Source organism: Streptomyces sp. NPDC029169 (assembly GCF_055563935.1).
The window spans coordinates 1-57,671 of the sequence record NZ_JBVHXA010000006.1 but is presented as its reverse complement, the minus strand read 5'-3'; the positions used below and the strand labels follow the sequence as shown (position 1 = coordinate 57,671).

At 72.8% G+C, this 57,671-nt stretch carries 41 protein-coding genes (1 of these 41 running past the window's edge); 27 read left to right on the top strand and 14 right to left on the bottom strand.

The genetic code is table 11. From position 1 onward, the window contains the following. On the top strand, positions 1-633 hold the 3' portion of the coding sequence (locus ACZ4VI_RS13570) for a hypothetical protein (protein ID WP_467999363.1). The gene continues 141 nt to the left of window position 1, outside the view; only the last 633 of its 774 coding nucleotides appear in the window; its start codon lies beyond the left edge, outside the window; the stop codon is at positions 631-633. A gap of 7 nt (positions 634-640) precedes the next feature. Here ACZ4VI_RS13570 and ACZ4VI_RS13565 read toward each other — a convergent pair whose 3' ends face one another. After that, positions 641-1,183, bottom strand: a complete 543-nt coding sequence (locus ACZ4VI_RS13565) for a nitrobindin family protein (protein WP_467999362.1) — start codon at positions 1,181-1,183, stop codon at positions 641-643. Between the two features lie 110 nt (positions 1,184-1,293). Between ACZ4VI_RS13565 and ACZ4VI_RS13560 the strand changes: the two genes are divergently transcribed. From ACZ4VI_RS13560 to ACZ4VI_RS13545, 4 genes are all read left to right on the top strand, one after another. After that, entirely contained in the window at positions 1,294-3,339 is a 2,046-nt protein-coding gene (locus ACZ4VI_RS13560) for a DUF4139 domain-containing protein (RefSeq protein WP_467999361.1), read from the top strand. Positions 3,340-3,345: 6 nt separating this feature from the next. Continuing rightward, positions 3,346-4,905 carry a DUF4139 domain-containing protein gene (locus tag ACZ4VI_RS13555; RefSeq protein WP_467999360.1) on the top strand — a complete coding sequence of 520 codons (1,560 nt, stop codon included), beginning with the start codon at positions 3,346-3,348 and terminating at the stop codon, positions 4,903-4,905. Positions 4,906-4,982: 77 nt separating this feature from the next. Next, positions 4,983-5,909: a MurR/RpiR family transcriptional regulator gene (locus ACZ4VI_RS13550; RefSeq protein ID WP_467999359.1), complete on the top strand. Its 927-nt coding sequence runs from the start codon at positions 4,983-4,985 to the stop codon at positions 5,907-5,909. 238 nt (positions 5,910-6,147) lie between these two features. Beyond that, positions 6,148-6,540, top strand: a complete 393-nt coding sequence (locus ACZ4VI_RS13545; protein ID WP_467999358.1) for a hypothetical protein — start codon at positions 6,148-6,150, stop codon at positions 6,538-6,540. Between the two features lie 17 nt (positions 6,541-6,557). Here ACZ4VI_RS13545 and ACZ4VI_RS13540 read toward each other — a convergent pair whose 3' ends face one another. The 9 genes from ACZ4VI_RS13540 to polX form a co-directional block, all read right to left on the bottom strand. Next, on the bottom strand, positions 6,558-7,010 hold the full coding sequence (locus ACZ4VI_RS13540; RefSeq protein ID WP_467999357.1) for a YbhB/YbcL family Raf kinase inhibitor-like protein: 453 nt from the start codon (positions 7,008-7,010) through the stop codon (positions 6,558-6,560). 91 nt (positions 7,011-7,101) lie between these two features. After that, positions 7,102-7,452 carry a fumarate reductase subunit FrdD gene (gene frdD, locus ACZ4VI_RS13535; RefSeq protein ID WP_467999356.1) on the bottom strand — a complete coding sequence of 117 codons (351 nt, stop codon included), beginning with the start codon at positions 7,450-7,452 and terminating at the stop codon, positions 7,102-7,104. A gap of 14 nt (positions 7,453-7,466) precedes the next feature. Next, the gene (locus ACZ4VI_RS13530) at positions 7,467-7,880 is read right to left on the bottom strand and encodes a succinate dehydrogenase/fumarate reductase transmembrane subunit (RefSeq protein ID WP_467999355.1); all 414 of its coding nucleotides are present in this window, start codon (positions 7,878-7,880) and stop codon (positions 7,467-7,469) included. Beyond that, on the bottom strand, positions 7,877-8,620 hold the full coding sequence (gene sdhB / locus ACZ4VI_RS13525; protein ID WP_467999354.1) for a succinate dehydrogenase iron-sulfur subunit: 744 nt from the start codon (positions 8,618-8,620) through the stop codon (positions 7,877-7,879). The genes ACZ4VI_RS13530 and sdhB overlap by 4 nt, the downstream gene beginning before the upstream one ends. Continuing rightward, positions 8,617-10,380, bottom strand: a complete 1,764-nt coding sequence (frdA, locus tag ACZ4VI_RS13520; RefSeq protein ID WP_467999353.1) for a fumarate reductase (quinol) flavoprotein subunit — start codon at positions 10,378-10,380, stop codon at positions 8,617-8,619. Before frdA ends, sdhB begins: the two co-directional genes overlap by 4 nt. Positions 10,381-10,449: 69 nt before the next feature. Beyond that, entirely contained in the window at positions 10,450-10,683 is a 234-nt protein-coding gene (locus ACZ4VI_RS13515) for a hypothetical protein (RefSeq protein ID WP_467999352.1), read from the bottom strand. Between the two features lie 128 nt (positions 10,684-10,811). Beyond that, entirely contained in the window at positions 10,812-11,378 is a 567-nt protein-coding gene (locus ACZ4VI_RS13510) for a SixA phosphatase family protein (protein ID WP_467999351.1), read from the bottom strand. Positions 11,379-11,397: 19 nt separating this feature from the next. Beyond that, complete coding sequence (locus ACZ4VI_RS13505; RefSeq protein ID WP_467999350.1) at positions 11,398-13,305, bottom strand: FHA domain-containing protein; 1,908 nt, start codon at positions 13,303-13,305, stop codon at positions 11,398-11,400. A 192-nt stretch (positions 13,306-13,497) separates the two neighbouring features. Then, entirely contained in the window at positions 13,498-15,240 is a 1,743-nt protein-coding gene (gene polX / locus ACZ4VI_RS13500; protein WP_467999349.1) for a DNA polymerase/3'-5' exonuclease PolX, read from the bottom strand. Between the two features lie 112 nt (positions 15,241-15,352). Here polX and ACZ4VI_RS13495 point away from each other — a divergent pair, with 112 nt between their 5' ends. Continuing rightward, a complete protein-coding gene (locus tag ACZ4VI_RS13495) occupies positions 15,353-15,862 on the top strand; it encodes an ATP-binding protein (protein ID WP_467999348.1) in 510 nt (169 codons plus the stop codon). Between the two features lie 81 nt (positions 15,863-15,943). Beyond that, entirely contained in the window at positions 15,944-18,832 is a 2,889-nt protein-coding gene (locus ACZ4VI_RS13490; RefSeq protein ID WP_467999347.1) for a helix-turn-helix transcriptional regulator, read from the top strand. 7 nt (positions 18,833-18,839) lie between these two features. On the opposite strand, the gene ACZ4VI_RS13485 is transcribed toward ACZ4VI_RS13490, so the two are convergent. The 4 genes from ACZ4VI_RS13485 to ACZ4VI_RS13470 form a co-directional block, all read right to left on the bottom strand. Further along, positions 18,840-19,829 carry a carbohydrate kinase family protein gene (locus ACZ4VI_RS13485; RefSeq protein ID WP_467999346.1) on the bottom strand — a complete coding sequence of 330 codons (990 nt, stop codon included), beginning with the start codon at positions 19,827-19,829 and terminating at the stop codon, positions 18,840-18,842. Continuing rightward, a complete protein-coding gene (locus tag ACZ4VI_RS13480) occupies positions 19,826-21,319 on the bottom strand; it encodes a glycoside hydrolase family 32 protein (protein ID WP_467999345.1) in 1,494 nt (497 codons plus the stop codon). Before ACZ4VI_RS13480 ends, ACZ4VI_RS13485 begins: the two co-directional genes overlap by 4 nt. Then, on the bottom strand, positions 21,312-22,688 hold the full coding sequence (locus ACZ4VI_RS13475) for a glycoside hydrolase family 172 protein (protein WP_467999344.1): 1,377 nt from the start codon (positions 22,686-22,688) through the stop codon (positions 21,312-21,314). Before ACZ4VI_RS13475 ends, ACZ4VI_RS13480 begins: the two co-directional genes overlap by 8 nt. 124 nt (positions 22,689-22,812) lie before the next feature. Next, positions 22,813-23,823: a LacI family DNA-binding transcriptional regulator gene (locus ACZ4VI_RS13470; RefSeq protein ID WP_467999343.1), complete on the bottom strand. Its 1,011-nt coding sequence runs from the start codon at positions 23,821-23,823 to the stop codon at positions 22,813-22,815. A 360-nt stretch (positions 23,824-24,183) separates the two neighbouring features. Between ACZ4VI_RS13470 and ACZ4VI_RS13465 the strand changes: the two genes are divergently transcribed. The 20 genes from ACZ4VI_RS13465 (at position 24,184) to ACZ4VI_RS13370 (ending at position 57,551) form a co-directional block, all read left to right on the top strand. Next, the gene (locus ACZ4VI_RS13465) at positions 24,184-25,512 is read left to right on the top strand and encodes an ABC transporter substrate-binding protein (protein ID WP_467999342.1); all 1,329 of its coding nucleotides are present in this window, start codon (positions 24,184-24,186) and stop codon (positions 25,510-25,512) included. A gap of 66 nt (positions 25,513-25,578) precedes the next feature. Then, positions 25,579-26,451 (top strand): carbohydrate ABC transporter permease, encoded by an 873-nt coding sequence (locus tag ACZ4VI_RS13460; RefSeq protein WP_467999341.1) that lies wholly within the window; start codon positions 25,579-25,581, stop codon positions 26,449-26,451. Further along, positions 26,451-27,386 carry a carbohydrate ABC transporter permease gene (locus ACZ4VI_RS13455; RefSeq protein WP_467999340.1) on the top strand — a complete coding sequence of 312 codons (936 nt, stop codon included), beginning with the start codon at positions 26,451-26,453 and terminating at the stop codon, positions 27,384-27,386. Before ACZ4VI_RS13460 ends, ACZ4VI_RS13455 begins: the two co-directional genes overlap by 1 nt. 32 nt (positions 27,387-27,418) lie before the next feature. Beyond that, a complete protein-coding gene (locus tag ACZ4VI_RS13450; protein WP_467999339.1) occupies positions 27,419-27,616 on the top strand; it encodes a hypothetical protein in 198 nt (65 codons plus the stop codon). Positions 27,617-27,644: 28 nt separating this feature from the next. Further along, positions 27,645-28,826, top strand: coding sequence for a NosD domain-containing protein (locus ACZ4VI_RS13445; RefSeq protein ID WP_467999338.1), 1,182 nt, complete (start codon positions 27,645-27,647; stop codon positions 28,824-28,826). Between the two features lie 236 nt (positions 28,827-29,062). Then, positions 29,063-29,698: a hypothetical protein gene (locus ACZ4VI_RS13440; protein ID WP_467999337.1), complete on the top strand. Its 636-nt coding sequence runs from the start codon at positions 29,063-29,065 to the stop codon at positions 29,696-29,698. After that, positions 29,695-29,982: a LysM peptidoglycan-binding domain-containing protein gene (locus tag ACZ4VI_RS13435; RefSeq protein WP_467999336.1), complete on the top strand. Its 288-nt coding sequence runs from the start codon at positions 29,695-29,697 to the stop codon at positions 29,980-29,982. The genes ACZ4VI_RS13440 and ACZ4VI_RS13435 overlap by 4 nt, the downstream gene beginning before the upstream one ends. A gap of 17 nt (positions 29,983-29,999) precedes the next feature. Further along, positions 30,000-31,202 carry a phage late control D family protein gene (locus tag ACZ4VI_RS13430; protein ID WP_467999335.1) on the top strand — a complete coding sequence of 401 codons (1,203 nt, stop codon included), beginning with the start codon at positions 30,000-30,002 and terminating at the stop codon, positions 31,200-31,202. 8 nt (positions 31,203-31,210) lie between these two features. Next, positions 31,211-31,918: a phage baseplate assembly protein V gene (locus ACZ4VI_RS13425; RefSeq protein WP_467999334.1), complete on the top strand. Its 708-nt coding sequence runs from the start codon at positions 31,211-31,213 to the stop codon at positions 31,916-31,918. Continuing rightward, a complete protein-coding gene (locus ACZ4VI_RS13420) occupies positions 31,919-32,335 on the top strand; it encodes a GPW/gp25 family protein (protein WP_467999333.1) in 417 nt (138 codons plus the stop codon). Then, positions 32,332-35,031, top strand: a complete 2,700-nt coding sequence (locus tag ACZ4VI_RS13415; RefSeq protein WP_467999332.1) for a baseplate J/gp47 family protein — start codon at positions 32,332-32,334, stop codon at positions 35,029-35,031. Before ACZ4VI_RS13420 ends, ACZ4VI_RS13415 begins: the two co-directional genes overlap by 4 nt. Then, on the top strand, positions 35,031-37,826 hold the full coding sequence (locus ACZ4VI_RS13410; protein WP_467999331.1) for a baseplate J/gp47 family protein: 2,796 nt from the start codon (positions 35,031-35,033) through the stop codon (positions 37,824-37,826). Before ACZ4VI_RS13415 ends, ACZ4VI_RS13410 begins: the two co-directional genes overlap by 1 nt. After that, a complete protein-coding gene (locus ACZ4VI_RS13405; protein ID WP_467999330.1) occupies positions 37,823-41,389 on the top strand; it encodes a hypothetical protein in 3,567 nt (1,188 codons plus the stop codon). Before ACZ4VI_RS13410 ends, ACZ4VI_RS13405 begins: the two co-directional genes overlap by 4 nt. A 28-nt stretch (positions 41,390-41,417) precedes the next feature. Continuing rightward, positions 41,418-45,668, top strand: coding sequence for a DUF6519 domain-containing protein (locus tag ACZ4VI_RS13400; RefSeq protein WP_467999329.1), 4,251 nt, complete (start codon positions 41,418-41,420; stop codon positions 45,666-45,668). Then, on the top strand, positions 45,665-46,564 hold the full coding sequence (locus ACZ4VI_RS13395; protein ID WP_467999328.1) for an aminoglycoside adenylyltransferase domain-containing protein: 900 nt from the start codon (positions 45,665-45,667) through the stop codon (positions 46,562-46,564). The genes ACZ4VI_RS13400 and ACZ4VI_RS13395 overlap by 4 nt, the downstream gene beginning before the upstream one ends. Beyond that, a complete protein-coding gene (locus ACZ4VI_RS13390; RefSeq protein WP_467999327.1) occupies positions 46,561-48,228 on the top strand; it encodes a glycosyltransferase family 2 protein in 1,668 nt (555 codons plus the stop codon). Before ACZ4VI_RS13395 ends, ACZ4VI_RS13390 begins: the two co-directional genes overlap by 4 nt. Further along, positions 48,218-49,120, top strand: a complete 903-nt coding sequence (locus tag ACZ4VI_RS13385) for a glycosyltransferase family 2 protein (protein ID WP_467999326.1) — start codon at positions 48,218-48,220, stop codon at positions 49,118-49,120. Before ACZ4VI_RS13390 ends, ACZ4VI_RS13385 begins: the two co-directional genes overlap by 11 nt. Before the next feature lie 41 nt (positions 49,121-49,161). Then, positions 49,162-54,849, top strand: a complete 5,688-nt coding sequence (locus tag ACZ4VI_RS13380; protein WP_467999325.1) for an eCIS core domain-containing protein — start codon at positions 49,162-49,164, stop codon at positions 54,847-54,849. A 169-nt stretch (positions 54,850-55,018) separates the two neighbouring features. After that, a complete protein-coding gene (locus tag ACZ4VI_RS13375; protein ID WP_467999324.1) occupies positions 55,019-57,001 on the top strand; it encodes a phage tail sheath family protein in 1,983 nt (660 codons plus the stop codon). A gap of 40 nt (positions 57,002-57,041) precedes the next feature. Then, entirely contained in the window at positions 57,042-57,551 is a 510-nt protein-coding gene (locus ACZ4VI_RS13370; protein ID WP_467999323.1) for a phage tail protein, read from the top strand. Positions 57,552-57,671 lie beyond the last annotated feature (120 nt).

Below are 57,671 nucleotides of genomic sequence, written 5' to 3'. Positions count from 1 at the left end.
GAAACCTTCGGCAGTCAGCCGTGGCTGTGGGACACGCCTGATGAACTCCGATTCGACAAGGCGGGCCAGGACCTGGTCGGCGCCGAGTTCCAGTTGCCCTCCTGGGTCGCCGACGCCGAGGACTCCGCCCGCGTTCCCGCCGCACCCCCCGTCCGCCCGGGCGGTCTCCGCGCGGACGAGACCCGGGACTTCCGCCTGGAGGTGACCTCTGACCTGTGCCGCGGTCCCGGGGACGCCGTGCTGACCTGCCTGCGCGACCTCGACGTCCTGGACGAACCACTGGACGCCCGCATCGGCATCGCCCCAGACGTGGCGCTCCTGGTCCAGCACGGAACCGTCGTCGGCTGGAGCCTCACGGAGCCCGTGCGGTACCTGACCTCCGGTTTCGCCGCCCCTGACCCGGCTCCTCCCGCCCCGGCCACCCGGCGCCTGTTCACCGCGTGCATGGACTTGGTCACCACGCAGCTGCTCGACGAGGTGAGGGACCGGGTCCCGGCCGCCCTGGACCGGCTCCGGGCATTGGACGAGGCCCTGCGCGCCCAGCGCGAGGACCGCCACCGGGCCGACGCTCTGCTCGCGTTCATCGGCGAGCTGGTCGAGGACTACGCCGACCGGCCCGCGAAGGACGTCTGACGCCTGGTCAGGGCTTCCGTCGGAGCCGGGCCGACAGGTGGTGCTGGAGGGGCTGACCGACCGCCGCGAGGTCGTGGACGAAGTCGAGCGTGTCCTCGTCCGCCACCGTGTAGCGGCGGCGGGTGGCCCTCACCTCCTTGGCCGTGGGCGTGAGAGCCACCCCGTGGCTGGTGAGGTCGACCGTGCCGGCGACGGCACTGCCGACCAGGATCTCCGCGATGCCGGTGGGCTGGGTGATCAGCGCCTCCACGCGGCCATCGGGCTGGAGCCGCCACCAGCCGGCCTCCCGGCCCGACGGCCGCAGCGGGGTGCCGTCCACGTCGAGCAGCCAGGCGCGCGCCTCGTAGTGGAGGAAGGGCCGCCCGTCGTGGCTGAAGGTGACCTCCTGCGCGTACGTGAACTCGTCGTCGAGCGTCGGATATCCGCCTCTGCCCTGGCCGGCCCAGGTCCCCAAAAGACCGATCACCGGCGCGAGCAGTGCGTGCGGTGCGGGTGCGTCGTCCGGTCGCAGGGCGTCGGGGTACGGGGGCTTCTGGGCGGGGTCGGACATGAGGTGCGCTCCTGGGTCGAGGCCGGTGCCGGACGGCAGCTTAGGCGGACGCGCCGACCGGTCGGGCGTAGGCTGCGCTCAGCATGAACGCGGCGCGGGGGGCGGAGCACATGACGACTGAGCCGGCACACAGGTGGGGATCGACCCTCGATGCGGTCGTGGTCTACGCGCAGGGCGCGCTCTGCCGCCGCCTTGCCCGGGGCAGCGTGCCTCCCGGCGGCCGGATCCGGGTCACGGGTCTGCCCCGTTCGCTGGACCCGGGTTCGCTGCGGGCCCGTGTTCTGGGCACCGCCGGGGTGCGCGTCACCGAGGCTCGGGTGGAGGTCGAGGCCGAGCCGCTCGCGACGGGGACGCCCGACACGCTGCGGCGCGAGGTCGAGCGGCTGCGGGACGCGTACGCGGCGGCCGAGGGACGCAGGGACCGGCAGTTGAGCCTGATCCAGGAGGTCAGCGCTCTCCGCCCGGTCCCGCCCGCCCGCAAGCGCGACGACCCGCACCGCCGTACCCCGGTCGACGCGTGGCTGGAGCTCGCCGACTTCGTCGACGAGCGGCTGACGGCACTGCACGCGCGCCTCGTCGAGCTGGAGGAGGCGTTGCGCGAGGTCGAGCACGAGCTGGACCGCGCCGCCGACAGGCTCGCCCGCGCCTCCACCGACGCACCGGCTGCGCACGTGGAGACCACGGTCTGCGCGGTCCTGACCCTCGACGGCGCCCACGACGGGGGCGTGGAGGTGGAGCTGGAGTACGGCGTGCCGGGCGCCGTCTGGGTGCCGACGTACCGTCTCACGCACCGTCAGGGCGACGGCAGCGGCCGTCTGGTGCTGCGCGCCTCGGTCGCCCAGCGGACCGGCGAGGACTGGACCGGCGTACGTATCGCCCTGGCCACGGCCGATCTCGGGCGCCGCACCGACCTGCCGAAGCTCCGCTCCCTGCGGATCGGACGCCGGCAGCCCGCCCCCGCGCCGTCCGGCTGGCGCGAGCCCCCGGCGGGGCTCGCCGACCTGTTCTCCGCCTACGACGCGGCAGGCCCTCGTCCGGCCCCGACCGGAGCACCCGTCGCCGTCGGCGCCGCCCACCGTTCCGTACCGTCACCGCCGCCTCCCCCGCCGCAGGGCTACGGCGCTCCGCAGGGCGCACTCCCGGTGCCCGGGGGCGCTCCCTCGGAGGACTTCCGCATCGCGATGCCCGCGCCGCCGGCCGCGGCAGGCAGGCCAGGTGGCAGGCCGCGTGGCGGCGGCTTCGCCGGTGCCCCCGCCCCCATGGCCCCCGCGGCTCCCGGGGCCGCCGCTCCGCCACCCCCTCCGGCAGCGGTGGCCGGTCCACCGCGCCCGAGCGGCGCCGAACTCGACTACGCCGCCCTCGTCCTGTCCGCCCCCGAGGAGCAGAGCGGTCGCAGAGGACGGCTGTTCCCCGACTCCCCCTACGACCCGGTGGCGGACGAGCACCGCCGCCGCGCCGAAGCGGTGGCCGCGCTGCCGCTGCCCGGACACGCCGTGCGGCCCCGCGTGTCGGCGGGCTCCTTCGACCACCGCTTCGACGCCACCGCCCGCGCCGACATTCCGTCGGACGGCACCTGGCACACCGTCACCGTCGGCGAGATCCCGGTGGGCTTGCGCACCGAGTACCTGTGCGTGCCGTCCGTGGAGCAGACCGTGTACGCGACGCTGGTGCTCTCCAACGCCACCGACCAGGCGCTCCTGGCCGGCCCGGTGGAGGTCACCGTCGACGACGAGTTCCTGCTGACCGCCGCGCTGCCCACGCTCGCGCCCGGCGGTGTCCGCCGGGTGGGTCTCGGACCGGCCGAGGGCATCCGCGTCACCCGCCGTACGAACCTGCACGAGTCGACCGCCGGCCTGCGCAACAACACCACCGTGCTCGACCACCGCGTCCACGTGGAGCTGGCCAACCGGCTCGCGAGGCCGGTCACGGTCGAGGTCCGCGAGCGAGTGCCGGTCACGTCCGAACCGGACGTCCGGATCGAGGAACGCGCCGACTGGACGACACCCGAGGAGGGCACGGGGCCCGACCGCCACGCGCCGGGCACCCGCGTCTGGCGACTGGACCTGCCCGCAGGCGCCACGGCCGCCCTCGATGGCCGCTACGAGATCCGCATCCCGACCGGCAAGGCCCTGGTCGGCGGCAACCGCAGGAGCTGACACGCCATGTCCACGGCCCCGAAGCCGATCGCCCTCCCCGTCACGGCCGTCACCTGCCTGGAGGACCGCGCCCACGTCGAGCGCACTGCCGTACTGGCCCTGGAGGCCGGGGTGCAGCGGCTGCGTCTGGGCCCGGTCAGCGCGCTGGCCGTCGACCGGACCCTCCACGCCGAGCTGACCGCCGATCACCCCGTGACCGTGCTCGACGTACGGATCGTCCGCGACTGGACGCCGCGCGGGCCGCTGCCGTCCGCCGACGACTCCGACCTGCGCCGACGCGTACACGCCCTCGAAGAGGAGCAGGTGAGCCTCGGCCGACGGCGCGACCGCCTGCATGCGCGCCTCGACCTGCTCGGCCGGCTCGCCGCCGATCTGCTGCGGGAGATCGGCGAAGGCGCCGGCTCCGGGGAGACCGAAGGGTCCCGCTGGGCCCGCGAACTGGACCGCGTGGACGGCGAGCGCGAGGTTCACGCCGAACAACTCCGCGCAGTGGACGCCAGGTTGACCACTGTCGTCGCCGAACTCGGTGCAGCCCACCGGGCCATGGCCCTGTCCGAAGAGGAGCCCGCCGAACTGCTCGGCCATGTCGAGCTGACCGTGGATGCCTCGGCCGCCGGGCCGGCCGGGCTGCGCCTGAGCCACCTCACCCCGTGCGCCCTGTGGCGGCCCGCCTACCGGGCCGTGCTCGACGGTGACTCGCTGACGCTGGAGACGGACGCGATGGTCTGGCAGCGCACGGGTGAGGACTGGTCGGACGTGCGGCTGACCCTGTCGACTGCCCGCTCGGCGCTGGCCACGGATCCGCCACGGCTTGACGAGGACCGGCTCACGCTCAAGGACCGCTCCGCGGCGGAACGCCGCACGGTCGACGTCGAACTCCGCGAGGAGGAGATCGGGGCCCTCGGCCCGGCCCCTGTGCTCGGCCTGCCGGGGGTGGACGACGGCGGCGAGGCGCGGGTGCTCAGGGCCCCGGCGCCGGTCTCGGTGCCCGGTGACGGTCGCGCGCACCGCGTGCCGCTCTCCGCGTTCACGACCGCCGCTCACACCGAGTACGCCTGCTCGCCGGAGCTGTCCCCGCTGGTCACGCAGGTGGTGCGGTTCGACAACGGGTCCGGTCACGTGCTGCTCGCCGGGCCCGTGGACCTCGTGCGGGGCAGCGGATTCAGTGGCCGGGGCACGCTGGACTTCACCGCCGTCGGCGCGCCCGTCGAGCTGGCTTTCGGCAGCTGCGACGACTACAGCGTGGTCCGGGACGCCGAGGAGTCCCGCGACTCCACCGCAATCACCCAGCGGACGGTGGTCATCCGCACGGTCCGGCTGCACCTGTCCCGGTTCTCCGCCCCCGGGGAGCAGGGCGAGCGGGTGGTCGTCCTCCGTGAGCGGATCCCGGTCTCCGAGGTCTCGGCGGTGGAGGTACGCCTCCACAAGGACGCCTGCTCCCCGGCGCCCGACGCGGTCGACGCCGAGGGCATCGCGCGCTGGGACGTCCCCCTCCCACCCGGGGGCCGCCGCACGGTCACCCTGGCCTACGAACTGTCGGCGAGCGCCAAGGTCACCGGCCTCTGAGCCCAGGCTCTGCCGGCTCATGCGGCGACCGTTCGTGAACTATCTTGGGCGGCAGCGGGACGAAACGGAGGCACCCCGTGCCATCAGGGCAGCAGGCGCGCGCGCAGGCAGCGGCCATCACACCCGGCAAGCACTCCTCGGAGACCGAGGAGGCGCCGCCCGTCGACCGGGTGCGCGCGCTGTTCGGCGGCCACCGGCTCTCCCCCGGCCAGCGGCGCATCGCCCAGTTCCTGATCGACCACCTCACCGAGGCGGCGTTCCTGTCGATCACCGAACTGGCGGAACGCGTGGGCGTGAGCCAGCCGTCCGTGACCCGCTTCGCGTCGTCACTCGGTTTCAGCGGTTACCCCGCGCTCAGGGACGCCCTCCAGCCCATCGCGCTCAGCGCGATCGCCGGATCCACCGAGGGGCGGGAGGCGCGGCGCCGCAACGAGCTCCAGGCGGCGGTCGACGCCGAGATCGAGAACCTGGCGTCGCTGCGCCGTGTCCTCGCGGACACCGACCAGATCCTCGACGTCGGCCGCGAGCTCGCCCGATCCGTCCCGCTCACCGTGCTCGGCCTGCGGATCTCGGTCTCGCTCGCCGAGTACTTCGCCTACGCGGCGCGCCGCATCCACCCCGATGTGCGGGTGGTGACCCGCGGCGGCAGCGTCGCCTACGACGCGCTGCTCCAGGCGCGCGAGGCGGGCGGCACGTGGGTACTGGCCTTCGCGATGCCCCGGCACGCCAAGGAGACCCTCGCCGCCATGAGGGCGGCCCGCAGTACGGGGCTGCGTGTCGCGTTGATCACGGACATGGGGCTCGGATCACTGGTCGAGGAGGCGGACGTGGTGTTCACCGCCGGTACGGGGTCACGGCTGGTGTTCGACTCGTACGCGGCGCCGGGGGTACTGTCCGCGGCCATCCTGCAAGCCATGGCGGACGCCGATCCAGGCCGCACGCAGACCCGGCTGGAGAAGTACGAGCAGGCCTCCGATCAGTTCGACTTCTTCCTGGAGGACTGAACCGGTCCCTCGTTTCGCGAGGTCGAGATGCGCATGAATTTTTTCATGTTCTTGCGTACTCGACGGTATATATATTTACTACAGGTGCCCTCGCGGGCTCGGACCGAACACACCGACGGGTCGATCCCCCTCCTCCTCAGTCGACCCCTGGGTTGTTCCCCCCGCGGCGGCTCCGGTCTACCCCTGGGCCGGGGCCGCCGCACCCTTCCGAACTGGCCCCCTTCCTAAGGCGACACCGATGTCCCCTCACCGCCCTCCGGTCAGCGCGGACTGGCCGTTCTCGGTCACGACCCCCGGCAACCGTGACTGGGAGGCCACGGCCGTCCGCTGGCTGCGCGACCTGCTGCCGGCCCGGTACGGCGGATACACGACCCTCACGCGCCATCCCGTTCTGCTGGCCCGCCACGCCCAGCTGCAGATCGAGCACGAGATCCGCGCGGTGCGGGTGGCGATGCAGACCTGCCGCGCGGAACTGCCGACGCTGGGCGTGTCCGACCCCATGATCGAGAGCACGATCAGGCTGTACGCCGTCGAACTGGAACAACTGAGCCGCCTGGCCCGAGGCGTCCGCCTCATCACGGAGGCCCTCCTCGCCGGCAGCCAGACCGCTCGCCGACGAGCCCGAGTCTGAGTCTGAGTCTGAGGCGATCAGCGCTGATACGTGCCGACCAGCGTGCCGACGGCAAGTTCCTTGCCCTTGATCGCGCCGTGCACGGCCTCGACGGTCGGCCGGTCGTGCAGGGTGACCGGCTCGGACAGGGCGTAGAGGCGGAAGAAGTAGCGGTGCGGCCCGTGTCCCGGTGGAGGCATCGGCCCTCCCCAGCCGGTGCGTCCGAAGCCGTTGGGCCACGGCAGGCCGCCCTGGGGCTTCTGGTCCTCCGCCACCTCGGTGGTCCTCGGGTCGATGCCGGTCACCAGCCAGTGCAGGAAGGTCTCCCCCGGCGCGTCCGGGTCCTCGCACAGGAGCAGCAGCTCCGTGGCCTCGTCGGGCACCCCCGACCAGGTCAGCGGCGGTGAGATGTTCTCTCCCTCCCCGCTGTACCGGCGGGGGATCTCCGTGTGGTCGTCGAACGCGCTGCTGCTCAGTTCAATTTCGCTCATGGGCGCGGCCATACCCGCAACAGCGCCACCGGCACCGGTCCCGTACCCCGAAACCCCCGTTCGGCCGAGCCCACCCGGCCCCGGCCCCCGGTCAGAGGCGGAACACCACGAATCCGGCCGCGACCGAGCCCAGGACCGCGCCTCCGTAGCAGAAGACGATGATCGCCTTGCTCAGCCTCTTCAGCCGCAGGCCGTCGTACAGCGTGTAGCGGAAGCGATGGGCCCAGTGGAAGAGGCAGAGCACGCACAGCGCGAAGAGGATCGCCTTGGTGAGGGGGTGACGCAGCACCGAGAGCAGATGCACGTGATCGGGGGCCTCGAGCCAGCCCAGCGGGAAGGCGACGCCGAACAGGAACAGCAGGACCGGGACCAGCAGCGCGGCGGCCATCCCTCCCGCGCTGAACAGCAGCCACATCAGCGGTTCCGGCGATCTCCTGCCCATCGCCCTACCCCTTCCTAGCCCTTCAGGATCAGCCATGCCGTGGCGGCCGTCAGCAGCGCCCACAGCAGGTAGTGCAGTGCCACGATCGAACGCGGCCGGACGCGGCGGCCGCGCAGTCGTACGACCATGGCGCGCGGTGCCAGGTTGAACCACGTGAGGGTGTGCAGCAGGACGAAGAGCAGGGCGATCGTGTTGAGCAGGATCATCCCCCAGTTGGCGCTCCAGTCCTGGAACCGCTCGTACTCCTCCCTGCCGTCGGCGATCGCGCCGACCATGAGCAGCAGGAACACGACGAACCAGGCGATGAAGACGCTGCTGAGCTCCCGCAGCACGAAGACGAGGTACGCGCGGCGCCTCACCCACCAGAAGGTGGGGACGGGCTTGCGGTACAGGGCGGGCCGCGGGGCCGGCCGCGGCGTCCCGCTCATCGCGCGCCCCGGGGCCACAGGAGGTCCTTGAGCGACTGCGTGGCTGCCGTCAGCTTGTAGCGCTGGATGGCGCCCGCGGGGTCGACTCCCTTGGGGCAGGCCGTGGTGCACTCGCCGACCAGCGTGCAGGCCCAGACCCCCTCGGCCGACGACAGGACATCGCGCCGGTCGGCGGCTCCCTCGTCCCGCGAGTCCAGGTTGTAGCGCTGCGCGAGAGCGATGGCCGCCGGGCCGACGAAGTCGGGGTCGAGCGCGTACACCGGGCAGGCCGAGTAGCAGAGCATGCAGTTGATGCACATGCTGTACTGCTTGTATTCGTCCATCTCGTCCGGCGTCTGCAGATACTCGCCCGCTTCGAGCGCCCTCTCCTCCTCCCGGATGATCCAGGGCCTGACCTCGGTCAGCTTGTTCATGAAGTCGCCGATCTCGACGACGAGATCGCGGATGACGGGGAAGTTGGCCAGCGGTTCGACGCGTACCGGGCCGGGAGCGGAGTCGGTCAGAAAGGCCGAACAGGTCAGCCGGGGCTCGCCGTTGACGGTCATGCCGCAGCTGCCGCAGATGCCCATCCGGCAGGACCAGCGGTAGGAGAGCGTGCCGTCCAGGTGGTCCTTGATGTGGTTGAGCCCGTCGAGGACCGTCCACTCCTTGCGCAGCGGCACCTCGTAGTCCTGCCAGGTCGGTTCGGTCTCCCGCTCCGGCCGGTAGCGGGCCACCCGGAGGGTTATCCGGTCCGTCATGTCTCCTGCCTCCCGTACACGCGTTCCCCTGGCGCCCAGCGGGTGACGGTCACCGGCAGGTACTCCACCCGTGCGGTGCCGTCGGGTTCACGGTGGATCAGCGAGTGGGCCAGGTACCGGTCGTCGTCCCGCACGGGGAAGTCGGTGCGCTGGTGCGCGCCCCGGGACTCCTCGCGGCGCAGTGCGCTGTCGACAATGGTCTCCGACACGTCCAGCATGAACGACAGCTCCAACAGGGCGATCAGATCGGTGTTGAACGTCCTGCTGTGATCGTCGGCGGCCGCACCGCCGAACCGTTCCCGCAGGTCGAGCAGCGTATCGGCGGCCTCGGTCAGGGAACCCCTGTCCCGGTAGATGCCGGCGCCGCTCTCCATGGTGTCCTGCATCGCGGTACGGATGTCCGCGATGCGTTCTCGGCCCTCGGCGTGGTGCGCGACCAGGCGCTCAAGCCGGCGATGCTCGTCGCGGGCCTGCGCGAGGATCGCGGCGCTCGGGCCGGAGTTCGCGGAGCCCGCGGCTCGCGCGGCGGACTCGGCGGCCGCCCGGCCGGCGCGGGCGCCGAAGACGAGCAGCTCCGGGAGGGAGTTGGAGCCGAGCCGGTTGGCGCCGTTGATACTGACGCAGGCGACCTCGCCGGCGGCGTACAGGCCGTCGAGACCGGTGGCGCCGTGGATGTCGGTGTGGATGCCGCCCATCATGTAGTGGACCACCGGCCGCACCGGGATCAGTTCCCGGACCGGGTCGATGTTCTGGTACTTCAGACAGAGTTCCCGTACGAAGGGGAGCTTGGTGTCGATGAGTTCGGCGCCCAGATGACGCAGGTCCAGGTGGACGACGGGCCCGTGCGGCGTAGGGGTGGTCCTGCCCTTGTCGAGCTCGTGCACGAACGCCTGTGACAGCCGGTCCCGCGGCCCGAGCTCCATGCTGCGCATCACGGGCCCCGGTTCGGGCGTGCCGAGGTCGTAGTCCTGCAGATAGCGGTAGCCGTCCTTGTTGAGGAGCCACCCGCCCTCCGCGCGTGTGGCCTCGGTGATCAGGATTCCGGTGAACGGCAGGCCGGTGGGGTGGTACTGGACGAACTCCATGTCCTTCAGCGGTGCGCCGGCCCGGTAGGCCAGGGCCATGCCGTCACCTGTCTTGATGTTGGCGTTGGTGGTGAACGGGTAGACCCGCCCGCATCCCCCGGTGCACACGATGACGGAGTGGGCGGTGATGGTCTCGACCCGGCCGGTGGCCAGCTCGATCGCCACGACGCCGCGCACCTTTCCGTCGTCGACGAGCAGGGTGCTGACGAACCACTCGTCGTACCGCACGATGTCGCGGTAGGACAGCGCGGTCTGGAACAGGGTGTGCAGAAGATGGAACCCGGTCTTGTCGGCGGCGAACCAGGTGCGCTTCTTCTTCATGCCGCCGAACGCCCGCACGGCGATGTGCCCGTCGTCCTGGCGGCTCCACGGGCAGCCCCAGTGTTCCAGGCGGAGGAGTTCGCGGGGCGCCTCGCCCACGAATGCCTCGACGGCGTCCTGGTCGCACAGCCAGTCCCCGCCGGACACGGTGTCGTATGCGTGTTCGTCGAGGCTGTCGTCGCTGCCGGCGACCGCGGCGGCTCCGCCCTCGGCGGAGACCGTGTGGCTGCGCATCGGGTAGACCTTGGAGATGATCGCCACGCTCAGCCGTGGATCGGTCTCCGCGATGGCGATGGCCGCGCGCAGCCCGGCGCCTCCGCCGCCGATCACCACGACGTCATGGGAAGCGGTCATGTCACCACCTGCCTGTCGGCGCTGTGCCTGTGCGCGCTGCACGCTCGTGTACGGCTCCGGTGCGGCCCGTCAGACCTCGTGCTCGCCGCTGCGCTCGTTCAGTACGACGGCGCCGTCGTGGCGGACGATCCTGACGCGGAGGCTGCCGTCGTGGAACTCACGGCGGATCTGATGACAGCCGCACGCGTAGGTCACCCGGTCGATGAACAGCCCCGCGGTGTCGTCCTCCTGGTAGCGCAGCCCATCGACGAAGCAGCCGCACGGTGCCCGTTCCTCGGTGAAGTCGATGGTGTTGCCGACCATCGTCCACCTCCTCGACGACTGTGGTCGACACCGCCCAGCTGATCACTGTACGTAGCCACACACGCACTCTTTGACCTCTTGGGCCCCATCATGCCCAGTGCCGGCGCTCACAGCGAGCGTACCGCCGCTCACCGCTGTCCGCGCGGGACGGCAAGGTCGGTCAGGAGTGCGGTGCCCGGCGCGAAGGCCGCCCATGCGCCGCGCTGTGTCAGCACGGCGATGGCCGAGGTGGGGAACTTCGTCTGCGCGCGCCGCAGTGTGTCGTCGCGGGCCTCGCCGGCGAGCAGCAGGATCAGGTCCTGCAGGCCCGGGTTGTGTCCGATCAACAGCAACGTCCCCACATCGTCCGGCACGTCGCGTACGACATCGAGAAGGCTGTGGCTGTCCGCCGCGTAGAGGCGCCCGTCGTGGCGTGTGGGCGGCGTGCCGTCCATCTCGGCGGCGGCCAGCTCCCAGGTCGAGCGGGCCCGCAGGGCGGTGGAGCACAGGACGAGTTCGGGCACGCACGCGGCGTCCACCAGCCAGCGGCCGGCCGCGGGCGCGTCGCGCAGGCCGCGCGGTCCGAGGGGCCGGTCATGGTCGGGAACACCCTCGGGCCATGCGCTCTTGGCATGCCGCAGAACGACCAGCCGCCGCAACGGACTCACGCCGCGCCCCCGGGACGGCGGGCGGTCGATGTCGCGATCGGGCTCCACGCTCCCAACGGTACGCCGATCACTTCGTGGCGGGGGCCTTCGTGGGGGCGGTCGTCGCCGACGAGGCCTGCTGGTAGAAGATGTCGATGTCCACCTCTTCGCCCCCGACGATCAGGGTGTCCCACGCTCCGCTCTCCAACAGGGTGCGCAGGGTGTCGGCGTTGAGTGTCTCCAGGTGTTTCCGGAGGGTCGAGTCGTCGGGCATACCGGGAACGCGTGCGGCCAGCCGGTCACGGATTGCCCGCAGCCGTTCCATGAACGCGTCGGTGTCCGCGTTCATGGCGTTCTTGTCGAAGTCTCTTTCTTCCGACTCGTCGATGCTCTGTGCGATCTTCTCCTTGATCGCACGGCTGACGCCGTTCTCGTCGGTGGTGATCATCGTGTTCCAGGCTCGGCTCTTGTGCCGGTACTGGAGCATGGACATGGCCGCTTCGTGGCGTGCGAAGTCGGCGTCGCGGAACGGCCTGCCGGTCCATGCGCCGTTGAGGGACCGGGCCAGCGAGATGGCAGAGCCCAGTCCGCTGTTGAGCCCGCGTCCCGGCCAGAAGTGGATGGCGTTGGCCGCGTCGCCGAGCAGGAACCCGTACGTCCCCGGGGTGGTCGACGTGGCCGAGCGCAGCCGGGTGGTGAACCTGGGCCGCTGCACCATGTCGAGCCGGAAGGCCGTGACGGCACTGAGGTCCCTCTCGGCGACACCGAACAGCGCCAGCCCCTCCAGCACCCGCCTCCACAGGGCCGAACCCCTGACCATGGCGGGCAGGAAGAGTGTGCTGTGCGTCGAGCACTGGAAGTCACCGTGATCGTCCCGCCCCATGACGCACGGGCGTGAGGCGATGCAGTCCTCGAACACATGCCGGACCGGATCGATACCGACCACTTCTGCGGCCTCGGCGTCGGTGAGCCGCATGTTCAGAAAACCCTCCCCGCGAAGGGAGTTGAGGAGGAAACGGTTCTGAGCGACCGTCAGCAGAACCGTCATGGGGTCCGTGAGAGTCGATCTGACGCGAAGTCCCAGGACGACGTCCTGAATATGCTGACCGTGCAGCGAGTAGATGGACTTGTCGGCGTTGCCGAACTTGTCGGTGAAATACTCCCGTGTTCGGGAGCGGCCTCCCTCGCAAATGGCGAGCACGTGATCCTTGGCCTCGGCCTTGTCGTACTCGGCCGGGTCGAACGCGTCGGGAACCAGCCGGATCCGGTCCGGCTTTTCGTTCGCCAATTCCAGGAGAATATCCTCGATATAGGCGATCCGAAGGTTCCTCGGGTTGTAGCCACGGACCGAATCGGGGCCGACCGGCCACATTTCGGAGTACGCATCGCCGCGGAACAGCCGTTCCTGCACCTCTTCGGGGAGGTTCAGGTACTGGCGGCTCTGGACGGTGACGACCTGCTGCCGCCTGACGTTGCCCTGCCCTTCGCTCTTCCAGACGACCTTCGCGCCGTCCTTGGCCCACCGGCCGTCGTACACGGTGATGGCCACGCGATGCCCCATGAGGTGTTCCAGGAGCAGAGCGAAACTCAGGCCGACGGGACCGCCGCCCGAGACCGTGACGTTCAGCACGGGCCCTGCCGCCACCGTCGCCTGGGAGGGGGTGAGCGGCGCCAGGACGGAGAGGTCGAGGATGGTCTCCATCGCATCGGCCGCTTCGAAGCGGAACGTCTCGGTTCCTATCTCGATGAGATCTCCGGGCTGCAGTTCATGCGAGGTCACACGCGCCCCGTTGACTCGCGTTCCATTGATGCTGCCGCTGTCGTACAGCACGAATCCGTGGCGCTCGCGACGCACCTCTGCGTGAAAGCGTGAGACGTTACCGCCGGTTATCACCACGCTGTTGTCACTATTGCGGCCCAGGGTTACCGATGTGGCGCCGATCGGGAACTGCTGTCCTGCCAGAGAGCCTTGATGGCCGACAAGCCGAGGAGGCATGGGTCACCCAATTCCGTGAGTCACGAATCCGGCACGCAGAGCAATCTTAATCCGGCCACGAGGCCCATGAGAAGCCATCAGGACCGACTGATCATCACACGGTGTCCATTCCGTGAAGAAGTAACAGCGGAGGCCCGATCGGGGCTGCCGGGTCAGATGTGAAGGATGCGACAGGAAGGGCCTCGTGTGACGTCAGGCGCCCTTCTCACGCCGGCCCTTCTTGCCCAGAAACCGGCGGAGCTTCGTCAGCGGCCACGCATTGATGACATCGTCTGCGGTCAGCCAGCCGCGCTGGGCGGTGGCCACGCCGTAGCGCATGTACGGCAGATGCGTGGTGGAGTGCGCGTCGGAGTTCACGGCGAACTTCACGCCGTACTGCTTGGCGCGCAGGATGTCCTCGTCGCACAGGTCGAGCCGCTCGGGATGCGCGTTGATCTCCAGAGCGGTGCCCGTCCGCGCGCAGGCCTCGAAGACCGCGTCGAAGTCGGCGTCGATGCCCGGGCGTTTGCCGATCCGGCGGGTGGTGGGGTGGCCGATGACGGAGACGTACGGGTTCTCGCAGGCACGGATGAGACGGCGGGTGAGTTCCCGCCGGCTCTGGTTGAAGTGGGAGTGGACCGAGGCCACACAGATGTCGAAGTCGGCGAGGAACTCGTCGGGCCAGTCCAGGGAGCCGTCCGGGCCGATGTTGAGTTCCGTGCCGTGCAGCAGCCGCATCCTGTGGTGCTCGCCGTCGATCGCGCGTACCCGCTCGCGCTGGGCGAGGATCTTCTCGTCGGTCATGCGCTGCATGTACAGGTTCGGGGCGTGGTCGGTGACGGCGTAGTAGGCGTATCCGCGGTCGGCAGCGGCGGCGATCATGTCCTCCAGCGGGGCCAGCCCGTCGGTGAGGTCGGTGTGGGTGTGCAGATCGCCGCGGATGTCCTTCTCGTCAAGGAGCTCGGGGAGTTCGCCGCGCAGCCCGGCCGCGATCTCGCCGCGGTCCTCGCGCAGCGTCGGCGGGATCCAGGGCAGTCCGAGCCTCTCGTAGATCGCTTCTTCCGTCTCGGAGGAGATGCTCTCGCCGCTCTCGGCGTCGAAGAGCCCGTACTCCGACAGCTTGAGGCCCTGGCGCACCGCGAGTTCGCGCGTGCGGATGTTGTGCGCCTTGGAGCCGGTGAAGTACTGCAGTCCCGCGCCCCAGGAGTCCGGGGGGAGGACCCGTAGGTCCACCTGGAGGCCCGTATCGGTCCGTACGGAGGTCTTCTTCTCCCCGTGCGCGATGACCTCGGCCGTGTGCGGAAGGTCGGCGAGGGCCTCCATGAACGGGGTCGACCGGCCGGCCGCCACCAGGATGTCGATGTCGCCGATGGTCTCCTTCATGCGGCGCAGGGACCCCGCGTAGGTGCACCGGACGCAGCCGCGGATGTCCGACAGCTCCGCGACGAGCTGCTCGGCGATGTCCATGGCGGCGCTGACGAGGATCCGGCCCTCGCCGGCCTTCTGCAGGACGGAGATGCCGTGCAGGATGTTCTCCTCGGTCCGCTCCCCGAAGCCCTTCAGGTCGCGCAGCCGTTCCTGGCGGATGGCGTCGATCAGCTGGTCGACGGTGGTGACGCCCAGCTCGTCGTAGAGGACCATGGCCTTGCGTGGCCCGAGCCCCGGGATGGCGATCAGCTCGCGCACTCCGGCCGGCACGGACGTGCGGGCCTGCTCTACGACGGACATGCGGCCGGTCCGCAGGTACTCCACGATCTTGTCGGCGACGGACTTGCCGACGTTCGGAATCTCGAGCAGCTCCTTCGCGTCCATTTTCGAGACGTCCTGCGGGTAGCCCCCGACGGCACGTGCGGCCTTCTCGTAGGCGCGCGCCTTGAACGCCTCCCCGCCCCGGATCGCGATGAGGTCGGCGTACTCCTGGAGCAGCGCCTCGACCTGGTCGTTGGCTCGGGCCATACCTCCAGGGTGCGGCCAAAACCTCGTTTTGCGTACCCCTACCTATAGCGTCCCGCATTGTTCCCGGCCGGCCGGGGCGGCGAGCCTGGCGGGCAGAAGGGGGTCACCGCACATGCCCCAGGAGCCCGAGATGATCGCCACGACCACCGCCCTCCTCCGTACCCCGGCCATCCCGGTACCGGAGCGGGCCGGCGCCCGTGGGAGAACCGCCGCCTGCACGATGCCCGCCGTTCCCGCCTCGGTGCCCGCCCTGCGGCGCTTCGCACGGACCTCGGCACGGCTCTGGGACGTCCCCGAGGACGTGGAGGCGGCGCTGGCCCTCGTCGTCACCGAACTGGTCACCAATGCGGTGCGGCACAGCGGAAGCCCGGACGTGGCCCTGCTCCTGACCACGGCCGCCGACACCCTGACGGTGCACATCAAGGATCGCGGCCGCTGGCGCCCCCGGCAGGCAGCGGGCGAGGGCTTCCCGTACGGCGTCGACGACCCGGCGTGCGGCGGGCGCGGCCTGCTGCTGGTCGAGGAGTACGCCGACGGGTGCACCCTGCGGCGTACGGCGGGCGGCACCCGGGTGGTGGTGGAGCTGTCCCTCGCCCCGGTGCCCCCTGTGCACCCCTACTGAGCACACCTCGGGCGGCCTCGGCCCGCCGCTTGCCGCTGGTCAGTGCCGGATCTAGCCTGACCAGGCAGGGAAGGTGATCGGGTGGCACGGCCGAGGAGCCAGGATGCGGCACCGATCGGCGGTGGCTTCACTTTCGTCGGCCGCCGGCGGGAGCTCGGCACGCTGCTGGCCGCCGTCCGGCACCCGCCGGCCGTCGTGCTGATCGAGGGCGAGGCCGGGATCGGCAAGTCGCGCCTGGTGCGCGAGGCCACCGACGCCCTGACCGCCGAAGGCCGCTGCGTGCTGACGGGCTACTGCCAGCCGCTGCGCGAACCGTGCCCCTACGGTCCGGCCGTCGACGCCCTCGCCAAGGCCGGCCCGTGGCTGCCCGCCACCGGCCTCCCGCCGGCATCCGGCACCCTGGCACCGCTGCTGCCCGACCTGGCCGGCCGGCTCCCCCCTCCCCCTGCGCCTCCCGGCGACCCGCAGGCCGAACGCCACCAGCTCGTCCGGGCCGTGCACTCCCTCCTTGCCGCGCTCGGCCCGACGGTGCTCGTCGTCGAGGACATGCACTGGGTCGACGCCGCCACCCGTGAACTCCTGCTGCTGCTCGCCCGCGACCTGCCGGCCGAGCTGAGTCTGGTCCTCACCTACCGTGCCGAGGACCTGCCGCCCCGTACCCCTGTCCTCGGCGCCGCCTACCGTCACCCGCCCGGAACCGGCGGCACGGTGATCACCCTGGCCTCGCTCACCGAAGCGGAGGTCGCGGAACTCACCACCGCCGCCCTCGGCTCCCACACCACCCCCGCGCTCGCCCGGGCCGTGTACGACCGCAGCGAGGGCCTGCCCCTGGTCGCGGAGGAGGACCTGATCACCCTCGGCGAGCAGGGGCGGCGCGGCAGCACCGCGGACGCCGTCGCGGCCCTCGAACGGGCCCAGGTACCCAGAGGGCTGCGCGAGGCGGTGACCGAGCGCCTGGCCGGGCTCTCTCCGGCCGGAGCGGCGGTCGTCGACGCCGCCGCCGTCCTGGCCGTCCCGGCCGCCGAGCCGCTGCTCACCGCCGTCGCCGGACTGGATTCCGAAGAGGGCACACGGGGCCTCACGGACGCGCTGCGAGCCGCGGTGCTCCGCGAGGACGACACCGGCCGGTACGTCTTCCGGCACGTCCTCGCCCAGCAGGTCGCCTACCGGAACGTTCCCGGGCCGCTGCGGGCCCGTCTCCACCGGCGGGCCGTCGAGGAACTGGAGAAGCACTCCCCGCCCCCGCTGGTCCAGATCGCCCACCACACGCTCGCCCTCGGAGACCGCGAGGGGTGGTTCCACCGCGCCGAAGCCGCCGCCGACCAGGCCATCGCCGTCGGCGACACCGGCACCGCCGCCGCACTGCTGTCCCGGATCCTCGAACAGCCCGACCTCGGGGAGGAGCTCCGCTCGCGGGCGGCCCTGGCCCTCGCCCGGATCTCGGTCGACAGCACCGACCACATCGCCACCGTCACCCTGCTGCGGCGGCTCATCGACGACCCACGCCAGTCGGAGGCGACCCGAGGCGAGATCCGTCTGGCGCTCGGCCTGCTCATGGTCAACCACGGCGGAGACCGCACGGGCTTCTGGGAGATCCGCCGTTCGGTCGAGGAGCTGGCCACCCGCCCTGACCGGGCGGCGCGGGCGATGGTCGCCCTGGCGATGGACGAGCGCAGCGGCGGCTCCGGCCAGGCGTGGAAGTGGATCGACCGGGCCGAGCGGACCCTGCACGGCACCACCGACGGCGCGGTGGCCGCCGCCGTACGGGCCACTCGCCTCACGCTCCTGGCCCGCCAGGGGGACCCTGCCGTCTGGCCGCTGCTCGACCGGCTGCCCCGCGACGCCGACGACCTCGGCGTCCTGCGGCAGACCGTCCGCGCTCTCTACAACGTCGGCGACATCGCCATCGAACTCGGGCACGACCGCCGTGCCCGCACCCTGCTCACCGAGAGCCGCGACCTCGCCCGCCGCTCGGGCACCCCCCACCTGGAGTGCTACAGCCGGATCGCCCTGGTCCGTCTGAACGGCCTTGCCGGCCACTGGGACGACCTGGAGGAGGAGTTCGCCGCCCTCGGCGCCGAATTCCCCGACATCGCCATGGCTGGCAACGAACAGGCCCTGCTGTTCGGCCGGTTGGCCAACGCCCGGGGCCAACGCTCCCGGGCTCTCGAACAGTTCACGCTCGCCGCCGAGTACGGGGAGCGCGAGTCACAGGTCACCACGGCGCTGCGGGCCGCGTCCGGGCTCGCCGCGGTCCGGCTGGCCCAGGGCGCACCCGAGGAGGCCTTCGCCGTCACCGAGCCCGCCGTGGCCATGCTGCGCGAGGCCGCCGCCTGGGCGCGGGCGACCGGTGTGGTCCCTGTCGCGGTCGAGGCGGCACTGGCCTGCGAGGGACACCGGTCCGCCGAGCAGCTCGCCGACGATGCCGAACGTGGCCTGCGCGACGCCGACACGCCCGCCGCCGACGCCGAACTCCGCTTCGCCCGCGGCCTGCTCCACACCGCCGACGAACCCGCCACGGCCGCCGAGCACTTCACCCAGGCGCGTCGGCTCTGGCAGGAGATCGGCCGCCCGTACGAGGCAGCCCGCGCGGCCGAGTACGCGGGCCGGACACTCGCCGCCGTCCGGCCCGACGCCGCGACCGCGCACCTCACCGAGGCCCTCGACACCTTCAGCCGCCTCGGCGCCGCCGCTGACGCCGCCCGCTGCCGGGACACCCTGAACCGGCTCGGCCTGGTACGGCGCCCCGTCCGCGGACGCCGGGGCTACGGCGACCGGCTCTCCCCCCGCGAGCGGCAGGTCGCCGAGATGCTGGCCGGGGGCGCCACCAACCAGGACATCGCCCAGGCGCTGTTCGTCTCCCCCCGTACCGTCGAGCAGCACGTCGCCCACGTCCTCAAGAAGCTGGGCACCACCCGCAAGGCCGTCCGCGAAGCCCTTCCCGGCGATGCGACCGACGATCGGACATGACGGTTCCTCATGTGCTGAATTCAGGATCCTCTGCACTGTCGTGGCGTGCCCCGGAGCCGGACAGGGCCCCGGAGCCGGACAGCGCCGCTTCGAGTTCCGCGCGCGTGGGTGGCTGTGCCCCCGGGCGCGTGCAGGCGAGCGCGCCCGCCGTCACGGCGGTGCGGAGGATGCGCTCCGTCGAGGCGGCGTCGGGCGGCAGACGGATCGCGGTACGGCCGTCGTGCCCCGGTCCGAACAGTGCGGCGAGCAGCGCGGACTGGAACGCGTCCCCCGCCCCGATGGTGTCGGCCACCCGCACCTCCGGCGCCGCTACGGCCACGTCCGCCCCCGTCGTGAGCGCGCGGGCGCCGCGGGCGCCGTACGTGACGACGACCATGCGCGGGCCGACGGCCAGCAGATCCCGGGCGGCGCTGTCGGCCGACCGGTCCGGGTACAGCCAGGCCAGATCCTCGTCGCTCGCCTTCACCACGTCGGCACTCGCCACCGCTTCCTCGACCGCCCGCCGGTAGGCGGCACGGTCGGGGAGCGCCCCGGGACGTACGTTCAGGTCGACGGAGACCACCCCGTCGGGCCTTTCACGCATCCGGCGGCATGCCTCCAGGACGCGTTCGGCGCCGGGCTGGACGGCGATGGCGAGGGAGCCGGTGTGCAGCAGAGAGACATCGGGCGGTATCGGCAGACGTACGGGGTCCCATGCGGCGATGAAGTCGTACGTCGCCGCACCCGTGGCGTCGTCGACATGGGCCAGGGCCAGGGTGGTACGGCCCGTGGCGGACTCGGCGCGGGCCACGGGCACTCCCGTGGACCGCAGGTACGCCTCCACCAGCGCGCCGGGCCGGTCGTCTCCCCAGCACGTGGCCAGCGTGACCGGCCGGCCCAGCCGGTGCAGGCCGACGGCGACATTGGCCGGGCTGCCGCCGGGCGCCGGGGTGATGACCCCGGCGCCGGAGTGCCACACCAGGTCGACCAGTGCCTCACCCACGACGAGGACACTCATGCGTCCCCCTCCCGCGCCGTGGCGGGCGCGGCCAGGTCCCATGCCGCCACCGTGTACGCGGCGGACGGGGCTCCCGAGGCGCCGGCCTGCAGGCGCCAGGGGCCGTCCCCCAGAGGGTAGAAGCGCATCGTGAGGCTGAGGCCGGAGGCGGTGAAGACCTCCGCGACGGAGTGGTCGAACACGATCCGCAGAGTGGCGTGCCGGCCCTCCGCGGGCAGCCGTCGGCTGCCGCCCTTGGCGCGCGGGTCCGCGGAGGCGTGGTCGCGGTCGACGACCACCTCCCCCGTGGCCGCGTCGTGCACGATGTCGAGGTACTCCCCGCCGTCGGGCGAGGTGAGCAGCCGCAGCCGCCCGCCTCGCTCCAGACTGACCGTCACATCGCTGCAGCGCGAGATCTCGCCGAGGTCCGAGGGCCGGTCGGGACGTGCCGTACCGGTGGCGGTGACGCGCCGCTCGCCCCGCAGGCCGAGGAGTTCCCGGGCCGGCTGCTGACGTACGGTGCCGTCCTCGCCGAGGGTCAGCTCGCGCGGCAGGGTGAGCATCCCGGCCCATCCGGCCTCGTCGGTCCAGGTGCTGGGGGCGCCGACGTACTCCTCGTCGCGCGCCTCCCAGATCCACGCCCACAGCAACCATCGTCCGTCGGGCGCCGGCAGTACAGCCGGGGCGTAGAAGTCCGGTCCGTGGTCGAGGAGTTGGGGGTCGTCGGCGACGAACCCCCCGTCCCGCTCGCGCCCCGGCCAGACGGCCGTGCACCGAGCGCCGCCCTTCGGGTCCCAGGCGCTGATCAGCACCGCACCCGCGCCGCCGGGGAAGGACGCGTACTGGGCGCACTCCCAGCCTTCCTCGGTGGTGAGCCCGCCAGGCAGGGGGCGGGGTGGCCGGGCGAGGAAGACGCCGCGGTACTCCCACCGCTCCAGGTCGGCGGAGGCGTACTCCAGTGCCGCGCCGCGGCCATCGGGGAGCGAGGCGCCGACGAGCATCCGCCAGCCGCTCGTGTCCCGCCACACGAAGGGGTCGCGGAACATGGTGGCGCCCTCGGGCGCGTCGGCGATCAGCAGCCGGTCGCGCTTGGTGAACGTCGTACCGCCGTCGTACGAGACGGCGGAGGTGACGGGCTGGTGCGAGCGGTCCGGGTGACGGGCGGAGTAGAAGGCGACGAGCGAGCCGTCGTCGGCCTCCACGGCGTTGCCCGACCACACCCCGCCCTCGTCGTCCCCTCCAGGTGTGGGGGCCAGAGCCACCGGCATCGGCTCCCAGTGGAGGAGGTCGGTGCTTCTGAAGTGGCCCCAGTGCATGTCCGCGTGGCGGGCGCTGTAAGGGTTGTACTGGAAGAACACGTGGTAGTGCCCGTCGTGGAAGACAAGGCCGTTGGGGTCGTTGACCCAGTGCGCGGGGGGCCGCAGGTGGACCGCGGGGAAGTGCGGGTCGCCCACGGAGGTCCGCGGCCCAGTCGCGATCGGCTGCTCGGTGGTGGTCCGCGCCTCAGCCATGCGAGCGCTCGTCGTAGCGGCGGCGGACGGCGGCGGCCTGCTTGATGTTGGCCTCGGACTCCTGGAGGGAGCGCTCACCGCGCTGCCGGGTTCGCTCGGCCAGCCGGTCCATGTGCCGCTGGAGACGGGCCTCGTACCGCTCGCGCATCACCGCGATCTCCTCGGCGACCGCTCCGCGGCGCGGGGCCGGGGCGGGCATCGGCTGACCGGCGGGCCGGACGGGGAGGCGCTCGGCGAGCGGAAGGATGGACGCCTTCGGGGAGGGCAGGGTCTGGTACCAGTACGCGGTCGAGGCCCAGTCGTCGCTGAGGTGGTTGCCGTGACCGTGCTCGACGGAGACCTTGATCCGCTCCTCGAAGCGGACCGGATCCGCCACGTGCAGACGGTAGTTGACCGAGTAGCCCGGGACGTCGGCCTCGTGGACGATCGCCCCGTGGTAGAGGTAGGCGTTCTTCTGCATGCCCCACGCGTGGTTGAAGTAGTCCTCGGTGCCGGTGCCGTGCAGCGACGGCGGCCAGCTCGTCGTGCCGTCGGGCAGGAAGTCGTCGTCGATCCAGATCATGTCGTTCCCCTCGCCCCACCAACTGCCCTGGCGGTGGTGGACGGAGAGATTGCAGCCGACGTAGTGGCCCTTGCCCTCGGTGTCGAGGATGACGTAGTTGTCCTCGCCGGTGACGTCGACGATGTTGACCTCGGGGCTGTTGGTCTGGATGTCGGGAGCCCAGCCGCCGCAGGGGTTGCTGCGGTTCCAGCGGGCGTGGAAGTAGAGCGTGTCGGCGGGGAGCCGCTCGGGGAACAGCTCGTAGTCGATGTAGAAGTACTGCTGGATCGGCAGGTCGTTCTCGTTGATCAGCTCGATCCGGGCGCGCTTGTCGAACGGCATCGGCGCCCAGCAGTTGAGGGCCGCGCTGCCGCCGAAGATCAGCGACTCCTCCGGCTTGGCGGAGACGGTGAACAGCGCGGACTGGTAGCTGTTGGGCAAGCAGTGACCGATGCCGAAGAAGTCGCCGAGCGGCACGAGGACCGCCGGCTCCTCCTCGTCGTCCCAGGTGATACGGATCAGGACCTTGCGGTAGTAGTCCGGGTCGGGCTCCTCCCACGTGACGCCGAGAGCGTTGTGGATCTCCATCACGGGCGCGACGGTGTCCGCCTCCAGCGGGTCGATGAGACCCGGCCCCAGCGTCCTGCGGCAGAACTGGGTCATCCAGATGTGCGTGATCTGCCCCGGGCCCTCCAGATCGGCGAGGACCCGCGTGGAGTGTGCGGGGGTGGTCCAGTAGTCCTGGTTGCGTCCGCGCTGGTCCCAGCTGGAGACCCGGGCGGTGCGGGCCGCGGCCGGACGGGTGAGGTGGTCGAGCGGAGAAGGCATGAGAAAGTGTTTCCTTCAGTGATATCAGTGATATGGGTCGCTGAACTCGGGCGGCGAGGGATGGCAGTCCCTCGCCGCCCCTTTCTGTCTCCCTGCCGGGGGTGGGGCGGTGGTGCGTGCCGGGTCAGGCCGGGCAGCCGCACGACTCTCGGTAGGTGATCTCGGGATCCAGCCGGACGGAGCGCCGGCGAGAAGTGAGGTTGCCCTCGATCCGGCTGAGCAGCAGCTGCATCGCGGTGCTGCCGATCTCGCGGGCGGGCTGGGTGACGGTGGTGATTCCGGGGCGGAAGAGGTCCGCGTACGGGAATCCGTCGAAGGTGGCGAAGGCGAAGTCGGCGGGTGTACGCAGCCCCAGTTCGCCGGCGGCCTGCAACACCCCCACGGCGGTCTCGGTGCTGACGGCCACCACGGCGGTGGGCCGCCGCGGGAGCGGGAGCCTCAGGAGGCCGCGTACCTGCTCGCGGGTCTCGTCGGCCAGGCCGGTGCCGGTGAGGATCAGTTCGGGATCCGTCTCGATGTCCGCGTCGCCGAGTGCCTCCACGTAGCCGCGGCGCCGTTCAGCGATGGTGAGGACCCTTTCGTCGCCTCCGGCGAGTGCGATACGCCGGTGTCCGTGCCCGACCAGGTGCAGGACGAGGTCCCTCATCGGCGCGGTGTTCTCCACACCCACCTGATCGGCCGGAATGGCGCCGAGGCGGTCCATCAGGACCACCGGGGTGCCGTGCTGCTGTACGGCGATGAGCTCCTCGTGCCGGGACCCGGCGACGGGTGCGACGACCACGCCGTCCACCCGGCGTTCGGTGAGGGCCTCCAGCGCGCGCAGCTCCAGGTCGGGGTCCTCCCCGGAGTTCGCGAGCAGCAGGGTGAGCCCCGCGCGGGTCGCCTCGTGCTCGACGCCCCGGACCATCTCGGCGAAGGCCGGCTGGGCCACGTCCGAGACGATCAGGCCGACAGAGTCCGTACGTGAACGGCGCAGGGCCCGGGCCAGGCTGTCCCTGCGATAGCCGGTGGCCTTCACGGCCTCCTCGACGCGTGCCCGGGTGTCGTCGCGTACGGGCCGCGTCCCGTTGATGACATGAGACACGGTGGACGTGGACACGCCGGCCATCCGTGCGACATCGGAGATGGTCGCCACTGGTAGTTCGCCGCCTCCAGAGTTGTCGAATCGATTGCTTCGACCTTGACATGGTCGGCCACCTGTCGTCAACGGCCAGGAAACGAGTATGTCGACGGGGCGACACCGACAACCTCCCCTCCCATCAGCCTGTTTGGCCGTCATCACGCCTCTGCGGACGCGACGGAAGCCCGTCCGTCCGGAAACATTCTCGACACCCCGGCTTGACAGCGTGGCGCGGCCGAGTACTTTTCATCGAAACGTTTGCGCGGCATGGCCAAGGGGTCGATCCCCCGGCCCCGTGACCCCGCCGCAGGGATCACCCTGCCTGCACCGGCGAGCTCCCTCCCCTCCCTCCCTCGCTTTCTGGAAGGCAGCATCATGGCGACGTCTTCACTGCCCGGCACCGCACCCCGGCCGGGCATCCGCCGCAGAATCGCGCTCGGCGCCACGGCTCTCGTACTCCTCGCCTCCGCGACGACCGCCTGTGGCGCGGCCACCGGCGGCAGTCCCTCCTCGGGCGGCGTGATCACGCTGTCCATGCAGAACCCGGACGTCAAGGCGCAGGATCCGGCGACCTACGACATAGTCCAGTCGTTCAACCGCAAGCACCCCGACATGAAGATCAACCTGGTCGGGCAGCCGGTCGAGCAGCACGAACAGCAGATGACCATCGCGGCGCAGAGCGACACCCTCCCGGAGATGTTCTGGGTGTACGACTCGCTCGCCAGGACCATGGTCAAGGACGGCGACCTCCTCGACCTGACGCCGATCCTCGGCGAGACCGGACTCCACCCGAAGTTCGCCCCGAGCATGCTCGCCGGCTTCCACCACGACGGCATCCAGTACGGAGTCCCGTACCAGGCCCTCGTGACCGGCTTCTACTACAACAAGGACCTCCTGCGCGAGCACGGCATCCAGGTGCCGGCCACGTCCCAGGAGTTCCTCGCGGCGGTCAAGAAGCTCAAGGCCGAGGGCGTGGTGCCGATCGCCCAGGGCGCGAACACCTCCGCGTACAGCGTCTGGGCCTTCCTCACCATGCTCGACCGCTTCGGCTACGAGGAGAAGATCCCCGACATCCTCAACGGCAAGGCCCGCTACGACAACGCCGACTTCCTGCGCCTGTACCAGTACGTCAGGGAGCTCGCCGACGCCGGAGCCTTCCCCGCCAACATGGCCACGCAGACCTACCCGCAGGCCGTCGCCTCCTTCACCAGCGGCAGGGCCGCATTCCTCGACGCCGGCGTGTGGGAGGCGGCGAAGATCCAGAACAGCAAGGTCGGCGACAGCGTCGGGTTCTGGGCGGGACCCACGTTCGCCGACGGCGTGGGCGAGCAGAAGCTCGCGATGAACGCCCCCTCGGCCCCCTTCGTGGTCAGCGCCGCGGTGAAGAAGGACCAGAAGAAGTACGCCGCGGTCAAGGCGTTCCTCGCGTTCTACTACAGCGACGAGGGCCAGCAGATCCTCGTCAAGAACGCGCAGCCGCCGGTGACGACGTACCGGCCGAACGTCGACGCCGCGAAGAACCCCGTCTTCGCCACGGTCCTCGCCGAAGTCTCCAAGCCCGGCTGGAAGAGTCCCCAGGCCCAGCCCGACCTCGTCGTCGAGGCGGCCACCGCCAGCGCCATGTACGACAGCTTCTACGGCGTGATGGGCGGCAGCCTCACCCCGGAAGAGGCCGTCAAGCGGGTCCAGAAGACCTTCGAGTAGGACGCCGGCCCGCTCGTCACCAGGCCCCGGCGGCACACAGGCCGGGGCCCGAACCACAGGAATGGCATGAACTGGCTCACCACACGCCGGCACTTCGCCCTCATGGTCGCACCGGCGTTCCTCCTCTACAGCCTGTACATGGTCTTCCCGATCCTGTACTCGCTCACGTACAGCTTCACCGACTTCGACGGCGTCTCGGCCACCGGCTTCACCGGCCTCGACAACTACGGTCACATGGCGCAGGACGCGGCTTTCTGGACCTCCCTGCGCAACACCGCGATCATCCTGGGCGTCGCCGTGTTCCTGCTCGTCCCGCTGGGCTTCCTGCTCGCGGTCCTGCTCAGTGGGAACGTCCGGGGCAGCGGAGTCCTGCGCGCCCTGGTCTTCGCCCCGGCCATCGTCGCGCCGATCCTCGTCGGACTGATCTGGATCTTCATCCTGGATCCGGAGATCGGCCTGGTCAACGCATTCCTGCTGGCCATCGGCGTCCCCGCGCACCCGCAGTGGATCGGCGGCGACACCCTCAGTCCGTACTCGATCGCGTTCGTCTACCTCTGGCAGCAGATCGGCTTCGCCGTCACCATCTTCTACGCCGGGATCCGCATGCTGCCCCGCGACGTCATGGAGGCCAGCAGCCTCGACGGCGCCACGCGCCTCCAGCAGCTGCGCCACATCCAGATCCCCATGCTCCGGGAGACGTTCGGCATCGTCACCGCCCTGGTCGTCACCGGCGTGTTCAAGGTCTTCGAGCTGGTGTACGCGCTCACCGGCGGCGGCCCCGTCCACCTCTCCGAGGTCATGGTCAGCTACATGTACCACATCACCTTCACCACCCAGCAGTACGGATACGGCATGGCCCTGGCCGTCGTCGTCTTCGTCGTCGGCGCCGTCGCCTCGGCGGTCACGTTCCTCGGCAACCGCCGCAAGGAGGCGCAGTGATGAGCACGGACACCCGTCGGCGCGGCACGGCAGCCCGCGGCCGGCGCGCGCCCCGACCCGCCGACCGGCGGCCCGCTCGTCACGGCTCCGCTCCGCCGCCTCGGCGGAAGGGCCGCATCCGTCTCCTCGTGTCCGCGATCGCCTACCTGATCACCTTCGTGATCCTCTTCCCGCTGCTGTGGATCGTGCTGCTGTCCTTCCAGAGCAACGAGAACATCCTGGAGAACCCCTTCACGCTCGCCGATCTCACCCTGGCCAACTACCGGCAGGCACTGGAGACGCTCAACCTGCTGGTGATGTACAAGAACACCCTGATCCTGGCCGTCGTCTCGGTCACGCTGGGGCTCGTCGTCTCGTACCTGGCCGCGTTCGCGCTCACCCGCATGGTGTTCCGAAGGGGCGGCCGCCGGACACAGAACACCGTCCGGTACTACTTCCTGGCCGGGCTCGCGGTGCCGGTGTACATCCTGCTCTTCCCCGTGTACCGGATCGACATCGCGCTGGGTCTCTTCGGCACCCATCTGGCGCTGATCCTGCCGTACATCGCGGTCACGATCCCCTTCAACATCCTGCTCCTGACCGGATTCCTCCGGGACTTCCCGGAAGAGATCGAGCAGGCGGCCGTCATGGACGGGGTCGGTGTGTGGCGCATGGCGTGGCGCGTCGTCTTCCCGCTGATGCGCCCGGTCATCGCCACCCTGGCCATCCTCAACGTCATCTACGTGTGGAACGAGTTCCCCTTCGCGGTCACGCTCATCAACGACCCGACGCTGACCACCGCCTCGCTCGGGGTGTCCCAGTTCCAGGGCATCTACAGCGTCGACTACGGCGCGATGATGGCGTCCGCCACCCTCGTACTCCTGCCCCAACTGGCCATCTACGCCGTGTTCCAGAGGCAGGTCATCGCCGGCATGACGGCCGGCGCCGTCCGCTGAACCGAGCCCTCCATCCCCCAGGAGCCTCATCCATGGACAACGAGAAGCACATCCCCCTGCCCCGACGCACGGTGCTGCGGGCGACCGCACTCGCCGCGCTGACGACGCTGACCACTCTGACCTCCGTGTCCACGGGGCACGCGCGCCCGACGCACGGCGCCCCCTCGGCCCTTCCACGGGTCGGGGCGGTGCCCCATCCCGCCTACGACTCCATCGTGGGCCTGCTCTGATCCCGCACCTCCCCCCTAAGGAGTGCACATGGCCGACACCGTCTACGACGTCACCACCTGGCCCGGCGCGACCGTCTCCCCGTACACCGACATCGGCAGGGTGATCAACGAGATCATCGCGGACGTCAAGAGCAGGCAGACCACCCAGAACACCCGCCCCGGCGCGGTCATCTACATCCCGCCGGGTCACTACGACCTCCTCACCCGGGTCGTCATCGACGTCAGCTTCCTCCAGATCAAGGGATCCGGGCACGGGTTCCTGTCCAACGCGATCCGGGACGAGTCCTCGACGGGTTCCTGGACCGAGGTCCAGCCCGGCGGCAGCCACATCCGGGTGCAGAACACCGACGGGAACAAGGAGGCGTTCCTCGTCCAGCGCTCCGGCGCCCCCGCCACCGTCGGCCGCCTGAACAGCATCGTCTTCCAGGACTTCTGCCTCGACGGAGTGTCTTCGTCGAAGCCGTACTCGCCGGGGAACTCCAAGATCGGGATCTCCGTGCAGTCGGACAACGACGCCCTGCGCTTCGAGGGCATGGGCTTCGTCTACCTCGAACACGCCCTGATAGTGAAGGGGGCCGACGCCCCGACGTTCACGAACAACTTCATCGCCGAGTGCGGCAGCTGCATCGAGCTCACCGGCGCGTCGCAGGTCGCGAGAATCACGAACAACTTCCTGATCAGCGCCTGGGCCGGCTACTCGATCTACGCCGAGAACGCCGAGGGCCTGCACATCTCGGGCAACAGCCTTCTGTGGGCGGCCAATATCACCCTGACCAACTGCCATCGGGCGTCCATCTCGGCGAACAAGCTGCTCAGCAACTTCCCCAGCATGATCGCGCTGCTCGCCACGAGCTCCGGCAACCTCATCTCCGGCAACCACTTCCGCCGCGTGTACGGCGACGGAACCAGCACCCGCTTCGACGACCACTTCGGCCTGGTCCACATCAACGGCAGCAACAACGCCGTCACCGCCAACCAGTTCTCCTTCCAGGTCCCCGCCGCGAACATCACCCCGCCCGGAGCCAGCCCGACGATCGTCCTCGTCAAGGGCGGCGACAGCAACTACCTGGCCACCAACAACATCACCGCCAACCTGGACGTGAAGATCGTCCTCGACGCCGCCTCGACGGCGACGAAGATCTTGTACAGCGCCCGCAGTTCACAGCTCGACGCCTACACCACCAACTACTCCCTGGTGGCCACGCCGTAATCGGCCGCAACACCAGTAAGGGGCCTGATCCGCGAGAGCCGGCCAGGCCCCTGAGTGGTCTCCCGGACATCGTGGGAGGCCCATGCGCGCGGGTCGCTGTCTGCCGTTCGGGTGGACTTGCACCCGGCCCTTGCGGCGGCCCTTACGGCTGGGCCAGACTGACGCGCAGTCATCAAACCGGGCTCCGGTGAGCCGGGGGAGCCGACCGCGTCGCATCGGGACGGGGGCTGCATACGGTGCCAGCACTGAAGGGGGCCTTCGTCAAGTTCGACGGAGGGCTGCTCGGCGGTCTGCCGAACATCGTGCTCTTCCAGTTCAATCCGGAGTCCGTGAGCCGCGCGCCGGGACTGGCCGCCCCACTCGAAGCCCCCGACGGCTCGGGGCCGACCCCCGCCGACCAACCGGGCGAGCCGGACGAGAGCATCTCGTTCACCCTGCGCCTCGACGCCACCGATCAGCTCGCCGCGGGCAACCCCGTAGCGGCTGTGAGCGGTGTGCTGCCCGCCCTGTCGGCGCTCGAACTGCTCATGTACCCGAAGTCCTCGCTGGCCAGTTCGCTGTTCGGCGGCGGACCCCAGCCACACCGCAGTCCGCCGGCGCAGCTGCCCACCGTGCTGTTCTTCTGGGGCCCGTACCGTCTCCTGCCGGTCACCGTCACCAACCTGTACGTCATGGAGCGCGAGTACGACCAGATGCTCAACCCCATCCGTGTCGAGGTGAACGTGTCCCTGCGCGTGCTCACCCCGGTCCGGCTCCCCGCCGGCGCGCAGCTCGAGATCGGCGCGTACCAGTACACCCAGACCGTCCGCGAGGTGATGGCCGCGCTCAATCTGGCCAACGTCGCCGGCGATCTGCTGGGGGCCGTCCAGTGACCGATCCGGGCAGCCGGTACGCCGAGGTCGCCCGGCGCAGCCTCCTCGTCGACACCGCCGACGGTCAGGTGCACGCCGTACTTCCCATCAGGTTCCTGCCGCCCGCCGCGGGCTGGTACCGCCACACCGTCGTCTCAGGTGACCGCCTCGACCTGCTCGCCGCCACGTACTACGGCCGTGCCGACCGGTTCTGGGTCATCGCCGACGCCAACCCCGCCATCGACCCCGAAGAGCTTCTGGTGCCCGGCACCCGGATCGTCATCCCACCCGACCGGGCCGGGTGATCCGCATTCCCGACAAGGTGTTCGAACTGCGATGCGGCGGCTCACCGGCCGCCGACCTGTACCCCGACGTCGAGTACGTCGAGGTGGACGAGAGCGTCGACGGCACCTCCCTCACCATCCGGCTGCGGCTGTCCACCGGTCCCGACGGCGAGTGGAACCACCTGTCCGACGAACGCTTCACCCCGTTCGCCCGCCTCGGCGTGTCGCTCGGGTTCTCCGGCGGCGGCAGTGGCCTCGGGGGCACCGCGACGGCCGCGGGCGGACTGCTCTCCCCCGGCGGCAGCGGTCCCGAGGCGCTCGTCGAGGGCTACGCGATCGGGGCAGCCCTGCGTCTGAGCGGACACGAGGCGCACCTCGACGTCTTCGGCCAGGACCCCTGGGCAGTCCTGGGGCAGGAGGAGAAGGTCGTCGCCTGGCCGGACCTGTCCGACTCCGACATCGCGGAACAGATCCTCGCGGCAGCCGGGTTCGCGGCCGATGTCACCCCCGTCGCGCCCCTCCGCCAGGCCGACGACACGCTCGTCGTACAGCGTGGCACCGACGCCTCCTTCCTGCGCACCCTCGCCCGCCGCAACGGCTTCGAGGTCCGCTTCTTTCCCGAAGGGGACGAGGTCCGCTGCCGGTTCGGACCGCCCGGCCTCGACGGATCGCCGCAGCCGGACCTCGCGATCCGGTTCGGCGAGACAAGCAATCTTCGTTCCTTCGAGGCCACCCTCGACGGGCGCCGTCCGCTCTCGGTACGCGCCGCTCAACTGGCGTCCGAGAGCAGGCAGGAGGCCGCCGCCGAGGTCGGCGAACCCGGCCACCGCCTCACCGGCCGGACCAGCCTGGCGGCCCTGACCGGCAGTGCCCTGGCGCGGGCCGCCCGGCCGCTGCGCGCACCCGGATCGCTGCTGCTGACCGCAACGCCCACCGCCGATCCCTCCGAGTTGCAGCAACAGGCGCAGGCGGCCCGCGACGAGGCGGCCTGGTTCGTCGAAGCATCCGGCGAGATCAACAGCGACGCGTACGGACATGTGCTGCGCGCGGGACGGACCGTCCTCGTCAAGGGAGCCGGGACCCTGCACAGCGGTGCGTACTACGTGACCCGCGTCGTCCACCGGATGCGTCCCGACGGCGAGTACCGGCAGCGATTCGAGGCACGTCGCAACGCGGTCGGGCTCGACGGCTCCGAAACATTCGGCGGCGGGGCCCCCGGGCTGTCGCTGCCGGGGCTGTGAGGCGCGCCGTGGAACCGCTCGAGCAGATCGTCGCCCGCCTTGTCGAGCGGGTCGAGGGACGGTACTTCGGCAAGTACCGGGGCATCGTCACCGATGTCGAGGACCCCCGCTCCATGGGCCGCGTCCGGGTGCGCGTTCCGCACCTCACGGGCGACGTGGAACTCGGCTGGGCCCTGCCCTGCCTGCCGTACGGCGGGCTGCCCGGCGAAGGGTTCTTCACCGTCCCCGGCGTCGGCGCGGGCGTCTGGGTGGAGTTCGAAGGCGGCGACCTCGCCCACCCGGTATGGACCGGCGCCTGGTGGGGCACCGACGAGGTGCCCCTGTCCGCGGGCCCCGCGCAGAAGGTCCTGCGCACGGCCAAGGGACATGTCATCCTCCTCGACGACGAGGAGGAGACGCTCACCGTCACCGACGCCCACGGCAACACCGTCACCATGGACTCCGCCGGCGTCGTCATCGAGGACGCCGGCGGCAACACGGTCACCATGGACTCCGGCGGTATCACCATCGGCGCCCCGACGGTCACCATCGGCGAGAAGGGCACCGACCACCTGGTCGGCCACCGGGCCCTCGATACTGCGCTCCAGGCGCTGGTCAAGGTCCTCGCCACGCACACCCACACCGCGACGGGTCCCACCGCGCCGACCTCGCCGCCGGTCGCTCCCCTCGTGCTCAGCCTCGACGCCGCCAAGTCCCGGCACGAGGTGGAGCTGTAGATGGCCGACACACCCGAGCGCTACCTCGCCCTCCCGTTCGACGTGGGCCTCACCGGCGGCCTGCGCACCTGCGGCCCCGAGGACCATCTGCGCGACCTGGTCCTCCAGGTCCTGTTCACCGAGCCCGGCGAGCGGGTCAACCGGCCCGACTTCGGCTGCGGCATCCGGCGCCTGGTCTTCTCCGGCAGCAACGAGATCCTGCGCACCACCACGCAGTTCCTCATCACACAGAACCTGAACCGCTGGCTCGGCGACCGGCTGAGGGTCGAACAGGTCGACGTCCGGGCCGAGACGGGCGCCGAGGAGGTCCTGCACGTCACGATCGTCTACGTCGTGAAACAGACCGGCACCCGGCAGTCCCTCGGCGTGACCACCGGTGCCACCGGCGGGATCGTGTCCCTGGAGGGCGGACCATGAGCACGCCGCCCGCCGGCCGTTCCGGCATCCGGGTCCCCGCCCCGCCCCTGGGCGGTACGCGCCCGCTCCTGCGCGCCGGGATGGTCGGCATCGCGCGGGTGGATGTCGTGGACGCCGACCCCGCCACCGGCGCCCCGCCGCGCCTCGCCGTCGTCCTGGAGCCCGCGGACGCGACCGGCCTGGCCCCCTGGCTGCTCGACCGCACCGGGTACTCCCTGACCGGCAGAGCCCGGCTGCATCCGCGCATCGCCGATGTGGAACCCGTACCCGGGCACACCGACCGGGTGACCCTGCGGCTCGACGGCGAGGGCGACCGCAGTACGTACACGCTGGCCCTCTCCGGCGAGAACGCCGACCCGTTCCACTCCACCGCGGCCGTACGCTTCCGGCTGGACTGTGCCACGGACACGGACTGCCGCCCGGCCCCCGGACCGGCCGCCCCCGAACCGCCGTCCACGGTACGGGTCGACTACCTCGCACGGGACTTCGCCGGGTTCCGCCGGGCCCTCCAGGGATTCCTCCCGACCCGGATGCCCGGCTGGACGGAGTCCAGCGAGGCCGATGTCGGCGTCATGCTCGTGGAGTTGCTCGCCGCCACCGCCGACGGCTTCAGCTACGTACTCGACCGCGTGGCCAACGAGGCGTTCCTCGACACCGCGACCCGGCGCAGATCCGTGGCCGGACATCTCGCGCTCATCGGGCACCGCCTCGACGAGGGCGCGTCGGCCGCAACCCTCCTGCAGTTCCGGGTCACCCGGCCGCATCTGCTCGCCGCGGGCTTCGCGGTGCGGCAGCAGGCCACCGACGAGCGGGGCGCGGCGCCCGCCCGCCTCTCCTCCGACGGCGAGGACGCGGTGGTGTTCGAGACCGTTGCGGACGCCTTGTTGCTGCCCGAGCACAACGAGCTGGTCATCTATGACTGGGACAGTCCCGACGGCTACCTCCCCGCCGGTGCCACGTCGGCGTACCTCGTCGGCGACCTCACCACCCTCGCCGCGGGCGACGCCCTCGCCCTGCGCGACACCGCCACGGGGCGGGCGGAATTGGTGCGGCTCGACCGCGGCCCCGAGCGGCTCCCCGCCACCCCGTACGGCGAGCACGGCACCCCACCGCTCACCCGGGTCACGTGGACCCGCTCCACCGCCACCCGCGTCGACCATCCTGTCGCCGGGACGGTCGTCCAGGGCAACCTGGTGCCCGCGACGCACGGGCGCACCCATCGCGCCCGTATCGTGCTGCCGGCGCCGGGCGAGCACGATGTGGACCGGGGCGCGGACGGGGCGCCGGACACCACCGCGTTCGCGATCGCGCACCCCGCGGTGCTGTCCCCCGGCGGCGTGGTCCTGCTCACGGTGTGGGGACTCGCGGACGGTCAGGAGGTCGTCCTCGTCATCGAATCGCCCCTGGGCGAGCGGGAGGTGCGCACCCGCCCCCAGGACATCGCCGGCGGTCTTGACGGCGAACCGGTCACGATCGACTCGGACGCCCCCGCCGGAATCTGGCGGGCCCTCGTCGGCGCCACCGCGGAGGACGCCCTCACCGCGCCGCAGGCGGTGGCGGTCTGGGAGGTCCGCTCCGCCGCGGCCCGCGGGACAACCGGCTCCCCGGGGCCGAGGCTGCGCGTCCCGGTACCCGGCGCGCCGCTCACCATCGACGCCGAGGGCCGGCCGCAGCTGTGGGCGACGATCGACGGCGCCGAGTGGCGCTGGGTCCCCACCCTGCTCGACAGCGGCCCGCGGGAGCGCGTGTTCACCCTGGAGCCCGATGACGAGGGGGGCGCGACGATGCTCTTCGGCCAGGGCGGCACGCGGACCGCCGGCCGCGGCGCGTTCGGTCGGAGACCGGACGACGGCGCGGTCGTCGACCTGCGCTTCCGGGTGGGCCGGGGCACGGATGGCAACGTCCCCGCGGCATCGCTCACGGTGCCCGTGGACGACGGCCCGGCGACCGGCGCCGGGCCCGGCGGCTGGCTCGTCTCGGTCACCAACCCGCTCCCCGCCACGGGCGGCCGCGAGCCGCAGGACATCGAGGACGCGCGCCGGACCGGACCGGCCGCCGCGGGCGTCCGCCTGGTCGCCGTCACCGCCCGGGACTACGCCGACGCCGTCGCCGAGTTCGACCGCTCGCTCGGTGGCGGGGTCATCTCGCGTGCCCGGGCCGAGTTCCGCTGGACCGGCAGCTGGACCGGTGTCGACCTCATCCTGGACCTGGCCGCCGGTGCCGAACTCGACGACCGGCTCTCCGCCGATCTGCTCGCCTTCCTCGACCAGCGCCGGCTCACCGGTTACGACCTCCAGCTGCTGCCCGCCCGGGACCTACCCCTCCAACTCGCGCTGACGGTCTGCGTACGGCCCGGGTTCCTCGCCTGGTCGGTCCGCCAGGACGTGGCGGCGGCCCTGCGCCCCGGGAGCCACGACGGTGGTTCGCGTGGGCTGTTCGACCCCGAGAACCTGAGCTTCGGCGATCCCGTCCTCCTCAGCCGCCTCTATCTCGCGGTGCAGGCCGTGCCCGGTGTCGAGTCGGTCGGCGTCGACGTCCTCGCCCCGCTGGACTCGGCCACGCCGGAGGCGGACACCGTACAGGTCAAGGCGGCCGGGCAGCTCACCGTGGGCCGTGACCAGATCGCGCGCCTGGACGACGACCCGGCCCGCCCCGAGCGCGGCCGGCTCACGCTCGTGACCCGAGGAGGGCGCTGATGGCCGGACCGTACGGGACGCCCCCAGGCGGCGAGCAGCGGGGCGACGACGGCGCGGAAGGCCGCAGCGGCAGCCTCGCCCGTCGGCCTGCGAACCCGCCCGGCCTCAGCCGGGTACGGTACCGGCTCGGCACGTTCGAGACGTTCCGCCGGGCCATGCTCGACGACCTGCCGCTGCGGCTTCCCGGATGGCGTGAGAACGAGGCCTCTCCCGACCATGCCACCGCCCTCGTGGAGGCCTGGGCCTACCTGGCGGACAGTGCCTCGCTCTACACCGAACTCGTCGCCAACGAGGCCTTCATCGGCACCGCCACGCAAGCCGACTCGCTGCAGCGCCTGGCCAGGCTCGTCGGCTACCGGCCGGGCCCCGGATCCGCCGGGCGCGTGCTGCTCGCCCTCACGATCGACCCCGCCCTGGCCGGTGAGACGATCAGCGTCCGCCAGGGCACCCGGGTCGGCGGGCGGGCCGCGCCGGACCTCATGCCCGTGGTGTTCGAGACCGACCAGGCGGTGGCCGCGCGCGCCGAGCACAACCGCATCCCGATGGCCGCCTCCGGCCCGGCCAACCAGTTCGCCCCGCTGACCGCGCTGGCGACCGTCGAGGCGCTGACCGCACCGCGATGGCCCGGGGCGAGCGGACCAGGCACCTCGGGGCCGGGGGCCGGCGACTACAACCAGATCGCCGACGACCTCGGGCAGGTGTTCCCCACGCTCGCCGGTGCGCTGCTGCGGTCCGGCACGCAGCCGGTCACCGGGCGGCCGCCGTCGCCGCCCCCGGACCCCGTCGACCAGGCGCTGCCGGAAGCCACCGGCCGTCTGCGCCGTACCGTGCACCTGGCCGGAACCGGGCTGCGGCTGCGGGCGGGCGACCATGTGCTGGTCTTCGACCGCTTCCACCAGGGCGTCCCGGCCGGAGAGGGCCTGCTGCGCGAGATCGCCGAGGTCCGGGAGGACCGGCGCGCCCGGCGTACCGCACTGACCTGGGTCGAGGACGACACCGTCTACGCCACTGCGCCGGGCGGGGTCCCGGCCGTGTACGCGCTCCGGGCGAGCGCCGTGCCGTTCGGCGCCGGAGCCCCCGCGTGGGCGAGCCTGCCCCGGGAACTCACCGAGCGGGGCGGCAGGTTCCCCGTCGACTGGGACACGGGGCTCGGACGCTGGCTGCCGGACGAGGACTCCGCGCTCCACCTGGACACCGTCGTCGACGGAGCGGCCGCCGGCAGCGACACCGATCCGTCCTTCGCCGTCCTGCTCGACCTCAGCGGCTCACGGCGGCACTACCGCACGTTCCGCCTGACCGGCGCCGACACGGTCACCCACCTCGGGTTCACCCTGGAGCGCAGGGTCACCCGGCTGCGGCTCGCCACAGCCGTCCCGCGGACGACCTTCCTGCGCCGTGCCACCACCGTCCTGCTCCGGTCGCAGCGGCTGCCCCTCGACGACGCGCGCCCGCTGCCCGAGGCCCTCGGCGGCGACCGACTGCTGCTCGCCGGACGCCACCCGGGCCTCACCCCGGGGCAGTCGGCCGTCGTCACCTCGACGGTGCCCGGCGAGCAGGGGGAGAGCACCGTCTCCGAGGCCGTGTCCATCGAGGCGGTGACGGTGCTCACCGCCTCGGCCCTGACCGCCGTCACCCTCAGATTGCCGCTGACCCGCATTCACCACCGCTCCCGCACCGCGCTGCTGGGGAACGTGGTGCCGGCCAGCCACGGGGAGACCGTTCCCACGGAGGTCCTGGGCAGCGGCGACGGGACCGCCTGGCAGGGGTTCCGGCTGCGCCGTGGTCCGCTGACGTACCGTCCCGACAGCGAGGGAACCCAGCGCAGCACCCTGCAGGTCAGTGTCAACGGGGTGCGCTGGACCGAGCGCTCCTCCCTCGCCGGGGCCGCACCCGACGACACGGTCTTCGCCGTCGAGTACCCGCCCGGCGACGCCCCGGCCGCCGTCGTCCGCTTCGGCGACACCACGGCCCGGCCGCCCGTGGGACGCGACAACGTGACGGCCACCTACCGGCGTGGGCTCGGCTCCTCCGGCGCCGTGCCGGCCGGCGGTGTCAACCGCCTCGTGGACGGCGTCCCCGGACTGCGCGCCGTGACCAACCCGCTGCCCGCGGAAGGCACCGCCGACCCCGAGGGGGCCGCCGGCATCCGCCACAACGCCCCCGCGTCCCTGCGGACGCTGGACCGGGCGGTGTCCGTGGCCGACCACGCCGACCTGGCCACGTCCTTCCCCGGCATCGCCCGAGCCCGGGCGAGCGCCGTACCGGCCGGCGGTGAAGGTCTCGGCACCACGGGAGAGATCCACCTCACCGTGGCCCGGGCGGACCGACGGCCGCTGCCGGGCGACGAGATCGCGCGCCTGCGCCGGTTCCTCGACGCTCGCCGCGACGTCAACCAGCCGTTGCGCATCGTCGACTTCACCCCCGTGGCCGCGGACGTCACCCTCGTCGTCGACATCGACGACCGGCACGGCCGTCGGACGACCGTGGCCCTGGTCCGCGCCGCGCTCGCCCAGCGCACCCATCCGGACGGCACCCTCGGCCACCTCGCCACCCTCGGCTTCGGTGAGGCGCTGCGCCTCAGCCGTGTCTACGCCGCCGCGCAGGCGGTCCCCGGGGTGACCCGGGCGGTCGTGACCCGGCTGGCCCCGGCCGGGTCACGCGGCGGACCCGCCGTGCTCGACACCCTGCCCGTCCCCGCCACGGGCCTGGTCGTCGTGGCGGACGACCCCACCGACGGCGCCGGACTGCGCGGCCGGCTCACCGTGACGCCCGGGACCGGGGGGTACACGGAGTGAGGCACACCCCGGAGTTGTGGCTCGAGCGGCTCTACGCACGTGTTCCGGCGTTCTACCGCCAGCAGGACCTGGAGATCGCCCGGCTGCGGTCGCCCGGCCTCGACGACAGCCAGGCCGTCGAGCGGGCCCCGCTGCGTGGTCTGCTGCGGACACTCGCCGGCCAGGTGGCGGCCGTCCGGCAGGACATCGACGACCTGTGGGACGACTTCTTCCTGGAGACCTGCGACGACTGGGTGGTTCCCTACCTCGGCGCGCTCGTCGGGACCACGCTCCTGCCCAATCCCGTCGGGCAGAGCAACCGCCAGGACGTCCGCAACACGCTGGCCTGGCGACGGGCCAGGGGCACGCCCGCGATGCTCGCCGGGCTGGCCCGCGGCATCACCGGCTGGCCCGCCGATGCCGTCGAGGGCTTCCGCACCCTGGCCTGGACCCAGCACATCGCCCACGTACGGGCGGACCGGCCGCTGACCCCGTGCCTGCGCGACCCGGTGGCGCTGGCCCTGCTCGGCACCGCGGGCGACCCGTTCGCCCACCTGCCCGACCTCCGTCCTCCCGGCCGGCCCGGTGCTGCCGGGCGAGGCGCGGCGGGTGGGCGGCACGACCTGGGCACGGCGGTGTTCTTCCTGCGCCCGCTCGGGACCTTCCCGCAGCGCGGCGTGACACCGGCCGCCGCGGCCCCCGGGCAGCCGGTCCCCGCCGGGGCCCGCGCCTACACCTTCGACCCGCTGCACGAGGAACTCCCGCTGTTCGGGAAGGACGGACTCCCGCTGGAACCGGCGGCGTTCGCGGCGGACCCCGGCGCCGCCTTCGGGCCGGAACGCGACCTCGTCGTACGGCGTGCCGGGGTGCCGCTCGCGCTGGCTCCCGCAAGCGCACCGTCAGGAGCCGCGGCGGGCGGCCCTTCCGGCGCCGCCTCGGACGGCGGGCCCGTCGAGGACTTCGCCTTCGGTGCGCCCCACCCCTCGACCCGCCTGCACCCGGGAGAAGGGATGCGCATCCTCGATCCTTCGGTCTTCAGACGGCCGGCCGAGCACTTCCTGGTGTCGGCGCTCTGGTCCCCCGACGCCGTCGGTGCCGGACCCGTGGCCGCCCCCGTCCGCCTGGGCACGATCGCGACGTCCCTCCTGCCGGACGCCGCCCAGGCTTTCCGGCCCGACCAGCCGATGGGCAGCGCGGGCCGTCTTGTGCTGCGCGTCGAGACCGGCCGGCCGGACGGCCTACCCGGCCGGGCGGAGCTCGGCACGGCGGACGCCGGACGCTTCCCGGCCTGCGAGATCGCCGTGCGCGACGACACGCCGCCCCGGGCCGCCCGGCACAACGGGATTCCCACGGCCGACGGCCGGTTCGCCGGTGCGGTGATCGCCTACCTGCCGGAGATGTTCGTCTGGCCCGGGCGTCCGGTCGACCTGCTCGTCGCCACCGACGGCTCGACCTACCAGGTGATGACCTCGAACGCGGGACCGCCGGTCCGCGGCCGGCTCGCCCGCGCGTCGGAGGGCCAGGCCTGGCCACCGGCCGCCGCGGCCCGCCCCTCGACCTGGCCCCACCTCCCCGACGGCGGCACCCACCGCGTGCGGGGACTCCTCGTCACCGATCGCTCGCGGTTCGCAGGCGGGCCCGGCCTGGTCCTGGAGATCCACGAACTGGCGGGCGTACCGCAGTTCGCCGGCGCGCTCGTGACCGAGGACACCCCCGTCAGCGAGGCGATCCGGGCCCGTCTCGCGGTCCCGCCGGGACAGACCGTCTGGCCGGCGTTCTCCTACCTGCCGAGTCGTGAGGCGGCCGCCGACCGCATTCCGGTGGAGCGGACCACCCTCGTCGCGCTGCGGGTCCGCACGCTGGCCGGCTCCCCACCGGGCCCGGGGCCCGCCGTGTCGCCGCCGTGCGAGATCGTCGTGACCGACCGGGCGGGCCGGGCGCTGCTCGCCTACGTGCCCGAGGCCACCCTCGTGACGGACCCCGGCACCGCGCCCGCGGGCACCCCCGGAGCCGGCCCCGGGGTGCTGTTCGCACTGGGCGCCGACGGGTCGACCTGGACCGTCCCCGGCAACCTCCGGGACGTCCCCGCGGGAACCCTGCCGCCGGGATCGACTCTCGCCCGCATCGCCCAGGGACAGGTGCTGCCCCTGGAGGGCACCGTCCCGCTGCGCCGACGGCGCGTGGTGCACGGGCCCGCCCGCTCCGGGGAGTTGGGCATCGACCCGGAGCGCGGCAGGTTCTGCCTCGCCGAGGACGACCCGCTCACCGCCGTCGCCCCCGGCGCCCGCGACCTCACCGTCGACTACACCGAGGCGTTCGCCGGACCGGTCGGGGCCCGCGCGGTCCTCACCGCGCCGCCCGCCGTCGGCGACGACGACACGGACGACGGCGCACCGACGCGGATCGTGGCCGCCACGGGGGACGCGGCCGTCCGGCTGCCCCTCCACCGCATCCACCGCACCCTGTCGGAAGCCGTCGCGGCCGCCGACGCGCGGTGGACATCGGTGCGGGCACCGCTCGACGAGGTCATCGAGATCGCCGACAGCGCCAGCTACCCCGAGCGGATCACCCTCGACTTCGGGCCGCCCGGAGTACCGGCGGCGGCGCTCCGACGGCACATCACCATCCGCGCCGGTGGCCGGACCGGACCGGCTCGGCCGTGCCTCCTGGCCCCCGGCACGTCCGCCGCCGGTGCCGGACCCGCCCTCGTGACCGTACGCGGCATCACCGGCACCACCCCCGTGGAGGCGCTCTCGGTCGATCACGCACTTCAGCTGTCCGGGCTGCTGATGGGTGGGCAGGTACGCGTCGAGGACGGTTTCCTGACTGCCCTTCGGATCAGCGCCTGCACGCTCGGCCCGCCCTCCGGTGCGGCGGCCGCCGACGCCGATCTCGTGTCCGTGCGGTGGGACGCGCCGGAGCCGGGCCATCAGAGCGAGCTCGTCGTCGCCTCCTCCGTCCTGGCGGGCGTACGGGCCGGTCCCGGCGTGGCACTGGTGTCCGCGGACGACTCGGTGCTCCACCGGGCCGGGGCGGGGGACCGCGCGGGTCTGGCCGTCGGCGGCCCGGACGTGCCCGGCCGGACCCGCGAGGACGAGGCCGCCGATCCGGCGGGCGACCGCCCCGCGCGCCGGGTCCGGCTGCGCCGGGTGACCGTCCTGGGACGGTTGCGGGCCGGTGAGCTCGAGGCCGACGAGTCGCTTCTTGCCGCGCTCGCCGTGGTCGACAGCCGGCAGAGCGGCTGCCTGCGGTTCAGCCGTACCGAGCCCGGGTCGGTGCTGCCGCGGCGGTACCGGTGCGTGCCCGGCGACGAGGACCTCGGCCGTGGCGACGCCGCCCACCCCTCCTTCGGTTCTCTGCGGCCGCGTTCGCCGCTGTTCGCCTCGATCGGTGAGGCCGCCTCACCGCTGGTCCTCACCGCGTCCGAGTCCGGGGACCAGGTCGGCGCCTTCGCCGGCGGCCACCCGGGTCTGCGGCGGGCCAACTTCGAGGCCAAGCTCACCGAATTCCTGCCGGCCGGGCTCCGGCCGGTGATCGTCATCGAGGACCGGATCCCCGTCCGTCCTCCCCGGACCCACTTCTAACCGAACCCACTTCCAGGAGGAGAGCCGCATGAAAGCCGACTTCTCTCGACTCCGCGTCGACGACGCGTCGGGGGACGAATGGTTGCAGCAGCAGGGGCGGCTCTGGCTCGACTCGGACTGGAACGAGGCCACGCTCGCCCGCCTGCGCCGGCTCGAACTCCACGTTCGTGACGTCGTCGGCGCCCGGGGCCGGCCGGCGCCGGGTACCGCGTTCCGACTCGGCGACGGTGGGAACGGCGAGCTCACCATCGGGGGCGGTGCGGGGCCCGCCGGGCATCTGTACCTCGACGGGATCCTGGTCGTGAACCCGGCCCGCACCACCTACGCGACGCAACCGGACCATCCCGGCGCCCCGCCGCTGCCACTGCCGTCCGCGACCAGCAGCGGCTGGCAGCTCGTCGGCGACATGGGCAGCGCGCGGGCCGGCCACGGCGCCGCCCTCGCGCGGCCGGGAGCACTAACCCAGGTGGCCCGCGTCCTGGTGTGCGGGGGCACCTCCGCGGGAGCGGTCACCTCGACGGCCGAGCTGTTCGACCCGGTCACGGCCACCTGGTCGCCGACGGCCGCGATGGCCCTCGCCCGCGCCTGGCACTCCGTCACCGTGCTGCCCGACCGGCGGATCCTGGTGACCGGCGGGCTCGGTCCGGCCGGGCTCGCGCTCGCGGCGGCGGAGCTCTACGACCCCGCCACCGGCACCTGGACGGCGACCGCCCCGCTCGCGCGGGCCCGCTTCGGCCACACCGCCACCATGCTGGCCGACGGCCGCCTGCTGGTCGCGGGCGGCTTCGCCCGTACCGGCGGCTCCCTCGGTTCCACGTCCGGCACCGACGCCCTCGCCGACGCCGAGGTCTACACCCCGGCCACCGGCACCTGGACCACCGTCGCGAGCATGACGCGGCCACGCGGCAGACACACCGCGGTACGGCTGAACCAGCCGCCGCTCGCCGGGTCGGTCCTCGTCGCCGGCGGACACCGGCAGGGCACCGTCGAGGCGTCCGCCGAGCTCTACGACCCCGTCGCCGACCAGTGGCGCTCCGCACCCGGCCTCGCCACGGCGCGCGAGGGCCACTCGGTGACACTCCTCGCGGACGGGCGTGCCCTCGTCGTCGGGGGCTTCGCGGCCGGCCAGCCACTGTCCTCGTGCGAGCTGTTCGACCCTGCGGCCCCGGCCTGGCGGCCCGCCGCGGCCCTCGCGTCCGCGCGCACCGGGCACACGGCCGTCCGTGTCGTGGCCGGCCAGGTCCTCGTCGCCGGCGGACACCGGGGCGACCGCCCGCTCGCCTCGGTGGAGCTGTACGACCCCGGCGCCGACCGGTGGACGGCGGGCCGTCCCCTCGCCGAGGCCCGAGCCTGGCACCGGGCCACCGTGCTCGACGACGGCTCGGTCCTGGCCGCCGGCGGATCCAGCGCCCTGGACCCGGCGGCCGGGGCGGGAGGTGAGACCCCGGCGGCCGAACTGCTCGACCCGGTCGAGACCACGGTCGCCGTCGCCTACCTGGAGGTCTGGCGCCGACTGGTCGGCCACCTCCAGGAGGACCGTCGCGAGGTCGCGCTCGGCGGCCCCGACACCACCGTGCGGCTCCGTACCGTCGCCCAGGTCAAGGTGGTGCCGGTGCCCGCGGCGCACCGGCCCGCCTCCCTGGACTGCACGCACGCCGCGGCCTACCTGCCGGACGACGGAACCGGCCGGCTCTCCACCGTCGTCACCTCCGCCGCTCCCCCGCAGAACCCCTGCGACGTGCCCGCGGGTGGCGCGTACACCGGACGGGAGAACCGTCTCTACCGCGTCGAGATCCACGACTCCGGCGAGATGCTCGGCGCGCTGGCGCCCAGCGCGGTCCCCCTCACCGCCGATGCGCCGGGCGGCAGCGCCGAGCTGAGGGTGGGCGAGCTGACCGCGCCCCAGCGGGCCGCCCTCCTCGTCGGGGGCTGGGACCTGGTGGCCGGGCCCGGTCCCACGGCGCTGCGCGAGGCGGTGTCGATCTCCTCCGTGGACGACACGGGCGTGGTACGGCTCACCCTCCCGACACGCCATGCCGGCTACACCGTGGCCAGCGGCGCGGCGCTGTTCCCCCGGCGGGATGTGGCCCGGCTCGCCGAGGCGGCCCCCGCCGGGGCCACGTCGCTGCGGCTGGTGCCGGGAGAGGGACCCAGTCCCGCGGAGACCGCGGCGGGACGGCTCGCGCGCCGGGGCTGGTACGTCCGTACGGGAGAGTCGGCCGAGCCCGTCGGAGTCGTGAGCTTCGACTCCGTGACCGGCCTGGCCACCCTCGCCGGCCCGCTGCGCTCCCCCTACCCGGCCGGCGCCGAGCTCGTACCGCGGGCCCGCTTCAAGTGGTCGGCGGACAACGCGAGTTTCGCCACCGCGGTCACGGCCGTGCTGCGCACGGACCTCACCACGGCGACCACCACCGTCCAGGTCGGCAGCCTGGGCCGCGACCGGGCGAGCATGCTGCGCGTGGGGGACCTCGTCGAGATCGGCGGAGACGCCGACGAACTGGGCCCGGGGCACGGCATGCTGTGCCGCATCGCGGCCGACCCCGACCCCGACACGCTCACCGTCACGCTCGACGCCGCCCACCCGCTGCTCACTCCGGCGCGCAGCGCCGAGGTGCGTGCGGACCATGTGGTGCTGCGCCGGTGGGACGGCCTCGGGTTCGTCGGACCCGAGGACGTGGACCTCGGCGAGGGGGTGAAGGTCCGCTTCAGCGGGTACGACTTCCGCGCCTCCTCGTACTGGTGGTTCACGACACGGGCGCGTGACGCGTCCGTGGAGGACCTGGACGGAGTACCGCCGCACGGGATCCGGCGGCACCGCACCCCCCTCGCGGTCCTGCACTGGAGAGGCGACCCGGAGGCCGGGATCACCCTCGACCGCGCGATTGACTGCGTTCCCGTGTTCGATCCCCTCACCGACCTGCGGGCGCGGCACGTCCAGTACGACGACAGCCGCACCGCGCTGGGCGCCTCGAATGTCCAGGAGGCCATCGAAGCGCTCGCCCCGAAGACCCAGCCGCGGGTCCGGCAGGACGGCATCAGCTGGCGCAACGACCGGCCGCTGCCCGTCACCACGTTCAACCAGGGCCTCACGGTGCGCTTCACCGAGCCGATGGCCCCCGCCACACTCACCGACCGCACCGTCGAAGTATGGCTGCAGGTGCCCGACCCGACCGACCCCCTCGTCCACGCCCTGCGCGTACCCTGCATCGTCACGGCCGGCCCCGACCAGGTCGCTTTCCGGCCGCGAACCCCGCTGGACCCGATCCGTGTCGGCCAGTGGCGGGACCGGCTGCGGATCGTGGACGGCGCCCCGAACCTGCGCGCCGTCGTCGTCCTGCACGGCGACAAGATCCTCGACGCGGCGGGGCAACGGCCGCTCGACGGGACCGTGTTCGGCCGACTCACTCGCGACGGGTACGACATGGTGACCGACCTTCGGCTGCCCTCGGGCGACGGCCGCACCGGCGGAGACTTCGAGAGCTGGTTCTTTCTCGCCGGGGAGCCCGCACCGGTGCGGGTGGCCGACGTCAACCCGGAGCCCGGGACCTCGCTGCTCCTCGCGCCCCAGGCGATCACCGTGATGTTCACCAAGGACGTGCGCCGGGCGAGCCTCTCGGGCTTCAACACTGTGGTCGTCCGCGGGCCCGGCTTCGTCCGGGTCGCCGGCACCGTCGACCCGTTCCCCTTCGACCCCGCCGCCGAGACCTGCTCGGGCATCACCTTCACACCGGCGGACCCGGGCTGGGCCGGTCCCGGCTCCTACACGCTGACCCTGTCGAGTGCGATCGTCGACACCGACGGGCTCGGGCTCGACGGGGACGGCGACGGCACGCCCAGCGCCTTCGTCGCGTCGTTCACCTTCGGTCCGGCCCTGACACAGACTGCGCCGCGCGTCAGCGTGATCGACCCGCCCGAAGGCGCCTCGCTGCCGGAGTTCCCGCCTGTGATCCGGGTGGAGTTCGACAAACCCGTCCAGCGCGACACCCTCACCGCGCAGTCGGTGGAGGTGAGCATGGCGCCGCTCGCGGACCCCATCGGCTTCACCACGGTGGAGGGCACCCTGGCGCCCTTCGGCGAGGAAGCGCCCGGGATGGTACGGGGCTTCACCTTCACCCCCGCCGACCGCGACTCCCTGATCGTCCCCGGCCTGTACATCGTCGACCTGCACGGTGACGGGGCCCACGTCATCCTCGACGGGGACGGGCGCCCCCTGGACGGACAGGGCAACGGCCAACCCAGCCGGTTCTCCTCGTCCTTCGAGGTCGGGGAGGTGCGGTGACGGCCGTGCGCGGCCGCCCGCCGCTCGTGGGACTGCTCGACCCGCCCGCCGACCGGTATCTGCGGGCCTGCGTCGAGGTGCTGCGGCGCAACCGGAGCGCCGACCTCATCGGGGCGTACCTGTACGGCTCCGGGGTCATCGGCACCTTCCTCCCTGGCCGCAGCGACGTCGATGTCGTGGCCGTGGTCGCCGAGCCACTGCGTCGGGACGCCGCGCTGGCCCTGGCCCGGCAGATCGCGGCGGTGCCCCGCCCGTACGGCGTCAAGGGGATGGACCTGGCCGTCGTCACCGGGACCGCCGCGGCCACCCGCTCGCCCGCTCCTCGCTGCGAGATGAAACTCCTCACCTTCTGGGGCGAGCCCAGGACCGCGGACGAGGAACCCGGGGGCGACCGGCGGATGGTGATGCACTTCGCCTGCTGCCTCGACCACGGCATCGCCCTGACCGGCCCGCACCCCGTCCAGGTCTTCGCCCCGGTCGCCCGCGCGGCCTATCTGTCCGCGCTGCGGGCCGAGCTCGCCATGCGCTGGCTGCCCCCGCAGTACCGCGTGCTCAACGCCTGCCGTGACTGGCGCTACGCCGCGGAGGGCGTCATCTGCTCGAAGATCGAGGGCGGCCGCTGGGCCCGCGACCGGCTCCGGGACCCGTGGCTGGTGGACGCGGCGCTCCAGTGGCAGACGGAAGGCGCGGGCCCCGTGATGGACGTGGTCGAACTGGAGGATTTCCTCCGGCGGATGGAGGACCGCCTCCTCGCGGGCGAGGCGGAGCCGCCGGTACCGGTGGCTCCCGGACGGGTGACGGCCGTGCGGGAGCCGCCCGTACCGGTGAAGGCCGTACCGGCGTCGGCCGTACCGATGACGGCCGTGCCCCGGGCGTGGACGGGAGCGGCAGGGTGACGCCCCGGGGCTCCCTGCCGGAGCGGACGGCTCAGCGGCTCGCGCGGGCGCCGGAGGCGACGGCACCGACCGGGGCGGGCGCGCTCCTGGTCTCGTGCGTCCTGGTCGGCGACGACCCCGCGACGACCGCCCGCGCGATGCGCCTGTTCGCCGAACAGGACCACGAGCCCCGCGAGCTGGTGCTCGTCACGCGCGACACCGGCGGTGAAGACGCACCCGCCGATGACGGGCCGCCCGTCCGGGTGGTCACCGTGCCCGCGGACACGAGCGCGGCCGCCGCGCGCGACGCAGGCTGCGCGGCCGCGCACGGGGATCTGCTGGCCCTGTGGGAGCCGGATTCCTGGTACCCGTCGTGGCGGCTGCGCTACCAGGCCGACGCTCTGCTCCGCAGCGGTCGGGACCTGTCGGCGGCCGCCTCGGCCGTGGTGTGGGACCCCGCGGCCGGTGAGAGCTGGGCCGGGAACGCCGCGCCGTGGTCGCAGCCGCCCCGCCTGTTCGGTGCGACCGTCTGCCTCACCCGACGGGCCTGGGCTGCCCGCCCGTTCGCCGCGCGCGGCGGGACCCTGACCGACGATGCGGGCTGCTTCGTCCTGGACGTACCCGACGGTCCCTTCCATGTCCCGCGTGAGGCCCATCTCGCGGTCCTGGTGCACCCGGGGGCCTACCCGCCCGAACCCGGTCAGCCCGGCTTTCCGCGAGGGACCGTCGAGTGCCTGCTCGGTGGCGCCGCGTTCGACTGGGGGCTGCGGTTCGGGGCCCTCGCGCCTGGTCACGTCCCGCGCTCCGACACGCCGGAACCGACGGCCGGGCCGGAGGGACCGGGCCCGGCGGCTCCGGGCGGCGCGGCCGCCGCGCCGCCGGCGACCGCGACCGTTCGGACGGCCGGTCCTGCCGCCGCGGGGGTCGCGCTGCGCGGGTCGGCGCTGCCGCTCGTGACCTGCGTCATGCCGACGTTCAACCGCCGCCGCTTCATCCCGCAGGCGCTGCGCAACCTGAGCGGTCAGGACTACCCGCGGCTCGAACTCGTCGTCGTGGACGACGGATCCGAGCCGGTCGAGGACCTCGTGGCCGGCGTGGAGCACGTGCGCTATATCCGACTCGACGAGCGGGCGACCATCGGACACAAACGCGACATCGCCTGCGAGAGCGCGCGGGGCGAGTTCGTCATCCAGTGGGACGACGACGACTGGTTCGGCCCGGAGCGCGTGAGCCGCCAGGTCGAGAACCTCCTGCGCGGAACCGCCGACCTCACCGGCATAGGGGTCAACCTCCTGCTCGACGTACGGAGCATGCGCCTCTGGTCGACGCGCGAGCAGGAGGCGGCCGATCCGCGGTACGCGCCCGTCGAGGCGCTGGCGGCCGGCACCCTCGCCTACCCGCTGGACTGGTGGCGCCGTGTCGGCGGTTACCCCGACGCCTCGCTCGGCGAGGACGTCGGGCTGGTGCAGCGGTTCGCCGACGCCGGGGCGCGGATCCGGGCCCTCGGCAATCGCGGCACGTACGTCTACATCCGCCACGGACGCAATTCGTGGCGCTTCGACTTCACCCCGGAGGACGGACCTCCCGGCTGGAACCGCGTCGAGGGGCCCGGTCCGCTGTCCGCCGAGGACCTCGCCTTCTACTCCTCGCTCGCCCCCACAGGGAGCTCCGCCCATGGCCGTTGAACACCCGCTGGTGACCTGCGTCATGCCGACCCGTGACCGGCGTCCCTTCGTCGCGCAGGCACTCGCCTGCTTCCTCGCCCAGGACTATCCGGCACGCGAACTGATCGTCGTCGACGACGGTGCGGACCCGGTCGCCGACCTCATGCCGGCCGACCCGCGCGTGCGCTACATCGGGCTGCGGGAGCCCCGGTCGATCGGGATCAAGCGCAATATCGCCGCCCAGGCGGCGCGCGGGGAGATCGTTGTCGGCTGGGACGACGACGACTGGCACGGACCCACCCGGATCTCCGCCCAGACCGCGCCGATCACGGCCGGCACGGCGGACGTCACCGGCCTCGGCGCGCCCGTGTTCCTGGACATCCGGACCGGCTGGTACTGGGAGTGCGACACCCCCGACTGGTGCCTGTTCGCCGGGCTCTTCCTCTGCGGCACCCTGGCCTTCCCCCGCACCTGGTGGCTCAACAGCGGCGGCTTCCCCGACTCCTCGCTCGGCGAGGACGTGCACTTCGCCGAGGCGGCGTTGCGCCGCCATGCCCGCCCTGCGGCCGTGCGGGCGCGTGGCCGTTTCGTGTACGTACGCCACCCCGGCAACACATGGCACTTCGACGTGGGCGGCCCGGGCGGGCTCGCCGGGTGGCGCCGGGTGCCGCCTCCACGCTGGCTGCCGCAGCGCGACCGGAAGTTCTACGCCGGACTGCCGGCCGACGCATCTCGCACGAAGCCACCGACCGGTTCCCCCCGCACGGGGACTCCGGCCGGATCCGCCCGTACGGAGACACCAGCCGGGTCCGCAGCCGGGGCGCCGCACGGATCCGCCCGTACGGAGACACGGGCCGGAACCGCCCGTACGGGTGCGCCCGTCGGGACGGCGGCGGCGGGGCCGGGGCGGTGAGCGGCGGACGGGCGCCCCGTGCCTCGGAGGCGGCGCCGCCGGTGCGACCGCCACACGTCGAAGCCGTGGCGAGCCTGCTGCGCGCCGCGCCCCGCGGAGCGGAGACGGAAGCCGCCGAGCGGCACGCGGACGCCGTCGCGGAGGCACTGCTGCCGGTCATCGAGGACGCCCTGCTGCGCGGCCCGCAGACGACCGGATCGCGGTCGGCCGCACCGCCGGGCGCCGCCCGGGAACGGGCCGCGACCGGCGGCCTCGCCGAGGGACCCGCCCCGCCCACCGGTCGCCCCGCCGCGCCCGAGGCCGCCGTCGGCACCGGCACGCCGGGCGAACCGCTCGCCCCCGCACTGCGGGAGGCCGCCGGGCACGCGCTCGGGGTGGACCTGAAGCCGGTCCGGCTGCACCGGGGGGCGGCGGCCGCGGGCACCGCGGCCGCGCTCGGAGCCCGGGCGTACGCCTTCGGCGCACACGTCGTTCTGGGGGCCGACTGGGACGGCACGGGAACCCCCGCCGGGCGGCGACTGCTCGCCCATGAACTCGCGCACGTCGCGGTCCAGGCGCACCAGGGCACGGCCCGTGTGCAGCACGACCTGCATCGTGCGTCGCAGCAGCCCGCGCCCTTCGATCCGATCGACACCGGAGCCGATCCGGCCGCGTTCATCGCCGTGCTGCCGACCCTCTTCACCGACCTGCGAACGATCACCCTCGACGCCGAGGCCGTCGCGCGCGGGGTCTCTCCGAACGTGCTGCGGCCGTCCGAGTGCTTCCTGTACATCGAGAACTACATCGTGGTCGTGCGGCCCGACGGCTCGGTACGGGACCTGTTCGAGCAGGACACCTCGCATCCGACGATGCTCGACGCGCCGGTCGTCCTCCTGCGCGAACACCGCACCGGGATCGTCTGGTTCCTCGGCCTGCGCGCGGAGCACCTCGCCATCCAGTCGTTCCGGCGTTATACCGGGGTGCCGGAACCCGGGCGCCGCGCCGGGGAGAGCGTGCTCGTGGCGTTCATGCCCGGCGTCCTCGTCCCGCCGGAGCTGGCCCGCTCCCTGAGCCGACGCGCCCGCGGGGCGGCGGGGACCGAGGTGGAGGCGCCGGGCTGGGCGCGCGACGCGGCGGCCCGCCTGCGCCGGCGGCGGTCAGGCGGAGCCGGCGGGACGGGAGAGGGCCCCGGCGCGGGTGCGCGCGGGGAGGGCGCCGGCGGGGGCGGCGCGGCCGACCGCTCGACCGGTACGGGCGCGGAAGGCGCCGGACCGGGCACCGACCCGGCCACCGCGTCGGGAGCCGGGCCGGGCGCCACCGCTCCGGGCGCCGGCACCCCGCCCCGCGCGCCCGGCGTGCTGCGCGGGCCGGCGGCGTACCGCGCCGGAGTGAGCCGGACCGGTACGCCGCAGCTCACCATCACCATCGACCGGGCCGCGACCACGATCCCGCTGCGCGAGGGCGAGTCCCCGGCCGCCCTGGAACGGCGCGTCGACGCGGCGGAACGCGCCCTCCAGGAGTCCCGGGACCCGAGCGCCCGCCAGAGCATCGCCGACGGCGCCCGTACGACCGGCTTCACGCCGCCGCCCGCAGGCTCGGCCGCCGCCGTCGTCCCCCCGCAGGAAGCGCAGGCACAGGCCCGTGCGTCGGGCGCCGCCATCACCCCCGGAGAACGGGTGCCGGGCGGGCGCACCGGCGCCAACGCCCCGGCCTACCCGTCACAGATCACCATGGCGGGCATCGAGCCCGAGGAACCGGCGATCAGCACCTCGGGGGCGACCAACCGGTTCACCATGGCCCTCGACTACGCGGCCCGGTCCCTCGGCTTCCAGGACGAGGTCTTCAACCGGATGCAGACCGTCCAGTTCTACTGGGAGATCATCGACGTCACCGGGCTCACCCGCGCGCAGGCGGAGGGCCGGTCGAGGACGACCGCCGTGGGCCAGGGAGAGGCGCAGACCGGCCTGGGCGCGCTCGGCACCACCCTCTCGCGCGACGCCGCCGCGGTCGCCGAGGACCAGCAGCGGGACCTCGAGATGATGAGCGAGGAGAACTGGCCCTGGCAGGCCCGCGCTTCGTACCTCATGGTCATCGGACTCTCGAACACCGTCCGCCTGCTGGGCTCCGTCATCGGGAGCTTCATCGACGCCGTGACCCAGCCACTGAACGAGCGCTCCATCGGCTTCGACCGCGAAGGCGACTTCCTCGTGCGCTGCGTGGCGACGCCGCAGTGGTCGGACGAGGCGGCCGCCGACCCGGAGCACCACGTGCTCCGGGCGTCGAGCATCGCGGTGAAGCCGGTACGTATCGCCTCCCTCGGCACCCGGGCCGCCGAGGGCGCGGACCGCGAGGCCACCTCGCTCGCCGCCGCCAGGGCCGAACTCGACGCGGCTCTCGCCTCCGGCGACCCGCGCCGCATCGCGGTGGCCCGCGCCAACCTGGAGCGGCTCGTCGCCGCCGGCCGCGCGGGCGGCTTCGAGACCTACACCCAGACGCTCAGCGCCCTGCGCCGCCGTCTGACCGCCGCCCAGCAGCTCCAGGCCCACCGCGCGCAGCGGGCCCCTCTCACGCAGCTGTCCGACGACGAGGTGCTGCTCGACATCCAGCTCCTGCGCACCGGCCAGTCGGTCGAGGACTGCGTCGCCGCCACCCAGCGGCAGCTGACCCAGTTCGCCGGCGAGAACGACGAGCACGCGGCCTGGGTCGGGCAGCAGCACGCCCGGTTCACGCCGGTCGGCGGCGTCACCGGGTTCCGTCCGCGCCTCGCCCTCGCCAGCGAGGAGAACGGCCAGGTCACCGAGGTCCGCACGATGCTCGGCGAACTCGCCGAATCCCGCGAGGGCTCCCGCCGGTGGGCCCTGGTCGACATCACCTCCCCCGGCACCCGCGACATCTACATCGGGCGCGGCTCCCTGCCCGGCCACGCCGGACAGGCCACCGCCATTCGCGATGCGTTCCGTGTCTTCGCCGAGAACGCCGGGTATGGCCGCGGCACACTCGCCATCCGGCTGCCCGCCGACCTCGACACCGCACTCGGCGCCCCCGTCCCCATCGAGCCCGCGATGCGCTCGGCCCCCGGCTCCCGCGCCCGGGCCATGCAGCGGCTGCGCGACCTCGCCACCGTCGCCGAGATCGCCGCGATCTTCGCCACGGGAGGCCTCGGGGTCGCCATCGGCGCCGTCGGTGGCATCGCGGGCGCCATCACCGCCATCGACGCGCTGGCCAGGCGTGCCCGTACCGGACACGGCTGGGAGGTCGGCACCCTCTTCGACGTTCTCGGTGTCGTGGGCGGCCTCGCCTCCACGCTGAGTGTCGGTGCCTTCGTCGCTCGGGGCGTCGCGGAGAGCGGGCGCGCGGCCGGACGGCTGCCGAGCTGGATCAACCGCCTGGAGCGGACCGAGACGGCCCTCCACATCCACGGGGTCGTGGGCAACGTCCAGCAGCTCATCACCATCCCCGTCCAACTCGCCATCGAGTGGAACGAGATCGACCGCGCCGAGGGTCTGACCGAGGGCGAGCGCGACTCGCGGCGGGCCCGCGCCTTCCTCGGCGCGCTCCGGTCCGGGGCGATCACCGTCGTGTCCATGGGAGGCGGTCTTGCGCACCACGAGGAGGGCGCCCGGCCTCGCACCGGTGGCGAGGAAGCGCCGCTGCCCGCGGGCACCGGCGCGCCGGAGGCGCAGGCCCTGGCCGACGGGAGCGGGCCGCCCCGCCCGCCGGTCCGTGACACTGCCGCCCCGCCGCGCGCCGAGGGCGGCGCCGAAGCGGCCGGCACCACCGCTCCGGCTGTCGGCGAGCGGGCCGCGGCCGGCGCGGAAGGCCCCGTCGGACCCGCCGTCACCGACCTGGTGGCCCAGGCCCGTTCCCTGGCCGACCGCCGGCTCGCGGCGGACCGGCGGGCCGCCGCCGGGGGCGGTGCCGAGCGGGCGACCGCCGAAGCCACCCGTCCGCGCGAGGAGGCCGGCGAGGCCCGGACGGCGGCCGGCACGACCCGGCCGACGCGCCCCGGGGATCCCCACGCGCCGGACGTCAACACCGCCGAGCGCGACCTGGCCGTCCAGATCCTCGGCGTACGGCTCTTGCAGGAGCGTCCGCCCGGCCCGGTGGATCCCGCGGCCCCGCCGCCGCGGCCCGGCCCCTTCGGCAGCCGCACCACCTCCGCCGAGCAGGCCGTCGCGACGTACGACCATGCGGTCGCCGCCGGCCGCGGTGCCGAGGTCGGGCTGTTCTTCAACCCGAACACCGGGGAGTTCGCCGTCCAGGTCGGAACCGAGTTCAGCGTCCGCGCCCCGGCCGGCGACGGCTGGCAGGCGCTCGTCCACCTGCACCCCAACCCGGAGAACGTCATCGTCCTGCGCATGCCGGCGCCCGCCGACATCGCGCTGGCGGTCCGGGCGGCCCTGCGCAGCGGCAGCCACACCGAGTTCGTCCAGTCCACACGCCCCGACGGCTCCACGGGTATCACCCGGGTCACCGTGACCACGAACCCGATGCGGATCGTGGTCGAGATCCCGGCGGCCGCGGGAGAGCCCGCGCGACGTATCGACGTTCCCACCCCGGAGGCATACAGCCGCGAGTACGGCAACGAGACCACGCATCTCGACCCGGCGAGTCCCCTGTACGAGTGGGTGATGCGCGACCTCGACGACTTCTACCGTCAGCGGCGCGAGGACGACTGGACCCGGACCGGCACGGCCGAACCCGGCGACCCCGCCGCCCGGCAGCCGGGGGAACACACCGCCATGGGGACCGCCCGGCCCGAACGGGTCCCCTCCCCTGCCGAGGCCGAGGCCACCGCGGAGATCACCCGTCTGCGAGCGCGCCTGTACCGGTGGCGGAGCACCTCCGGCGGCGATCCCGCCGCCGCCTCCCTCATCGACACGCACCTCGCCGCCCTGCGCGACCTCGCCGCGGCCGTGCGCCGCGGCGAGAACGTCGAGGGCGCGCTGCACGGGATCCGTGAGGACCTCCCGGCCCAGCGCCGCCTCCTGCGGCCGGTCGACGCCGGCCGGGTGACCGCCCTCGCGGCCCGGTCCCGGCGGGCGGCCGCCCGGACGCGCGATCCGGAAGCCGCGGTGGAGCTCAACCGGATCGCCGACGAGGCCGACCGGCTCGCCGCCCGGACGGCCGCCGACCCCGGCTATGACGCCCGGACCGGCTACGACGTGCTGGACCGGCAGGCCCGCCGCGCCACCCGTCGGGAGTACGAGGTCTACGTCGACCTGCTCCATCCCGCCGAACGGGCCCAGATGACGGCCTGGTTCGAGGAACACCTCGCCCCCCTCAACGGCACACCGGTGGGTGAGCTGCTGGTCCGCGACATCATGCGGCACATCGAGACCGCGGACGCGCTGACGCTCGCCCAGTCGCCTCGCAGCGCGGGCGTCGACGTCGCCCGTACGGCGGCCATGCAACGCCAGGTACGCGAAGGCATCGCGGCCGGGCGCTACAGCCCCGAGTACACCGCCCTGTTCGAGGCCGCCACCCGCGACGCGGCGGCACAGGGCTTCACGGACGGGTGGCCACGGACCCCGGACGGGGTCGCCTGGCAGGTGGACCACGTGGGTGAGCTGTGGCTCGGCGGTGCCGACGACGCCTCGAACTACCTGGCGCTGCCGCCGGCGGTGCACAGCCTGAAGACCGCCATCCTCGGAGAGTTCCGCCGCGAATTCCGCAGCCGGAGCGTCGAAGGGGAAAGCCGGGACCTCCGCGAAACAGATGCTCCGGAACCGCGAACAGAGGAGGACTGATGCCACATCAGCAGTGCGATGTACGAGGGGAATTCGGGTGGCCGCCACCTGCGCCGATCGTTGACAGTGCCCAGCCGCTTTGGAAAGCTGCCTGGGGACCGTCGGTGCCCTGTGACTCGAGGCCTGCGACCGGCGTCGGGCCCGCTGTCTGCGCCCCATGGGAGGGCTGATGCCCGAGTTGCTCCATCCTGGCGTGTACGTTCTCGAAGCGCCCTCCGCGGTCAAGCCGATCGAGGGCGTCAGCACCTCGACGGCCGGGTTCGTCGGCTTGGCGGACAGAGGGCCCGTCCCGGGATTCCGGATGCCTTTCGGTGAGCCCCCGCGCGCACCGCTCGTCACCAGCTTCACGGAATTCACCCGGATCTTCGGCGGATTCCGTCGCGACAGCTATCTGGCCTATGCCGTCCAGGCGTTCTTCGACAACGGCGGGCGGCGCGCCTACATCGTCCGGGTCGTCGTCGACGACGACCCGGAGGAGGGGTACGGCCCCGGCACGGGCAACGCCGCGCTGGCGTGCGTCGGCCTGCTCGACCGCGAGAGCCCGACGGTCAACCCGACCCTGGCCGTCGTGGCCCGCTCGCCCGGCGCCTGGGCGAACACCGTGGGCCTGGCCGTCACCGAGAGCACCGCGGACCCGCAGAACCTGTTCCGGCTCACCGTGTTCGACGGCGGTGTGCCGGTCGAGTCCTTCGACGGGCTGAGCATGGACCCCGCGAGCGACGGCTTCGTCGACACGGCGGTCAACAACGCCTCGCGGTACGTCTACGTCAAGTCGGTCGTCCCGAGCGGGGTCTCGTTCGCCGACGCGCGGCCCGCCGCCACCGCCGAGGCACATGTCCTGGACTTCGCGGACACGGATGGCGAGACCGCGTTCACCGTCTCGTCGAACGTCTCGCTCGGCGAACCGCTCAGCGTACGGACCACACGCTCGACCGCCGCCGGCCCCCCGACGTTCACGCTCCAGGTCACCCAGGCCGGCCGGGTTGTCGAGAGTCACGACAACCTTTCCATGGACCGCGCCCTGGGCAATTTCGTCGAGCGCAAAGTGAACGCCGCCTCCCGTCACGTGCGCATCCGCGCCACCGAGCCGGCGCCGACCGCCGACGTCGACCGGGGGCGTCCGGTCGACGCCGTCCACGCCTTCGCCCTGCCGGCGCTCCCCGCGGGAATCAGCTTCCCCGGCGGATCCGTCTCGGCGGGTCCCGGCTCGGACGGCCGGGTGCCGGCGCCGGGCGACCGGCACTTCGTCGGCAGGCCCGACCGGGGGACGGGCCTGTACGCCTTCGACGGAGTCGACGACGTCAACATCATCGCCATCCCCGGCTCGGGCAACGACCTGACCGTGAGCGCGGGGATGGCCTACTGCCGCAACCGCCCGTTCCAGGACGCCTTCTTCGTCGCCGACGTCGGGGTGCTCATGCCCGAGGCCGCCCGGGTCCCCGGGGCCGCCCCCGACGTGCGGGGCAAGGCCGCGGCCCGCGACTTCATCCGCTCCCTCTCCACGCCCAGCGACTACGGCGCGGCCTACTACCCGTGGCTGCGGGTGTCGGACCCGATCGGCAAGGGCCGCAACCCCGGCATCGCGGTGCCGCCGTCCGGGGCCATCGCCGGCCTGTACGCGCGGATCGACAACAGCCGAGGCGTCTTCAAGGCGCCGGCAGGCACCGAAACGGGTCTGGCCGGGGCGCTCGGGCTCTGCGACGACCTCCAGGACGCCGACCAGGACATCCTCAACCCGATCGGCCTCAACGTCCTGCGCCGGTTCCCGGGGTACGGCGTCGTCTCCTGGGGTGCCCGCACCCTCGCCACCGACGCGGCCTGGCGTTACGTACCGGTCCGCCGCACCGCGATCTTCCTGCGGGGCAGCATCCGTCGGGGCATCCAGTGGGCGGTCTTCGAGCCGAACGACGAGCCGCTGTGGTCACAGCTACGGCTCAACGTCCGGGCGTTCATGCTGACGCAGTTCCGGGCCGGGGCCTTCCAGGGGGCCACACCGGCCGAGGCGTTCTTCGTCGCCTGCGACGCCACGACGACCACACAGCAGGACATCGACAACGGGGTGGTCAACCTTCATGTGGGGTTCGCGCCGCTGAAGCCGGCCGAGTTCGTCGTGTTCACCCTCAGCCAGAAGGTCGACCAGTCGGCGGTGTGACCGTCGGCCGTACCAGGAAAGGGCCGGACCCCTCATGCGTATGAGTGCGAGCACCAACCGATTCGACCCCTACCGCAACTTCCGGTTCAAGATCAAATGGGACGGGGTCTACGTCGCCGGGCTGTCGAAGATGACCGGCCTCAAACGTTCTACCGAGATGACGGAGTGGCGGGAGGCCGGCGAGAACATCGTCGCGCGCAAGCTCCCCGGCAAGACGAAGTACGAGGCGGTGACCCTGGAGGCGGGCATCACCTACGACACGGCCTTCGAGGACTGGGCCAACCTCGTCAACGACTTCGCCAGCCACAGCCGCACCAACCTCGGCGACTTCCGCAAGAACATCACCCTCGACATCTTCAACGAGGCCGGAGCCAAAGCACTGTCCTACAACCTGTACCGCGCCTGGGTGGCCGACTACCAGGCCGTACCGGATCTCGACGCCGCGGCGAACGCCGTCGCCATCACGACGGTGAAACTCGAGTACGAGTGGTTCGAGCGCGATGTCGCCGTCGTGGAAGCCGCGGGCAACGGCCCCGCCCGGATCGGCTGACCGGACCGGCGTACGTGAGTGAACCCCGCACCGGGGGGGGGGGGGGGGGGGGGGGGGGGGGGGGGGGGGGGGGAGGCGCGCGCCCCCCCCCCCCAGCCCCCTCTCCCCCGCCCTTCTTTC

Coding starts and splice junctions, on each gene's coding strand:
- ACZ4VI_RS13385 (WP_467999326.1), top strand. CDS start 48,218: ATGGCCGTTGAACACCCGCTGGTGACCTGCGTCATGCCGACCCGTGAC.
- ACZ4VI_RS13540 (WP_467999357.1), bottom strand. CDS start 7,010: ATGAGCGAAATTGAACTGAGCAGCAGCGCGTTCGACGACCACACGGAG.
- ACZ4VI_RS13450 (WP_467999339.1), top strand. CDS start 27,419: ATGGACAACGAGAAGCACATCCCCCTGCCCCGACGCACGGTGCTGCGG.
- ACZ4VI_RS13410 (WP_467999331.1), top strand. CDS start 35,031: ATGGCCGGACCGTACGGGACGCCCCCAGGCGGCGAGCAGCGGGGCGAC.
- ACZ4VI_RS13480 (WP_467999345.1), bottom strand. CDS start 21,319: ATGGCTGAGGCGCGGACCACCACCGAGCAGCCGATCGCGACTGGGCCG.
- ACZ4VI_RS13565 (WP_467999362.1), bottom strand. CDS start 1,183: ATGTCCGACCCCGCCCAGAAGCCCCCGTACCCCGACGCCCTGCGACCG.
- ACZ4VI_RS13560 (WP_467999361.1), top strand. CDS start 1,294: ATGACGACTGAGCCGGCACACAGGTGGGGATCGACCCTCGATGCGGTC.
- ACZ4VI_RS13400 (WP_467999329.1), top strand. CDS start 41,418: ATGAAAGCCGACTTCTCTCGACTCCGCGTCGACGACGCGTCGGGGGAC.
- ACZ4VI_RS13415 (WP_467999332.1), top strand. CDS start 32,332: ATGAGCACGCCGCCCGCCGGCCGTTCCGGCATCCGGGTCCCCGCCCCG.
- ACZ4VI_RS13555 (WP_467999360.1), top strand. CDS start 3,346: ATGTCCACGGCCCCGAAGCCGATCGCCCTCCCCGTCACGGCCGTCACC.
- ACZ4VI_RS13375 (WP_467999324.1), top strand. CDS start 55,019: ATGCCCGAGTTGCTCCATCCTGGCGTGTACGTTCTCGAAGCGCCCTCC.
- ACZ4VI_RS13530 (WP_467999355.1), bottom strand. CDS start 7,880: ATGAGCGGGACGCCGCGGCCGGCCCCGCGGCCCGCCCTGTACCGCAAG.
- frdD (WP_467999356.1), bottom strand. CDS start 7,452: ATGGGCAGGAGATCGCCGGAACCGCTGATGTGGCTGCTGTTCAGCGCG.
- ACZ4VI_RS13515 (WP_467999352.1), bottom strand. CDS start 10,683: ATGGTCGGCAACACCATCGACTTCACCGAGGAACGGGCACCGTGCGGC.
- ACZ4VI_RS13505 (WP_467999350.1), bottom strand. CDS start 13,305: ATGCCTCCTCGGCTTGTCGGCCATCAAGGCTCTCTGGCAGGACAGCAG.
- ACZ4VI_RS13495 (WP_467999348.1), top strand. CDS start 15,353: ATGCCCCAGGAGCCCGAGATGATCGCCACGACCACCGCCCTCCTCCGT.
- ACZ4VI_RS13545 (WP_467999358.1), top strand. CDS start 6,148: ATGTCCCCTCACCGCCCTCCGGTCAGCGCGGACTGGCCGTTCTCGGTC.
- polX (WP_467999349.1), bottom strand. CDS start 15,240: ATGGCCCGAGCCAACGACCAGGTCGAGGCGCTGCTCCAGGAGTACGCC.
- ACZ4VI_RS13465 (WP_467999342.1), top strand. CDS start 24,184: ATGGCGACGTCTTCACTGCCCGGCACCGCACCCCGGCCGGGCATCCGC.
- ACZ4VI_RS13370 (WP_467999323.1), top strand. CDS start 57,042: ATGAGTGCGAGCACCAACCGATTCGACCCCTACCGCAACTTCCGGTTC.
- ACZ4VI_RS13445 (WP_467999338.1), top strand. CDS start 27,645: ATGGCCGACACCGTCTACGACGTCACCACCTGGCCCGGCGCGACCGTC.
- ACZ4VI_RS13475 (WP_467999344.1), bottom strand. CDS start 22,688: ATGCCTTCTCCGCTCGACCACCTCACCCGTCCGGCCGCGGCCCGCACC.
- sdhB (WP_467999354.1), bottom strand. CDS start 8,620: ATGACGGACCGGATAACCCTCCGGGTGGCCCGCTACCGGCCGGAGCGG.
- ACZ4VI_RS13455 (WP_467999340.1), top strand. CDS start 26,451: ATGAGCACGGACACCCGTCGGCGCGGCACGGCAGCCCGCGGCCGGCGC.
- ACZ4VI_RS13460 (WP_467999341.1), top strand. CDS start 25,579: ATGAACTGGCTCACCACACGCCGGCACTTCGCCCTCATGGTCGCACCG.
- frdA (WP_467999353.1), bottom strand. CDS start 10,380: ATGACCGCTTCCCATGACGTCGTGGTGATCGGCGGCGGAGGCGCCGGG.
- ACZ4VI_RS13485 (WP_467999346.1), bottom strand. CDS start 19,829: ATGAGTGTCCTCGTCGTGGGTGAGGCACTGGTCGACCTGGTGTGGCAC.
- ACZ4VI_RS13420 (WP_467999333.1), top strand. CDS start 31,919: ATGGCCGACACACCCGAGCGCTACCTCGCCCTCCCGTTCGACGTGGGC.